Annotated in this window: 41 protein-coding genes and 2 pseudogenes; 16 read left to right on the forward strand and 27 right to left on the reverse strand. The window is 62.2% G+C overall.

Features of this window, described 5'->3' with window-relative positions; translation table 11 throughout:
* The first annotated feature begins 634 nt into the window (after positions 1–634).
* Complete coding sequence (locus KLP40_RS18795; protein ID WP_215595379.1) at positions 635–1,216, forward strand: hypothetical protein; 582 nt, start codon at positions 635–637, stop codon at positions 1,214–1,216.
* Positions 1,217–1,285: 69 nt separating this feature from the next.
* On the forward strand, positions 1,286–2,254 hold the full coding sequence (locus tag KLP40_RS18800; RefSeq protein WP_215595380.1) for an HNH endonuclease: 969 nt from the start codon (positions 1,286–1,288) through the stop codon (positions 2,252–2,254).
* Positions 2,255–2,263: 9 nt separating this feature from the next.
* Here the strand turns inward: KLP40_RS18800 and KLP40_RS18805 are convergent, their stop codons facing one another.
* The 3 genes from KLP40_RS18805 to KLP40_RS18810 all read right to left on the reverse strand — a co-directional run bounded on the left by KLP40_RS18805 (position 2,264) and on the right by KLP40_RS18810 (position 4,443).
* Entirely contained in the window at positions 2,264–2,992 is a 729-nt protein-coding gene (locus KLP40_RS18805) for a metallophosphoesterase (protein ID WP_215595381.1), read from the reverse strand.
* A gap of 112 nt (positions 2,993–3,104) precedes the next feature.
* The gene (locus tag KLP40_RS21470; RefSeq protein ID WP_262898969.1) at positions 3,105–3,239 is read right to left on the reverse strand and encodes a hypothetical protein; all 135 of its coding nucleotides are present in this window, start codon (positions 3,237–3,239) and stop codon (positions 3,105–3,107) included.
* A gap of 532 nt (positions 3,240–3,771) precedes the next feature.
* Positions 3,772–4,443, reverse strand: a complete 672-nt coding sequence (locus tag KLP40_RS18810; RefSeq protein ID WP_215595382.1) for a nitroreductase family protein — start codon at positions 4,441–4,443, stop codon at positions 3,772–3,774.
* A gap of 133 nt (positions 4,444–4,576) precedes the next feature.
* Between KLP40_RS18810 and KLP40_RS18815 the strand changes: the two genes are divergently transcribed.
* Entirely contained in the window at positions 4,577–4,942 is a 366-nt protein-coding gene (locus KLP40_RS18815; RefSeq protein ID WP_215595383.1) for a winged helix-turn-helix transcriptional regulator, read from the forward strand.
* Positions 4,943–5,764: 822 nt separating this feature from the next.
* Here KLP40_RS18815 and KLP40_RS18820 read toward each other — a convergent pair.
* The 4 genes from KLP40_RS18820 to KLP40_RS18835 form a co-directional block, all read right to left on the reverse strand.
* Entirely contained in the window at positions 5,765–6,937 is a 1,173-nt protein-coding gene (locus tag KLP40_RS18820; protein WP_215595384.1) for a DUF5712 family protein, read from the reverse strand.
* A gap of 142 nt (positions 6,938–7,079) precedes the next feature.
* On the reverse strand, positions 7,080–7,859 hold the full coding sequence (locus KLP40_RS18825) for a hypothetical protein (protein WP_215595385.1): 780 nt from the start codon (positions 7,857–7,859) through the stop codon (positions 7,080–7,082).
* A gap of 914 nt (positions 7,860–8,773) precedes the next feature.
* Positions 8,774–9,175, reverse strand: a complete 402-nt coding sequence (locus KLP40_RS18830) for a transposase family protein (RefSeq protein ID WP_215595386.1) — start codon at positions 9,173–9,175, stop codon at positions 8,774–8,776.
* Positions 9,136–9,672 carry a hypothetical protein gene (locus KLP40_RS18835; RefSeq protein WP_215595387.1) on the reverse strand — a complete coding sequence of 179 codons (537 nt, stop codon included), beginning with the start codon at positions 9,670–9,672 and terminating at the stop codon, positions 9,136–9,138. The genes KLP40_RS18830 and KLP40_RS18835 overlap by 40 nt, the downstream gene beginning before the upstream one ends.
* An 83-nt stretch (positions 9,673–9,755) precedes the next feature.
* Here KLP40_RS18835 and KLP40_RS18840 point away from each other — a divergent pair, with 83 nt between their 5' ends.
* Positions 9,756–10,031, forward strand: coding sequence for a hypothetical protein (locus KLP40_RS18840; RefSeq protein WP_215595388.1), 276 nt, complete (start codon positions 9,756–9,758; stop codon positions 10,029–10,031).
* A gap of 129 nt (positions 10,032–10,160) precedes the next feature.
* Here KLP40_RS18840 and KLP40_RS18845 read toward each other — a convergent pair whose 3' ends face one another.
* Positions 10,161–10,469: a hypothetical protein gene (locus tag KLP40_RS18845; protein ID WP_215595389.1), complete on the reverse strand. Its 309-nt coding sequence runs from the start codon at positions 10,467–10,469 to the stop codon at positions 10,161–10,163.
* 377 nt (positions 10,470–10,846) lie between these two features.
* Here KLP40_RS18845 and KLP40_RS18850 point away from each other — a divergent pair, with 377 nt between their 5' ends.
* On the forward strand, positions 10,847–11,026 hold the full coding sequence (locus KLP40_RS18850; protein ID WP_215595390.1) for a hypothetical protein: 180 nt from the start codon (positions 10,847–10,849) through the stop codon (positions 11,024–11,026).
* A gap of 132 nt (positions 11,027–11,158) precedes the next feature.
* Positions 11,159–11,890, forward strand: a pseudogene (locus KLP40_RS21685) (IS630 family transposase).
* A 385-nt stretch (positions 11,891–12,275) separates the two neighbouring features.
* Here the strand turns inward: KLP40_RS21685 and KLP40_RS18865 are convergent.
* On the reverse strand, positions 12,276–12,512 hold the full coding sequence (locus KLP40_RS18865) for a hypothetical protein (protein ID WP_215595393.1): 237 nt from the start codon (positions 12,510–12,512) through the stop codon (positions 12,276–12,278).
* A gap of 301 nt (positions 12,513–12,813) precedes the next feature.
* The gene (locus KLP40_RS18870; RefSeq protein ID WP_215595394.1) at positions 12,814–13,911 is read right to left on the reverse strand and encodes a hypothetical protein; all 1,098 of its coding nucleotides are present in this window, start codon (positions 13,909–13,911) and stop codon (positions 12,814–12,816) included.
* A 158-nt stretch (positions 13,912–14,069) separates the two neighbouring features.
* On the opposite strand from KLP40_RS18870, the gene KLP40_RS18875 reads away from it, so the two are divergent.
* Complete coding sequence (locus KLP40_RS18875) at positions 14,070–14,306, forward strand: helix-turn-helix domain-containing protein (protein ID WP_215595395.1); 237 nt, start codon at positions 14,070–14,072, stop codon at positions 14,304–14,306.
* Between the two features lie 646 nt (positions 14,307–14,952).
* Here the strand turns inward: KLP40_RS18875 and KLP40_RS18880 are convergent.
* Positions 14,953–16,176 (reverse strand): replication initiation protein, encoded by a 1,224-nt coding sequence (locus KLP40_RS18880; protein WP_215595396.1) that lies wholly within the window; start codon positions 16,174–16,176, stop codon positions 14,953–14,955.
* A 548-nt stretch (positions 16,177–16,724) separates the two neighbouring features.
* Here KLP40_RS18880 and KLP40_RS18885 point away from each other — a divergent pair.
* From KLP40_RS18885 to KLP40_RS21340, 4 genes are all read left to right on the forward strand, one after another.
* The gene (locus KLP40_RS18885; RefSeq protein WP_215595397.1) at positions 16,725–16,946 is read left to right on the forward strand and encodes a hypothetical protein; all 222 of its coding nucleotides are present in this window, start codon (positions 16,725–16,727) and stop codon (positions 16,944–16,946) included.
* 817 nt (positions 16,947–17,763) lie between these two features.
* Positions 17,764–18,333: a GrpB family protein gene (locus KLP40_RS18890; RefSeq protein ID WP_215595398.1), complete on the forward strand. Its 570-nt coding sequence runs from the start codon at positions 17,764–17,766 to the stop codon at positions 18,331–18,333.
* A 224-nt stretch (positions 18,334–18,557) separates the two neighbouring features.
* Positions 18,558–20,873 carry a catalase/peroxidase HPI gene (gene katG, locus KLP40_RS18895; protein ID WP_215595399.1) on the forward strand — a complete coding sequence of 772 codons (2,316 nt, stop codon included), beginning with the start codon at positions 18,558–18,560 and terminating at the stop codon, positions 20,871–20,873.
* Positions 20,874–21,465: 592 nt separating this feature from the next.
* Positions 21,466–21,831: a hypothetical protein gene (locus KLP40_RS21340; RefSeq protein WP_246559027.1), complete on the forward strand. Its 366-nt coding sequence runs from the start codon at positions 21,466–21,468 to the stop codon at positions 21,829–21,831.
* A 128-nt stretch (positions 21,832–21,959) separates the two neighbouring features.
* Here the strand turns inward: KLP40_RS21340 and KLP40_RS18905 are convergent, their stop codons facing one another.
* Positions 21,960–23,294 carry a Y-family DNA polymerase gene (locus KLP40_RS18905; protein WP_215595400.1) on the reverse strand — a complete coding sequence of 445 codons (1,335 nt, stop codon included), beginning with the start codon at positions 23,292–23,294 and terminating at the stop codon, positions 21,960–21,962.
* 145 nt (positions 23,295–23,439) lie between these two features.
* The gene (locus tag KLP40_RS18910; protein ID WP_215595401.1) at positions 23,440–23,907 is read right to left on the reverse strand and encodes a LexA family protein; all 468 of its coding nucleotides are present in this window, start codon (positions 23,905–23,907) and stop codon (positions 23,440–23,442) included.
* A gap of 478 nt (positions 23,908–24,385) precedes the next feature.
* On the opposite strand from KLP40_RS18910, the gene KLP40_RS18915 reads away from it, so the two are divergent.
* From KLP40_RS18915 to KLP40_RS18925, 3 genes are all read left to right on the forward strand, one after another.
* Positions 24,386–26,440: a HelD family protein gene (locus KLP40_RS18915; protein ID WP_215595402.1), complete on the forward strand. Its 2,055-nt coding sequence runs from the start codon at positions 24,386–24,388 to the stop codon at positions 26,438–26,440.
* 226 nt (positions 26,441–26,666) lie between these two features.
* Positions 26,667–28,226, forward strand: coding sequence for a glycoside hydrolase family 43 protein (locus tag KLP40_RS18920; RefSeq protein ID WP_215595420.1), 1,560 nt, complete (start codon positions 26,667–26,669; stop codon positions 28,224–28,226).
* A gap of 5 nt (positions 28,227–28,231) precedes the next feature.
* Complete coding sequence (locus tag KLP40_RS18925) at positions 28,232–29,602, forward strand: family 43 glycosylhydrolase (RefSeq protein ID WP_215595403.1); 1,371 nt, start codon at positions 28,232–28,234, stop codon at positions 29,600–29,602.
* A gap of 38 nt (positions 29,603–29,640) precedes the next feature.
* On the opposite strand, the gene KLP40_RS18930 is transcribed toward KLP40_RS18925, so the two are convergent.
* The 10 genes from KLP40_RS18930 to KLP40_RS18980 form a co-directional block, all read right to left on the reverse strand.
* Positions 29,641–30,978, reverse strand: coding sequence for a T9SS type A sorting domain-containing protein (locus tag KLP40_RS18930; RefSeq protein ID WP_215595404.1), 1,338 nt, complete (start codon positions 30,976–30,978; stop codon positions 29,641–29,643).
* A 357-nt stretch (positions 30,979–31,335) separates the two neighbouring features.
* Positions 31,336–33,405, reverse strand: a complete 2,070-nt coding sequence (locus tag KLP40_RS18935; protein WP_215595405.1) for a glycoside hydrolase family 65 protein — start codon at positions 33,403–33,405, stop codon at positions 31,336–31,338.
* A gap of 272 nt (positions 33,406–33,677) precedes the next feature.
* Positions 33,678–35,237, reverse strand: a complete 1,560-nt coding sequence (locus tag KLP40_RS18940; RefSeq protein WP_215595406.1) for a RagB/SusD family nutrient uptake outer membrane protein — start codon at positions 35,235–35,237, stop codon at positions 33,678–33,680.
* 24 nt (positions 35,238–35,261) lie between these two features.
* Positions 35,262–38,309: a SusC/RagA family TonB-linked outer membrane protein gene (locus KLP40_RS18945; RefSeq protein WP_215595407.1), complete on the reverse strand. Its 3,048-nt coding sequence runs from the start codon at positions 38,307–38,309 to the stop codon at positions 35,262–35,264.
* Positions 38,310–38,416: 107 nt separating this feature from the next.
* Positions 38,417–39,964 carry a glycoside hydrolase family 32 protein gene (locus KLP40_RS18950; RefSeq protein WP_215595408.1) on the reverse strand — a complete coding sequence of 516 codons (1,548 nt, stop codon included), beginning with the start codon at positions 39,962–39,964 and terminating at the stop codon, positions 38,417–38,419.
* Positions 39,965–40,030: 66 nt separating this feature from the next.
* The gene (locus KLP40_RS18955) at positions 40,031–40,936 is read right to left on the reverse strand and encodes a carbohydrate kinase family protein (protein WP_246559029.1); all 906 of its coding nucleotides are present in this window, start codon (positions 40,934–40,936) and stop codon (positions 40,031–40,033) included.
* Between the two features lie 42 nt (positions 40,937–40,978).
* The gene (locus KLP40_RS18960) at positions 40,979–42,301 is read right to left on the reverse strand and encodes a sugar porter family MFS transporter (RefSeq protein ID WP_215595409.1); all 1,323 of its coding nucleotides are present in this window, start codon (positions 42,299–42,301) and stop codon (positions 40,979–40,981) included.
* Positions 42,302–42,503: 202 nt separating this feature from the next.
* Positions 42,504–45,350: a hybrid sensor histidine kinase/response regulator transcription factor gene (locus KLP40_RS18965; protein ID WP_317196798.1), complete on the reverse strand. Its 2,847-nt coding sequence runs from the start codon at positions 45,348–45,350 to the stop codon at positions 42,504–42,506.
* Between the two features lie 1,077 nt (positions 45,351–46,427).
* Positions 46,428–47,258, reverse strand: a complete 831-nt coding sequence (locus KLP40_RS18970) for a PDDEXK nuclease domain-containing protein (RefSeq protein ID WP_215595411.1) — start codon at positions 47,256–47,258, stop codon at positions 46,428–46,430.
* 148 nt (positions 47,259–47,406) lie between these two features.
* Positions 47,407–47,610, reverse strand: coding sequence for a hypothetical protein (locus KLP40_RS18980; RefSeq protein ID WP_215595412.1), 204 nt, complete (start codon positions 47,608–47,610; stop codon positions 47,407–47,409).
* Positions 47,611–48,027: 417 nt separating this feature from the next.
* Between KLP40_RS18980 and KLP40_RS18985 the strand changes: the two genes are divergently transcribed.
* Positions 48,028–49,092 (forward strand): Fic family protein, encoded by a 1,065-nt coding sequence (locus KLP40_RS18985; protein WP_215595413.1) that lies wholly within the window; start codon positions 48,028–48,030, stop codon positions 49,090–49,092.
* Between the two features lie 160 nt (positions 49,093–49,252).
* On the opposite strand, the gene KLP40_RS18990 is transcribed toward KLP40_RS18985, so the two are convergent.
* On the reverse strand, positions 49,253–49,837 hold the full coding sequence (locus tag KLP40_RS18990) for a DUF6252 family protein (RefSeq protein ID WP_215595414.1): 585 nt from the start codon (positions 49,835–49,837) through the stop codon (positions 49,253–49,255).
* Positions 49,838–50,081: 244 nt separating this feature from the next.
* Here KLP40_RS18990 and KLP40_RS21735 point away from each other — a divergent pair.
* A pseudogene (locus KLP40_RS21735) lies at positions 50,082–51,144 on the forward strand (IS701 family transposase).
* A gap of 406 nt (positions 51,145–51,550) precedes the next feature.
* Here KLP40_RS21735 and KLP40_RS19005 read toward each other — a convergent pair.
* The 3 genes from KLP40_RS19005 to KLP40_RS19015 form a co-directional block, all read right to left on the reverse strand.
* Positions 51,551–52,834, reverse strand: coding sequence for an erythromycin esterase family protein (locus tag KLP40_RS19005; protein WP_215595416.1), 1,284 nt, complete (start codon positions 52,832–52,834; stop codon positions 51,551–51,553).
* Positions 52,835–53,511: 677 nt separating this feature from the next.
* Positions 53,512–53,811: a hypothetical protein gene (locus tag KLP40_RS19010; protein WP_215595417.1), complete on the reverse strand. Its 300-nt coding sequence runs from the start codon at positions 53,809–53,811 to the stop codon at positions 53,512–53,514.
* Between the two features lie 34 nt (positions 53,812–53,845).
* On the reverse strand, positions 53,846–54,441 hold a 596-nt coding region (locus KLP40_RS19015; protein ID WP_215595418.1), incomplete at its 5' end, for an IS630 family transposase.

Here is a 54,441-nt window from a genome sequence, read left to right on the forward strand (position 1 = left end):
AATGGCTTCGACCAACTCACTCGGCTCCACCACCGAAGGGCGGCCGTGGGACGAAAAGGTCAGCGCCGGCAGAATCCACTGCCGAATCATATCTTTGGAAAGGACTTCCATTGGAAAGACGAAAAGATGAGTGTCACACCTCAAATTTTGCCTTCTTTGGGGAGTCCTTTTACTTTCTAAACAGCTTCATTAAATAATAAGCTATAAATGCCAGACTAATACGAATTTATTCAGCGGTGTGTATTGAACTATCTACATTGAAGGAATAACATGATATACTGAGGTACCTGATTTGGGTAAGATCTTCAACAAAGGAAGATAGAAATTAGCTTTCAACACTTGTTGATTAGCCAATGTGTGCTTAGTTCAAGTACCGATAAGTAAGTATTATCGGTACTAAGCAGATTGCGACAGTGCGGTTTGCCGAGGGCAGCAATGCCTCGCCGGTGTTTCCGCTGCCCCCGACTGAAACACAGTTCCCCATCGCAGCGGTGGTTGGAGCAGCTACGGAATACGAAGATGACCATGCTTACGCGCAGGAGTTGGGGGCAGCAGTAATCATAATCCGCTGCTTTTGGTACAGGCGGTGGTGGCGCCATGCTCACCTGACAAGCGAAATTGGTAGCTTCACAACATGATTTCGCAATTTGTGGAGCAGTACCTAACCGGCCGCATCCGCTATACCCAGACCTCATTTCTGGAATTGGAAACGGCGACGGAAGTACACCGGATAGAGATGGTGGGCAAGTTCAGCTTCGGGCTGAAGCGCGGAACAGGCGGGCCACTGGCCTACTATACCGAGCACCCGCTGCTGCAGGGGTTCAACGCCCCGCACACCTGCCTCTACATGAACGCCCGGCCGATAGCGGCAGCAGATGCGGCGGAGCTGCTGGTGGCGCTGGAGCAGGAGCTCAATGGGCTGGCCGGGGAGTGGCAGAACCGGGTAAAGGGCTCCTGGCATCCGTGGTGGCGGCGTATTATGGCCCGCAACATAATGGGCGGCCAGGGAGTGCTGCTGGAGACGGTGCCCGTGTTTGCCGCCGAAGCGGCGGCCCGGGTGTGCGCCCGGCACGGGGTGGCCACCTATCTGTTTCCACGAATCAGCCACCAGCTGGCGCCCCGGCCTGAGCCCTACGCCCTGCTGCTGGCAGGCCCGAACTACGTGGTGGCTCAGGATTTCGTGGTCAGTACGCTGTGCAGTGCCTGGGCAAAATAACGGAGCGACAATGCGAGTACGGCTTTGAGGCCGGCGGCCTTACTTTTAGTGCAATCAAACTATCTACCCGTGACCGATCTGACGCGCTATATTGATAAACTGACCCGGCTGAAGGTGGCTTCCTCGACTGTTGGAGGAATAAAGCTGGAGGCGCCGTACAAGCCGGCGTTGCTGCTGGCCGTGCTGGAGGGCGTGGAGGACGGCAGCATCTACGGTAACCAGATCCGGATTACGCCCGAGCTGATTAGTGCCTTCAAGGTGTATTGCCGGCTGCTGAGCCCGGGGCCGGAATACTCAGCCTGTCCGTTTCAGAAGCCCTTCTTCCATTTGCAAAGCGGCGGTTTCTGGCACCTGCGGAGCCGGCCGGGGCGGGGGCTGGTGCTGACCTCTGGCCGGTCGCCACGCAGCTTCGGGCACCTGCGGGAGGTGACAGCGTATGCCTACCTAGACGCGGCGCTGTGGGAGCTGATGCTGCAGCCGCTGGCGCGGGAGCAGATCCGGCAGGCGCTGCTGAAGCGCTACTTCCCCCTGACGCGGCAGTTTTTCCGGCCGCGGGTCGGGGAGGAAAAGCTCGATGAGCTAGGCCGGCAGCTGTTGGAGGAGCCGGCGGCCAGCTACCGGCGGGAGGTGGACGTGACCGACGAAACGGAGGTGCTGGTGCGCAGCGCAGTGTTTGGCCGGGCGGTGCTGCGGGCCTACGAGTCGACGTGCGCCGTATCCGGGCTGCAACTGCTGAGTACGACCGGGGCGGCACCCCTGCTCGATGCCTGCCACATCGTGCCGTGGTCGGTGAGCCACGACGACGACATCGGCAACGGGCTGGCGTTGTGCCCGAATCTGCATCGCGCGTTCGACCGGCACCTGTTCTGGATTGACCCCGACTATCGGGTGCGCATCACGGAAGGCTTCGGGGAGCTGGGTGGGCACGCGTACGGGGTGCAGCAGTTTGACGGCCGGCAGCTGCAGTTGCCAAAGGTGCGGAAGTGGTGGCCGAAGCCGGAGAACCTGGCCGCCCAGCGGGAAGGCGGCCCCTGGTAGGCCGGCGGCTTAGTCCGGGAGCTGCAGGGTCAGGAACTCGTCGGGGCTATGGTCGTGGCAGTCGGCGACGATGAAGCCGGTCTGGGTGGCTTCGTTGACCTGGGACAGGATGTGCGGCTGGGGCGTGTGGCCCACTACCTGGATCAGGCCGGGCAGCAGGCCCCGGCTCAGGTGCACGGGGCGCACCCACAGGGGGCCGTCGACCCGGTCGCGCCCGCCGTTGTAGGCGGACACCTGCCAGAGCCGCTGCCGGCCCTGCTCCGAGGTAAGCAGCTGGTTGAGCGTGTCGGCCAGGGTGGCGGGGCGGACGGGCTGGCCCAGCAGCAGACGAATGGCCAGCCGGTTAACCTCCAGCCACATCTCGGAAACGCCCGCGTGGGTGAACAGGTAGGGGCCGGCCTGCCAGGCCACCTGGAACAGGGACTGGTGCGTTTTGAACAGGATGTGCAGGGCCGGGGCCAGCTGGGGGCGGAAGCCGGAGCACTGGAACGTGGGATAAAACAGGTAGGGGAAGCAGTGGTTACCCAGCAGCAGAATCACGCGCTCGGGCTCCCGCTCGCGCAGCAGCAGCACGTCGATGAAGTTGTCGAGCATGGGCTGGTCGGCGACGGTGAAGCTGTCAAGGTAGTCGCCGAGAAAGACCACCCGGTCAGCCGGGGCGGCGGCCGTCAGGAAGTTGGTCACCGGCTGGTGCCAGTTAGCGCGGCCGTGCAGGTCGGGAACGACGAGAATGCGCATGGTTCAAATTAGTCAGCAACGCAGAAAAGGAGTCCAGCAACGGGTTGCTCACCAAAAAGCCCTTGCTACTCACATGTAGCAAGGGCTTTTTCAACATACGCTTGACCCGAAACTAGGGGTTCACGTGCTTAAGCTTGAGGCGACGACGCTCCTGAGCTTGCTTAACGCGGCGGTGGATGGTTTCACGGGTGGGTTGAGGCTGCTCAGCAACCGACGTGTTTTCGGTCTTGGTGGTTTTCTTCGACATAAAAGGGGATGTTAAGGTCTGGCCTGATATACCCTTCCCTGGCATATTGGGTTTTACACAACGCCCATAAAATGGGCTGAATTTGAAAACTAGTGCTGCGAAATGCGCAGAATGCAGACTACCTAGACGAGGCCGTCAGTTTCGTGTCCAAGCCCCGTATCCGGCTGTTATTCAATCGAAATACGGCCAACACCCACTCATGCATATCATCAACTGACCAGCGTCGAAACGGCGTGTAGGCCGTTTGGATCAGCCTTGGCACGCTTCCTATAGTAACTGGAGCGTTAAACGTTGGCTTGCCAGTGAGTTGGAGCGCAACCCTCAGAGCAGGGTTTTGCTGGCTATATAGCCGGATGCAAGCGTAATGATGTGGCCGATCACCTCTTCGACTAATTATTGCAAGGCACCTTGTATTACCTGCACCTTATTTGATTGCCGAACTTTATCACGCAAAAGTGCCCCGTAGTCAGCCGCTGCCCGCTGGATAAGCCAGGCAACAGACGATTACAGGGTACTTTCATCAAGGGCAGATCTACTGGGCAGCCTGCTCCTCGGCGTTCGTCAGATCGGCCAGCGTCAGCTCTTGGGCGAATTCCTCCATCGGCGTGCGCACCTTTTTCATGTTCACCAGCCAGTCTTCCGACTCCTGCCGGTAGCCGAGCGGCAACAGCACCGCGCTGCGGTAGCCACTGCCTTTCAGCTGCAGCAAGTCATCGAGCTGGTCGGCGTTGAAGCCTTCAATGGGCGTAGCGTCCACACGCTGCTCGGCCGCCGCCGCAATGGCCATGGCAAAGGCAATGTAGCTTTGCTTGGCTGCGTGCTGGGCATGCCACTCCTGGCCCAGGGGCTCGTACATGGACCACAGGTTCTGCTTGTAGTCGGCCATGGTCTGGTGCGGCAGGCCGCGCTGGTCCATGGTGTAGTTGAAGACGCGGGTGATGCGCTCCTCGCTGTAGCCGTCCCAGGCCACAAACACCAGCAGGTGCGAGCAGTCCGTCACCTGGCTCTGGTTGAAGGATACCTCCCGGATCTTGGCCAGCAGCGCCGGGTCCGAGATAACCAGGATTTTGTAGGGCTGCAGTCCCGACGAGGACGGGGCCAGGCGCGCCGCTTCCAGGATGTAGTTCAGCTTATCGGCGGGAATACGCTCCCCATTCATTTTTTTGGTGGCGTAGCGCCACGTCAGGTCTTCGAGTAATGACATGTTGAAAGGTGTTTTCCTGGAATTAGATCCGGGGCAAAGGTAAAGGCTCTTGCTGACAAGCCGTACCTTTGGGACAAAAGGTAACCGGGACATCCGCGGCCCTCTGGTGACAACCAGGTAACCACTTCTTCCCATGCAGCAACACTCGGCCGATCATTCCTTCACGGGCGCCTGTGCCCATCGCATGCGCGCCATCGACGATACGCTCGATATCCTGAGCGGCAAGTGGAAACTCGCCATCATTGCCCGCCTCTGCCACCAGCCGATGCGCTACTCGGCCCTGCTGCGCGAGGTGACGGGCATCTCCGGCAAAGTGCTGAGCCGGGAGCTGCAGGACCTGGAAACCAACGGGCTCATTGTGCGGCACGTGGCCACGAGCAAACCCCTGACGGTTACCTACAGCCTTTCCGAAACCGGCCGCTCATTAACCGCCCTGACTGATAGCCTGGCGGAATGGGGCCTGGCCCACCGCGCCCGCATGATGCAGGCGGACAAGTAGCCCCCTGCTAAATTCTCTGGTCTATCGCTCAGGCCTGCGGGGACAATGCACGGAATCTACTGTTCATGCACCTGCTAGCGGAATAATTTACCCTGCCTGCTTTTAAGGAAGTATTCAGTCTGCTTGAACTGCCTATGGCTGGCCGACCACATGGCACACGAGAAGCGCATGCGACGCTTAGGGCATCTGACAGGCACGAGCGGATTAGCCCCAAGCTCCGTCTGTCCGTGCCGGGGCAGCACATTACGCTCTCCCTCCATCTTCTGCGTGACCGTTCGTCCACTTTCCCTAGCGAGGTCTGGATACGGCTATCATTCACATGTCCATGGCCGAAGTCTTACCATCCTTCTGAAACAGAGCAACGGGCAGTCGAAATGAGCAACCCTGGGCTACCACCACCTGCGGCCGTTCATGAGTTGCGGGTATTCAACACTGGTCGTAGTCTACGCCAGTTCGGAGCCATTGCAGCAACTTTGGAAGCTGCAAATATAGTCGTTCCGTAAAGCGCCCACAGTCGGAGAGGACTACAAGAAGCTGCATCCAGCAACCGTGAAAACCTTCCCTCAGGACTTCTGACGCACCATCATTCCTTACCAAATAATTCCCAACTTGTTTCCGGGATCAGGCACGTGACAACCTCCCGTCAGGACTATTGACGCGCTGTCATCTCTCACCAAAAAACTGACATTTTTTTTCCAGAATCTAACAAACAGTCCACGCTTTTCAGGACGATTCAGAGTCAATAAGACGGAGCCAAAGAGCAGTGCAAGGGATGACGCAGCACTATCCGGTTCAGCTACTATCTGAAGCGCTGGGAGCCGGCTAGAGCTCGAACTCCTGGCCCTTGTTCAGCTCGCGGATTTTCTCCTCCTCGCTGCGCATATCCTGGCTGCGGCTGGCTGGTTTGAGCGCGGCGGCCAGCTGGTTTATGCGCCGTTCGATGGACGGAATGGCGGAGGTGGCGGCCCGGCTGGGCTCCTTATTTAGGACGCGCTGCAGGCGGGCGCTCATGTCCGGCGGGGCCGATGCGGGCTGCCAGTTATCGAGCTGCGGGCCCGGCTGCACCCTGCCGGTTCGCAGGTACTCGATGGGCTCGCGGGTCAGGTTTCCCTTCTCGGCGTTGCGCTCAATCTTGCCCAGCCGGTTGTAGAAAACATTGTCAAACTTTCGCTCCCGGGCCGCGTCCTTGACCTGCTCCGGGTCGAGCTGGGCGGCGGCGGGGAGCTTGGAATTAAGGCGGGCCACCTGCCCGTCGAGGCGGTCGAGTTTCTTCTGCACCTGCTCGGGGGTGAGCTCCTTTTTGGGCCGCTCCCGGGCCCTGGCCTGAATGTCGGCCCCCCGCTTATATTCGAGCCGCTGCCGCCGGCCGGCCGCGCCTTTTTCCGCGCCCAGATTCACGCGCCCTACGGCCAAATCCATCTCCACGTGAACGGCGGACTGGAAGGAAACGCGGTTGAACCGGTCGGCCGCTCCCAGCGGGTTGAGCGTGATTTTCTGCTCGCGGTCCCGCGCACTGACCAGCACGTGAACGTGGGTCTGGTAGCCGGGCTTGAGCTCGCCCTGGGGCCCCTCGTCGTCGCCCCGGTTCTTGCGTTCGGTGTGAATGGTGGCGGCCCAGACCAAATCTTTTTCGCCCAGCTCCCGCCCGCCTTTGAGGTTGAAGTTGGCCGCGTACAGCTGCATGGCCGTCCGGGTGAACTGCTCCAGTTTCTGCGGGTCGTTGCCCAGAAGGGCCAGCTCCTCCTGGCTCGGACTCAGCACCAGGGAGTGAAATTTTACGGCGTCTTTGCCCAGCCCCTTATGGTTGTTGTCGAACATTTCCACCACCTGGTCGGCGCTGAGTTTGCCCGCTCCCTCGGTGCCGAAGAACTCGGCGCCGGGCTTACCGGATTCTCTGGCTTCCTTCTCCAGATAGTTCGTGGCCCGCCGGGCGGAGCCGTTGTTGGCGTACACTTTTCGCCCGTGAGTAGCGGGGTTCAGCACCTTGGCATACATGAGCAAGCTGGTAGAAAACGGGGGGAAGTTTGCGGCCCGGACTGAGCGAAAATCACGGCCCGGCTCCGGCATTTTTATTCGCCTGAGCAGGGGAAAGATGGCCCGGTATCAGCCGGATTATTTCCCGGAGCCGGGCGAGAAATTATGCCGGCTTTGGCGGCGAAACTGGCGGCGGCGTGGGCTTGGGTGGCACGGCCGAATTGGGCGGAACCAGGATGCTGGGCCGGATACTTTTAACGCGTTCGGCCAGCTTGATGCCCTCCAATAATTCGCGTGACTGGCGCACGACTTCTGCATCACGCAACTCAGCTTGCTCCCGATGAAGGGCCTGTCTGCTGGATAATGGCACCTTGCTTTCCGGCACCAAAACCTTCAGAAATTCCAGCAAATCGCTCGACATTCTCCGACTCGCCGTGCCATCAACTCCTCCACGAAGCACGCGCTCCATCAGCGGCCACAGATACTGCGACTCGGTGGCGGATAGTTTGCTCAGCAGGTTTTCTTCGATGCGTTCCAGATACACATACAGCGCGTTCTGCTCCCCGCCCAGGTGGGTATAAAGGTTGCGTTCCAACGTGCGCCAGATGGCCACCAGCCGGTTGCCAATGTCCGCACTTTGCTTGCGCGCCCCCTCCTGCAACGTGTCGATTTTCAGCGACAACATCGCCAGCTTCTCCGCCATTTCGGGTAGCGTTACCTCGTGCGGCAGCGTTGGGTCAAGGCCTTGACTGGCGAAGAAACGGACCGCTGCACTGGCATAAACCGTCTTGCTTATCTTGAATCCCTTGGCTGCTTTCTCTAGCTGGTGGAACACTTCTTTTTCTAAACCGATGGTACTGGTTTCGCCATGTACGACCTTGCGGCCAGGCTTCTGTTGCTCTTTTCGACGGGCTGGCCGTTTCGGCTCATTGGGGGTCTGCATAGGTGTCTATTTCAAAGTTTATGTGTTGTATTGCAGGCAATTATGTAGTATTTTGAAATATAATGTGTAACTGCTTGATAAATGCACGCTAATTTCAGGTAAAAAACGGCTCTATTTCAATACTTATATGGTGAAAATCAGATACATACAGCATATTTTGAAATAGCTAACTATGTTATCCTTTGATAATCAGCGCGGTAGCGCGCCCGGTAGGGCTCCCTCTGGCTGATTAGAGCTATGGTTTCGTGAAGTCGGTCCTGGTAAGCACCCACCGTTAGTCGTAAGGTATGCTCCAGGTCGGTAACTATCACTATGCTAGCGCTACAGACGCGTACTTTTTTGCGCACGTTTTTTTTGCGCTACTGCTGCCACTTCGCAGCATCTGCCGAGTCCTTGCCGCCTGGAATTGCGGCGAGTTCCCTACGTGCCTTCCCTACGCTTTCTACTGCCCACCTCGCGGCTACTTCACTCCCCCCGGCCCACAATCTGCCGGCTCCTTTCCCTATGCCGGCCTCAGCAAACCCCAGCTGCATCCTACGACCTTCAGCTACTCTTTAGCTGCTCCCGGCCGCGAATGAATCTGTAGTGGCTCTGTTGCTCACCTGAGCTGTTTCTATCACTCAGCTACTACTCCCTTCCCAAATGGCTTTCGTTCTCATCGAGCACTGAATTTCCAATTAGCCGTTCGATTTTTCGCCGCCACTTTCGCCGCCACTTTCGTCGTGGTTTGGTTTTCCAATTACAGATTTGCGGTTGCTTTCTGCCTGGTGAATCAGATGGCAGTGGGGGAAAAAGAGTAGGCGTCCCTCTGCGGTTCTTCTGCCTGGCAGCTCTCGCATCCCCGCTCCACCAAATTACTTTCTGCTCAGTCCGACATTACCGGCTGAAAGAATAGACGTGTTGCGATTGATGGATCAAGGGGTTAGGTGAAAATTCCAGAGGCCGGCGCACACTTCCAGCAGGTCGTCGTAGCGTTGGAAGTCATGCAGGCGGAGCCGATCGGAGAGGATGCGGTAGCGCTTGAGCCCGCCGATGCTGTGTTCGATGCGTACGCGCTTCTGGGCTTGGCGGCGGTTTTGTTGGCACTGTTTAGCCGTGAGCTCTGCGCCGCAGGGCTTCCTGTGGGGCAGCCGGACCCGGCGGGCGGCGTAGGTGTTGGCAAAGCCCAGGAACCCCAAGTCCAGGCGCACGGTGAAGGGCTTGAACCAGTTCTGCTGCGGCGGCAACACGGTTTTGAGCAGCGTGAAGTCGTGGGTGCGGCCTTCGTAACAGGGACTCACGTAGCCGATCCAGCGGTGCTGGTCGCTGATGAGCAAGGCTTTGACGGTGTGGGCTTTTTTTTACCGCTGTACTGGCCGCGCTGCTGCGTTTTGTCGCCCGGCCGCTGGGTGCGCTGTTCGGTGGCGTCGAGCAGCAGGGGGCCGCGCTTGGCGAAGTAGCGGTGAAACTCGGCCGCGGTCTGAAACGTGCGTTTGGGGGCGTAGCCGCCGGCGTGCAACGCCTCTTTCAGCACGGCGATGCCCACCTCTTGCTGGCGTTGGGCATTCGAGCCATCCAGGCCGCACACCAACCCAAGCACGTCGTAAGTCAAGCCCGATTTGAGGCTGAACAAGGTAAAAAACAGCAGCTCTGTTTCGTCGGCGAACGTCGCCCCGACTGGGTTGATAGTCAGGCGCTCGGCCATCGGCGCGCCGTACAGACGCCGGTAAGCCGCCGCAAACAGGGGAACCAACGCGTGGAAACGCACCTCATCCAGGCCGGTGGCCGCCCGCCATTGCCGCACACTGCGCAGCTCGGTCACGGATAGTTTCATGCCCAAAAGTACCTGTACCCAATCGCAACAACTCTAATTACTTTCGTCCTAACCTTTTTCTATTTCACCTCAACTAACCGACCATGGACGCGACTACTTCCGGCTCCGAAACTACTCCGGCCCCGAAGAAAAGCTCCGCAAAAAAACCGGCCGACACTTCCTACACCCCGAGCAAAGATTTGGCTAAACTCCTGTCGCTGGCCTCCCACATGAGCGACACCTACGGCCCGGCTCTGACCCCGAATCAGATTATTGAACAAGCGGTGGTCAAGCATCTGCTCGACCTCAAAAAGAAGAACAAGCTCGTGCCCACCAGGCAGCTCGAAGATTTGGATTCCATGCTCAGCGACCAGGCCTAACCGCTGCTCCTTTTGCCGGGTTCTTCCGCGGCCCCGCCCTCAACCAAAAGCCCACGCCTCCCTTAAAGAGGACGTGGGCTTTTTCTTACCGGTACTGTCTGGCGCTTCGGTTTTTTACGCTTCGGTTTTTTACGCGCCGGGCTCCATCACCACTTGCCGCTCGACCTTGACCGGCTCCTTTTCCGCTGGGATTTTCTGCCCGGCTGCACTTTCTTTCTCGGCCGGCACCAAGTACACCTGGACGAAATAGTTTCTCAGCTGCTCATCGTAGTAATACAGATACAGCTCCCCGTGGCCGGTTGGATTGGCCTGGGTGATTTCGAAAACCTGTTGCAGAAAATCAGCCAGCACCTTTGGATGCCCCGCCACCACGATGCTCACCATCTGACCGCTCTGCAGGTGGTCGAGTGCTCTTTGCCAGTGCTCGGTTTTCTGCACTTCATGGCTGGTAGTATCGACTCGCTCACAAAGCCAGCCCTGGGTATCGAGTGGCAGGGGTACTTGTTCGATTAAGGAAAACAGCGTCGCCTTTCTCCCAACTGTTTCCGCTTTTTCTAGCCCGCCTGCCAGCTGCCGTCCCCTCCCCTTCCTCACCCATCAGGCTGGTCCGCTGCTGCTCTTCCCGCCAAGATCTGCCGTCAAGTCGGTCACGCGCAACTCCTGCGTCCGCCCCGGGCTTAGCAGTATCCCTCAACTGCCGTTCGCATTCCATCGCCCAGTTGTCCGGCTCGCCTCGTGGGAGGCTCTAACGATTAGTCCGCTGCTTTTATACTCGTCGTGAAGTAAAAAGCGAAAATGGGTAGTAGCTTGGCGCTATGAACGTCACGTTGACCGAAGCCGAGCGCCAGCACTTACGGCAGCTGCAAAAGCAGCAGCGTGACGATGCGGGCTACGTGAAGGTGACGGTCATTTTACTGCTCGACAAGGGGCGTTCGGCCGGCAGCATCGCCGACGATCTGGGCCTGGATGATGGCACGGTGTACCGCTATGAGTAGGCCTGGCAGCGGCTGGGCCTGGACAAGTACCTGCTCCACGAGGCAAGCACGTACTGGGGCCTGTTGCCCTCGGCCGGACTGGCCGCCCTGTGCCGACAAGTCGAAGTGTGCCTCTACTCCGATGTGCGGGCCGTGGGCACCTGGCTCCAGAGCCACTGGGGCGTGCGTTACTCGCGCTCGGGCCTGACGCAACTGCTGCACCGGCTGGGCTTCAGCTACAAGCTCACCACGCCCGTGCCCTGCGAGGCCGATCCGGTGCGGCAGGCCGCCTTCCTGGCCGAGCAACTGCGCCCGCTGCTGGAAGAGGCCGAAGCCGGCCAGGCCGTGGTCTACTTCGCCGATGCCGCCCATCCCACCCACAACACGCGCTCCACCCGGGTCTGGACCCGCACCGGGCAGCCTCGGCCGCTGCCTACGGTCAGCGGGCGCGAGCGGGTGAACCTGAACGCGGACCTCAACGCGCACTGCCCCACGCAGGTGCACCTGCACGAAACCGACTGTGTGAATGTGCAGCGCACGAAGGTCTTGTACGAAAAGCTGTTGGCGGCTCACCCGTGCGACAAACCGATCTACGTCGTCTGTGACAACGCGCGCTACTACAAAAACAAGGCCCTAACGGCCTAGCTGGCCGGAACGCGGCTGGTGCAAGTGTTTCTGCCGCCCTACTCGCCCAACCTGAACCTGATCGAGCGGCTGTGGAAGTTTCTGCGGCAAAAGCTTATCAATCCCTGTTTCTACCGCACCAAAGGAGCGTTTCGCCAGGTCGTGCTTGGCTTCTTTGACCGGCTCGACGAGGTTGGCCAGCAACTCGCGTCCTTATTCTCCCTCAACTTTCACCTCTTCCAGTCGCAGAACACTCTGTGATGGGTTTAGCCTGGGGCTATGCCAACCCTGGCTTGCTCCAGGTGGTGGAGCAGCAAAAAGCAGAACCGCCTGCAAAGGATGATACCGCTCACAGCAGCGCCACCCGGTAGCTGATTGGGCGACTGGGACCGGGCCATTGCTATCGTACGCCCCGTTCTAAGCGCCGGCAGTACCTACCCGATGCCCCCTGTTACCGTCGGCCAGCCTCCCACTGATGGTGGCCATATCAGCACTGTCGGCAACGGATTAGCCCCCCGCTTGCGGCAGCGTTGACCCATAGTCACGAGGCAGCGTGTAATTCCGTTGCTCGCCTGCTGCTGCTGGGCGAGCGGTAAAAGTGGCTGGCTTTTATCTGCCGAGGCGCCAGCATTTATGCCGGCAGTTTTCAACCGGCCGGCCGCGTGGTATCGTCCCGGCCTGTGGAGCGGTTGCGACGTGGCCGGTCCGGGTGACGGGTCTGCAGCAGGCCCAGGTCATGGCGGATACTGACCTGATGAAAGAGGTCAGCTAGAAGTTGCTCGGGAGACATCTTCAGCAAATCGGCCAGTCCATAAACACTGGCCATCGACAGCCGCTCCGGCTGGGTAATGGCCCTACGGAGCGTTTTGGCGGCGATGCGCATGGCCCCGGTCATCTCCCGGACTGTTAGGCCACACGTGCCGTCAGCCCGGGAATGGGACGTAATCAGTTCTTCCAACAGACGGCCCGACGGCGTGGGGCCGCGTTTAAGGACGGGCTTTCTAGGTGGTTGGGGGGCGTTAGCAGGATCTGGGGGCAGGGAGTCAGCACTCATCTGTCTGGAGAGTCAGGTAATGGGGTAAATATCAGTCATTGTAGGTAAGCCGTTATCATAGCGTTCCTGTAAGCAAAGACCGGCGAGGCGAGTAAACGGAAGACAAGCCCAGTAGCCTCTGTCGCATTATCTACGGGGACGAGCGGGGCGGAAAAGAGCGCTCACCCAGTCCCCCTGGGTAGGGCCGGTTGAGGCGATTCAGGCGAGCCATTATGCTGGCCGAGCCCGGGACCTGGTCGGTTGGCACAGACTTGTCGGGGAAGTAACGGCCATCGAACACGCGGGTCACTTGCTCAGCGACCCCGTTGCCGGCCACCAGCTTGAAGATGAGCGCACGTGTATAGATGCCGTAGGCCAGTGGATTTTGCTCCAGCTCCGCCAGCGCCAGTACGCCCATGTACCCCAAGTCAATATGCCTACGGGCCAGGTAAAGTGCCTCCGGGACGTATACCGGCTGCTCGGGTCGGGGCATCTCTGGCGTGCCGGCCAGATACTGGATCAGTTGTTCCTTCTCCGGTTGGCCGAGCGAGACGTCTTGGTGGTCTGGCTCCACCCAGAGCGTTGGCTGCAATGTCTCCAGCGCCTCGGCCCACCGTGGCCAAGGTATGCTGGGGAAGTAACTGGCAAACGCCTCGGTGACGCTGGCCAGCGCCAGCGAGCGTTGCTCGAAGGTGGCATCCGCATAGGCGAGCTGCTCATGCGTGGCGGCAGGCCTATCCAACTCGTCCGGGTCTTGTGGGTGGGGTTCGCTCCCCAGAGCGAGCGAGGCAGTCTCCACGGCTTGATCCGTCTCTTTGACCAGGGTAGACTCCGGCCCTGCTGGTGGCGCCGGCTCCCTGTTAGCGGCCGTGTCAGAGGCCGCCGGGCGGATACGTCTTGCACGTGGCTGGGGCGTGTAAGCTATGGGGGTACCTTCCCGTTGCAGGCGGATTTGGTAAGCAACGTCAGCAACGAGCTGCCCGGGTGCGACGCCTATCAGCTTGGCCAAGCCAAAGAAGCTGGCCATCGACAAACGCTCTGGCTGGTCGATAATCATCTTAAGCGTTTCGGCAGCGATATGCATCGCCGCGGTGAGTTCGCGCACGCGCAGCCCCCGACCGCCATCAGGACGTTCGTACTCCTCGATAAGTTGCCGAAGCGACCGGCCTGAGGGCTTGGGCAAACGGTGAAGCGGGATGTTTTTACCCAGGTTCTCACCAGTGCTTTCTGGAGGTAGTTCAGAATTCATATGCTCAGGTGTGTTATCGTGGCTGGCAGCCCTGTGCCCGGGACAGTCTTTACTGTGAGTGGTGACTATCCTCTGGAATAAGTTATGCGGCAAGTTAACCCTTTTGTTGCCTATTGACAACAAAAATCGGTATAAATTCCCAATAGCTTGCCGCTTGTATGGACGGCGACCCGGTAAAATCCTTTGGATTGGTTATTAAGCGGATACGCAAAGCTCAGGGACTTTCTCAGGAGTCATTAGCGACAGATGCAAATCTGGATCGAGCGTTCATCTCCCAAGTAGAAAATGGACGTAAGCAGCCTTCATTGCTCACTATTTTCCGTTTGGCTGACGCCTTAAAATTGAGTGTATCTGACCTGCTCAAGCAAGTGGAAGCCGTTTTAGCAGGTAGCTGAAGGGCTGCTATAGCGGCTTGCCTTCCTAACCTTGCACCGCTTCCTCATAGATTAGAAGTCCCCACAGGTCGGAGATTTTCCCCACTCCACCCTACTATTTTTCTGGTCGTGCGAAAATTGCATCTGAAGCCACTTCTGTCGCCGCAATTATTCCACTTCAGCCAAGTCAAATAGTGCGTTTTGGCCCTGGAAATTGACAGCAACAGCTAGGCAATAAGTCAGATCTGAAAAAATAATAGGGTAGAGTAAGCCTATTGTTGATTGGTTAAACGAAGGGGCTTTAGTCCAAGCCTATCGGGTTGCTTTCGAGCCATAAATGGCACCCTGAACGCCGGGCACGCTCCCGGCACCGGCGGACCCTGGTGCCGCCACATGGTCGGTTGCAGTAACCAAGTGCCGCGTGCCGGCGCCTGGTCGTGCTACGCAAACCCTGATGCTTGTGCTGCGGGGCTGCTTCCTATGCTGCCGATTGCGGCTGGCAGGTACTAGGCGCTGAGCAGCGACGCAGGACCGACGAAGCACTGGGCCGCAGAAGGCCTATTTCCGGCCCTTCCTGACCGGGTCTTCGCAGCACGTTCACAAAACCAGCCAGAGGCGCCCTCGCAACCAAGTTGACATCCACGCCCCGCGCCGCGACATCTGCTTATCAGCTCTGCGGTTTAACCAGCCACTTCCCGTGCCCGGCATCCTCCACCAGGGCAAAGCCCTGGCTCAGATACACCTGCTGCAGGTGCTCGTCGAAGGAGCGGCCCTTGTGCAGCTTTCTGGCAACCATGGTCTGGTACATGGCTTCCACTTCCTGCAGCCGGTACCGCACAACCGCGGGCGCGGGCGCTTTTACGGCGGCCGGGCGGGTAGCGGCGGCGCGGCGGGTCACTTCCTCAAACTCGCTCAGCAAGTGGCCCCTGGTGACGGCCGAGAAAATAGACCCGGCCAGACTCTTGACCTTGCCCAGGCGGTGTTTGTCGCGCTGGGTGCGCACCACGAACCGCACGTACTCCGGCGTTACCTGCCCCTGGGCCACGAGCTCGGCAATGGTGGCCCGGCTGCTGGCTGCCAGCCCGGCCTGGAGCAGGGCCGCTTCCCAGTCGGCCGCTTCCGGGGAGGCTTCCGCCAGCACCGGATCGGACGGGGGCGCCACGGGCGGAAAGTTGAAGCGAATAACGGACACGGATTTGCCTTCCCGCACCAGCTCGTAGGTGAAAGGCAGGTCCGTCTCGCCCAGCTCCTGCCGGGCCCGGTCCAGCACCCGCAGCCGGAACAGGGGAAACTGCTTGTACTGCCCCTCCAGGTTGAGCAGGCGCTTGAGCTCCTCCACTTCCATGGCCCGGCTGCCGAAGGCGGCGTACTCCTTCAACAGCCAGTAGATGCGGTAGGAATGGGGGCTCTTGAGCTTGAGCAGCTGCACCACCTGCGCCTTGGTGAAGTTGCGCTGCAGCTGCAGCAGGTAGGGCATCACCTCATCGTTGAAGCGCACGTACAGCGCCCCTTCCTCGCCCCGGTACTTGGCGTAGGCCATGAGCGGAATCTTGTCGAAATCCGGGGCGGCCGACCGCCGGGGGCTTTTGCGCGTGGTGTCCGGCCGCTCAATGTGCAGGATACGGCTTACCAGCTGGTCGCACATGCCGGCCACCTGCTGGTAGTCCTTGCCGCTGGGCCGACGCCCGGACAAAGCCACGATTTCGGTGAGCGGAATGCGCATCTCCCGGAACTCGCTGTCATTGCGCCCGATGCGGGAAAGCATGGCCATGAACAGACGCATTTCCACCGTCGATAAATCAAAGCGCGCGTTTACCAGCGCGTTGTGCTGCACCACAATCCGGCTGACGGGCTCTTCCGGCGCGGGGGAATCAAATACGGTGACTTGCATAGCGGATAGCGGCGGGGGGAAGATTCGAAGCGGGGTAGAAAACCCTCTTTCTATTACAAGTTAGGAAGTTTGTAATAGATGAGCGAGACCATTTTCGCTTCTGCCAGCCCCGTCCAGCAGGGTCCGCGTGGTTTTGGTAATAGGTCGTCGTGCTTTTGTAATAGGTGCGCGTGGTTTTGGTAATAGATGCACCGGGTTTTCGCGTGGTTTCTGTAATAGATTCTTCGTGGTTCTTGTAATAGGTGTGCGTGGTTTTGGTAATAGCTATTCGTGGTTTCTGTAATAGATGAAGCGTCTTATAAATTCAACGTCAGATAGTTACAGCCCCTGTAAACCTATAAACCTTATAAAGTAAGGAAACCACCAGGTTTAAACAGGTCGTTTTTTTCAGAAAAAGGCTTTTAAAGTGGGGCTTTTGCCCCCGGGCAAACCAACCCGCCCCCCGGGTCAGGTGGTGGGCCACCGGGGCGCGCGGCGCGCGGCCGTCGTGGTTTTGGTAATAGATGCCGGCAGGCGAATCAGTACGCGCACCTGTTACCCTACTTCACATGGCATTACTCAATATTCTCTATATCAGCACATTATTACAGCATAATAGGCTTGCAAAGGAAACCCCGACCATCTGCTTTTCAACCCGTGGTATGCCGGGTACCTATTACCAAAACCACGCAGCCCCGGCGCCGGGCCAGCCTCATCCTGAGTTCCCATCTATTACCAAAACCACGCAGAGTCGCTGCGCCCTGCCTGCTCCGATAGACAAAGGCGGCTGAGCATGCCTGGCCGCAGAATCCACCGCCGCCCAGATGAAAGCGCGGATGTTCTGTCGTGGTTCTGGTAATAGATGCTGCCGGGCCGCCCTCTGCACCGCCGCCCTGAACGCGTTGCCGCAGAAGCGTTATCAAGCCGGCATTTTTACATTGATATTCAATTTGTTGTCTAAACTGGTTTCGAGAACCACTTGAATATCGTTCAACTCCCTCTCCTCCCCCCTGGTTGGCAGCAGCGCCCAAGGGTCCCGACAAGTTGCCCCGCACCGGCGCTTCCAGCGCATCGAGCACGGATTCACCCTGGCGGGCATCATACAGGCGGGCCCGGAGGCGGTCAGAGGGCCGCTGGGCGGCGCGGCTGGGCGTGCGCGGGCTGGCCCCGCCCCCGCTCCCGTCCGTCTTGTCCGGGTATGGCTGGACAGGGTCTACGGGCGGCTTCGGGCGGCTTCGGCTTGCTCCTTAAGTCCGGGCCCGGTGCAGCGCCCTGGCCGGACGTGACAGGTCAATCAGTGAGGCCTGCTCCCTGTTGAATCCTTTGCTATGGTCAAAACACATTTGCCTCCGGTGGTTGCTTCTGAACGTCTCTGGGCTGGGGCTAATGGCCTGCCAACGGATGCTCCCAGTAATTACGATTTTTGTTGAGAGAAAGCCCTTCGCCTTCAGGCAGGGGATGAATCGAAAAGGACGGTGAAACAGGCGCAGGTTGCCCGTTGCGCGCCAAGCTGTACCGGAAGCCGTTTGCGGAACGGTTCGAACAGCGAAAGGACCACCTAACAGCTTCTACTCGCGTATCCCTGGGACTATACACCTAGCCATGCTTTTGCACGCGTCTACCCCCCACTGGGCGGCCGATTTCCAGGCCCTGGCCCGCGTTCTGTCCTCCGCGCTGGACGGACTGGAGGTGGCCATTGCGCACGTGGGCAGCACGGCCGTGCCGGGGCTGGCCGCCAAACCCATCATCGACCTGGACCTGGCTTACGCGCCCGCCGTGCCCTGGGCAGCCCTCCCCGCGGCCCTGACCCCGCTGGGCTACGTGCACGTCGGCGACCAGGGCCTGGCCGGGCGCGAGGTCTTCAAACGACCGGGCGGAGGGCCGCCCCACCCGGTGCTCGACCGCATTGTGCACCACCTCTACGCCTGCCCGGCCAACGGCGCCGAATACCAGCGGCACGTGCAGTTTCGGGACTTTTTGCGCCACGACGAACCCACCCGGCGGCGCTACGAAGCCCTGAAACGGCAGCTGGCCGCGGAAGCCGGGCAAGACGCCAAGCGCTACGCGGCACTGAAGCAAGTGCGCGCCCGGGCCTTCGTGGCCGAGGTCCTCGAGCAGGCCCAGCGTCAGCGGGGGGGGCCTGGCCCAAGGGGAACCGGCCAACCGCTCACCCCATAAGCGCGCTCGTTGCAGTCAACGAGGAAGATGGAAGCAAGCAGGAACACCTGCTTTCCAGCAGGAAAGCCCGCCGCCGGTCCCCGGCCGGCCACGGGGGCCTGGCTTCAGAACAGAATGTTTTGTCTGCAAACCAGACCACCGCCATCAACCTTTTCGGGCCGCAGCCAGTTAAATAGCGCGCCGCGCTTGCACAGGCTGGCTCCTCTTCCCTTATCCCACTCCTCATGCTGGACATCCACCACGACAAAACCAACACCGAATCCTTTAAGATGGAGGGCAAATGTCCCTTCGGCGGCGACCGTATCGGCGGCGTGGAAGGCACCCCGCCTACCCTCTCCGACTGGTACCCCAACCGCCTGAAGGTGGAGCTGCTGCACCAGAACGGCCCCCAGGCCAACCCCCTGGGCGAGGACTTCAACTACGCCGAAGCCTTCAACTCCATCAACCTGGAGGAGCTCAAAAACGAAATCAAGAGCTTCCTGACCACGTCGGTGGACTGGTGGCCTTCCGACTACAACAACTACGGCCCGCAGATGATCCGCATGGCCTGGCACTCGGCCGGTACCTACCGCATTGCCGACGGCCGCGGCGGCGCCGGTGAGGCCCTGCAGCGCTTCGCCCCCATCAACAGCTGGTGGGACAACGGCAACGTCGACAAGTCGCGCCGCCTCATCTGGCCCATCAAGCAGAAGTACGGCAGCTCCCTGTCCTGGGCCGACCTGATTGTGCTCACCGGCAACTGCGCCCTCGAAATCATGGGCTTGCCGACCTACGGCTTCGCCGGCGGCCGCCAGGATGCCTGGGAGGCCGATAATGCCACCTACTGGGGCCCCGAAGTGGTGCACGACATGGCCAAGGCCAAGTCGCCCGACGAGATGGTGAGCCGCGACAAGCGCTGGCGCGGCCGCAACGGCGACGCCGACTACGACCTGGAAAACCCGCTGGCCGCCTCCCACCAGGCCCTGATCTACGTGAACCCCGAAGGCCCTTACGGCAAGGGCGACCCGCAGGCCTCGGCCCACGACATCCGCGTGACGTTCACGCGCATGGCCATGAACAACGAGGAAACCGTGGCTTTGATTGCCGGCGGCCACGCCTTCGGTAAGAGCCACGGCATGGTGCCGGCTGCTAAAATCGGCGTGGCGCCCGAAATTGCGCCCATGGAAGCCATGGGCCTGGGCTGGCACAACCCCCAGGGCAACGGCAACGCCGAAAACACGATGACCAACGGCATCGAAGGCAGCTGGACGCCCAACCCCACGCAGTGGGACAACGACTACCTGATCAACCTGTTCAAGTTCGACTGGGAGCAGACCAAGAGCCCGGCCGGTGCGCTGCAGTGGACCCCGGTGGACAAAAACGCCCCCAAAACGCCCGACGCGCACATTGAAGGTCAGATGAACGACCTGATGATGATGACCACGGACATCGCCCTGAAGGTGGACCCCGAGTACCGCGCCGTGTGCGAGAAGTTCCTCAACGACTTCGACGCCTTTACGCAGGCCTTCTCGAAAGCCTGGTACAAGCTGACCCACCGCGATATGGGCCCGCGCGAGCGGTACCTCGGCCCCGAGAAGCGCAATGAGAACGACCTGCTGTGGCAGGACCCCATCCCGCTGGCTGACTACACCATCATCGACGCCGCCGACATTGCGGAGCTGAAAAAGGCCATCCTGGCCACGGATATTTCCGGGTCGGACCTCGTGTTTACGGCCTTCTCGGCGGCCGTGACGCACCGCCAGAGCGACAAGCGCGGCGGCGCCAACGGCGGCCGTCTGGCCCTGGCCCCGCAGAAAGACTGGGAAATCAACCGCCGCACGGTGCCCGTAGTGGCCGCCCTGCAGAAAATCATGGCGGACTTTAACGGCCCCGACAAGGACAGCAAGGGCGGCAAGCAGGTTTCGCTGGCCGACCTGATTGTGCTGGGCGGCTGCGCGGCCCTCGAAAAGGCTGCCGCCGACGCCGGCGTACCCACTCAAGTGCCCTTTACCCCGGGCCGCCGCGACACCACGCAGGAGCTCACCGACATCGAGATGTTCAACTGGCTCAAGCCCGTGGCCGACGGCTTCCGCAACTACCTCGACGCCGACTTCAACCAGCTGGCCAAGCATGTAGCCCCCGAGGAGATGTTCCTCGACAAGGCCCAGCTGCTCTCGCTCACCTCCCCCGAGTGGGTGGCCCTGACGGGCGGCCTGCGTGCCATGAACGCCAATTACGACGGCTCGAAGCACGGCATCTTCACCGACCGCGAAGGCGTTCTCACCAACGACTTCTTCACCGTGCTCACCAGCACCGACTATGACTGGAAGAAGTCGGACTCGCGCGGCCTGACCTTCTGGCTCAAGGACCGGAATACGGGCGAGAACCGCTACTCGGCCACCCGCGCCGACCTGGTCTTCGGCTCGAACAGCCAGCTGCGCGCCGTAGCCGAAGTGTACGCCGGTAAGGACGGTCACCAGCGCTTTGTCAAGGCTTTTGTGAAGGCCTGGGACAAGGTGATGATGCTTGACCGCTACGACGTGAAGGTAACTGAGCGCTAAGCACCGGCCACGCGGGCCTTACCGGCCGGCAGAGACTGTAACAGGGGGAAAGCACCGCACCGGGGCTTTCCCCCTGTTTTTTTTGGGGTGCCTGGTGTGAAGCCCGAGCCCTCGGCTGAATCGCTCGATTACTCTTTGCATCAACCTTTCAACCAGGGCTGATTTCTTCGCGAATCTCACCGCCCAAATCCAAGCCGATGGGACTGAGCAACTTCGCTCGTGAAGCCAATGCCGTGCGTATCGTGTCGAACATCATCTGAGCAAGCCCGCTCAGCCGTGGACCAACGGCCAGGTTGAACGGATGAAGCGCACGCTGAAAGAGGCTACCGTCCAGCGCTTCCACTATCAGACGACACAAGCGCTCAACGAGTACCTGCAGGGCTTTTTACTGGCCCACAAGCACGCCAAACGGCTCAGGACCTTAGCCTCCCGCCACGTGAATTTGTGTGTGCCCAGTGGCAGAAAAATGCCGTTAGCTTTACTCAGGACCCTACCCACCTCACGCTGGGACTATACAGCTAGCCGTAAGATTATTGCATCTGCCTTTCGTGCCAACCGCTTTGGTGACCGTAGCCTCCAGGGTGTTGACTTCATGCTCTACCTGTATGTGGCCACCCGACCCGACAATCCCCTCTATAGTGCCAACCTGACTATCAAGCTCCATAACCTGACCACTACTGGCCCGGTGCTGCTCACCCAGCCCGCCATAGCGGATGACGACGTGATTCCGACCAGCACTTATATGTCCTATTCCCCCTATCAGCTGGGCCCTGGCTGCAACTGCTACGAAAGAATGGGCTTTTCGGGCTGGCTGCCGGCCGCTCCCCCCGTGGTCACCATTACCCGCCTCGACACCGTGGCCCATATTGTCAGCGGCACCTTCGCCGGCCAGCTGCGCTCCCGCGACACCACCACCTATTCCATTGAGGAGGGCCGCTTCGACGTGAAATACCAGTAGCCGGGCGCTACGGGTCAGCAGCCGGGAGTTACGAACCGGGCCGGTGAAGAATCCACCTCCCCATACGCTCCATCTCCTTGCCGGCGACTAAGGGCGCCCGGGCGGGGCAGTATTCTGCAGACGGGACGTCAGGCCACCAAAAGCAGGTCTTCCAGCCGGGTGGTGTAGGCAGGACTGCGGAAGGCGGCGCGGCCAAGCCAGGGGGCAGCGGGCTGAGCCGGGGCGGCGGGGCGGGGCAGGCTGGCGGCGGAGCGCACGGTACCCCGCCCGAACTGCCGGTTGAGCGCATCAAGAGCGCCCATAAGCTGCCGGGCCCGGGCCGGGTCGGGCGCCGGCGTCAGGGCTACCGGGGCTGGGGCAAACAAATCCAGCTGCTGGCCCCGGCCGGCCGGCTCCAGGCCGTCGAGCACCACGCCGGCCTTGACGTAGCGGTGGCCGGGCTGGTGCAGGGTGGTGAGCAGGCGCCGGGCGTAGCCCAGCAGCTGCAGCGTGTCGCTGGTGGGGCCGGCTGGCAGCGTGAGCGTGGCCGAGCGGGTGTAGGGGGGCGCCAGCAACGGGTCGTAGCGGTCCTGGCTGATGTAGACCGTCAGGATGTGGGCCTGGTGGTTCTGGGCGCGCAGCTTCTCGGCCGCCCGGCTCAGGTAGGTGCTCACGGCCCCCCACAGGTCGTCGAGCTCGCTCAGGCGCTGGCCGAAGGAGCGGGAGCAGCTCAGGCTCTGGCGCGCCAGCGTGCCGTCTTCCGACGGGTTCAGATCCTGGCAGGGCTGGCCGCGCAGCTCCTGCACCAGGCGCCAGCCCACCACCCCGCCCAGCTGCCGGCGGGCCCAGGCCTCGGACACCTGGCTCAGGTCCCAGGCCGTGCGCAGGCCCTGGGCGTGCAGCTTGCCGGCGTACTGGCGGCCGATGCCCCAGACGTCGGCCACGGGCAGGGCGCGCAGGGCCCGCTCGCAGCGGCCGGGCGTATCCAGGCGCAGCAGGCCCTGCAGCTCGGGGTGCTTCTTGGCCAGGCGGTTGGCCACCTTGGCCAGGGTTTTGGTGGGGCCCATGCCCACGCAGGTGGGGATGCCGGTGCAGCGCAGCACGTCCTGGCGGATGCGGCGCGCGCGCGCGTCCAGCGTGCCGCAGAAGGCCGTCAGGCCGTGCAGGTCGAGAAAGGCCTCGTCGATGCTGTACACTTCCACCGCCGGCACGTGGGCCGCCAGCCGGGCCATGACGCGGCGGCTCATGTCGCCGTAGAGCGGGTAGTTGGAGCTCAGGGCCTGGCCCTGGTGGCGGCGCAGCAGCTCGCGCACCTCGAAGAACGGGGCGCCCATGGCAATACCCAGCTGTTTGGCCTCGGCGGAGCGGCTTACGACGTTGCCGTCGTTGTTGCTGAGCACCACCACGGGGCGGCCTTCCAGGCGGGGCTGGAAAACCCGCTCGCAGCTGACGTAGAAGTTATTGCCGTCGACTAATCCGTACATATTTTGGGAGCTGTTAGCTATTGGCTGTTAGCTACTTTGAGCTGCTAGCTATCAGCTACTAGCTGTTAGCTTTCGTTCTGGGTTGTGGCTGATTGAACTTGAGCTATCAGCTAACAGCCATCAGCTAACAGCTACTAGAAAAACGCTAGTCGCGGCTGCGGAGCAGGGCGGTGAGCTTGCCGGGGATGAGCTCGTGCACGACGTGGGTGACCACGCCCCAGATGCGCAGGTTGTCGGGCTCGGTGATGGGATAATCGGCATAGGCGGGGTTTTCGGCCTGGAGCCACCAGCTGGTACCGCGGCGCACGAGGCGCTTGACGGTGCATTCGCCCTCGATAACGGCCACCACAATGTGGTTGTGGTCGGCTTCCAGGTGCTTGTCGACGGCCAGCAGGTCGCCGGCGTGGATTTCGGCCCCCTGCATGCTCTCGCCCGATACCCGGATCAGGTAGGTGGCCTCGGGGTGGCGGAAGAGCAGACGGTTGAGGTCGAAGAGTTCCTCCAACTCATCGGAGGCCGGGGAGGGAAAGCCGCAGGGCACCAGGGAGGCATATACCGGCAGCCAGAGCGTGGTGGTGGGCGTGCCCACGTCGAAGAGTTCAACGGTCGTCATAGGGCAGAAGGGCGGATGGGCAATACGACAAGTATACTAACATTATTAGCATTCCGGTTGCGCGCATCAGCTTTTTTATCCACGCTTATGCATAATTCTCTGTGTTTCAAGCGTGTAAATTACAAACAAAGCCCCGGACCTTCACTTGTGCACCTGAGCATCAGCTAATAATACTAGTGATTCTGGCGGTATCAGCCCCTGTCCCAGCCGGTTGTCACGGGCTGCCTGGGCTGCCCTCGTGAGCAGCCCTTCCAACGGGTCCTCATCCGGACCGGCGGGTTGCCCGCTCTGCTCCCCCCCACCCGCGGCCACCGACCGGAAAGCGACCATGGAAACGCTGATGCCGGGGCGTATAATCCGGCGGGGTGCGCGACCAGGGCACGGGGACGGACTGCCCCGGCCCGGCCAAAAAAACGCCGGCGGTGCTTCAATAGCCCGGAATTTGAAGGACCTTTACGGTCCATTTGCCCCGCCGCCCGTGAAAAACGCCACCCTGCAAGCCGAGAAAGAATACCTGGAGGAAATCAAGGAGCAGCTCACGCTGGCCATCCGCCGCATGGACGGAGCCGTGAAGCAGTTTTCCGACGAGCTCCGCCAGAAAAAAGAGTACCTCCACGAGCACCAGGCCAGCCTCGACGAGGCCGACATGGTGGCCGCCGGCCAGTCGATTGACCGGATGGCTTTTACGGGCGAAGCCGCCGTGGGCCGCAAGCGCAAGCTGCTCAAGCTGGGCCAGTCGCCCTACTTCGGGCGCATCGATTTCGGAGCCCGAGGCCAGGCCGCCGAGCCCGTCTACATCGGCGTGCACTCCTTCTTCGATGAGCAGCGGCGGGCCAACCTGATTTACGACTGGCGGGCCCCGGTTTCGTCCATGTTCTACGATTTTGAGCTGGGCGACGCGTTTTTTACGACGCCGTCGGGCCGGATTACGGGCCGGATTGAGCGCAAGCGCCAGTACCGGATCCGGGACGGGCGCCTGGAGTTCATGCTCGAAAACGACGTCAACATCCACGACGACGTGCTGCAGCAGGAGCTGGCCAAGTCCTCCGACGACAAGATGCGCAACATCGTGGCCACCATTCAGCGCGACCAGAACGCGGTGATCCGCAACGAATCGGCGGCGGTGATGGTGATTCAGGGGGTGGCCGGCTCAGGCAAAACGTCCATTGCCCTGCACCGCATTGCCTTTCTGCTCTACCGCTACCGCGAAACCATTGCCGCCCGCGACCTGCTCATCATCTCGCCCAACAAGGTCTTCGCCGACTACATCTCCAACGTGCTGCCCGAGCTGGGCGAGGAGCACATTCCGGAGCTGGGCATGGAGGAGCTGGCCGCCGACCTGCTGGGCAGCCAATACTCGTTCCAGACTTTTTTCGAGCAGGTGGCAGCGTTGCTCGAGCACCACGACGCGGCCTTTATTGAGCGCCTGCGGGTGAAATCGACGTTTGAGTTCCTGGGCCAGCTCAACCAGTACCTGCTCCACATCGAAAACCACTACCTGCGGGTTACGGAGCTGCGGGTGGGCGCTACGGTGGTGCCGGCCGCGGTTATCGGGCAGAAATTCCGCTCCTACCACCGCGTGCCCCTGCTCAGGCGCTTCGCCCTGGTGGCCCAGGATCTGCGCGACTACGTGCGCCACGCCGCCGGCCGCAAGCTCAACAACCGCGAGAAGTCCCTGATCGGGGAGGGCGTAACCCGCATGTTCCGCCTGCACAGCGTACCCGAGCTCTACCGCGACTTTTACCGCTGGCTGGGCCGGCCCGAGCTGCTCCGCCTCGATGCCCACCGCCCCCACCTGGAGTACGCCGACGTGTTTCCGCTCCTGTATCTGCGCCTGCGCCTGGAGGGCCTGCCCACCTACGACCACGTGAAACACCTGCTGGTGGACGAGATGCAGGATTATACCCCGGTGCAGTACGCCGTGCTCTCGCGCCTGTTTCTGTGCCGCAAAACCATTCTGGGCGACGTGAGCCAGACGGTAAACCCCTACAGTGCCTCCTCGGCCGAAACCATTGAGCGGGTGTTTCCCCAGGCCGAAGTGGTGCGCCTGCTGCGCAGCTACCGCTCCACGCTCGAAATTACGGCCTTTGCCCAGCGCATCACCCCCAACCCCCACATCCTGCCCCTGGAGCGGCACGGCCCGGAGCCCGCCGTGGTCGGCTGCGCCGGCCCGGCACAGGAGCTGGCCGCAATCGGGGCGCGGGTGGCCGCTTTCCGCAGCTCCGGCCACCATTCCCTGGGCATTATCTGCAAAACCCAGCGCCAGGCTGAGCAGGTGCACGCGGCCCTGTCGGGGCCGGCGGTATACCTGCTCACGGAAGAATCGACCACGTTCCGGGAGGGCGTCCTCGTTACCACCGCCCACCTGGCCAAGGGGCTGGAGTTCGACGCCGTGGTGGTGCCCTTCGCCAATGCCCGCACCTACCGCACCGAAGTCGACAAGAGCATGCTGTACGTGGCCTGCACCCGGGCCATGCACGAGCTCACGCTTACCTACACGGGCGAGCTGACCCGCTGGCTGACGCCCGGCTAGGTGGCGCGGCCGCCCGGCCCGGAGCGCAGCCCGGATTTTTTGCTAGTTTGCACAATCGATTGAGTAAACGAATCCACTGACAGGCAGCTGCATGACAAGACCCGTTACGCGCCTCCCGGTTTCCGTTCAGCCCAGGCGCGGCGGAATCCGGAGCCGCCCGCTCCCGGCACAAGCCCGGCGCCTATTGCTGCCGCCCCGCCGCCTGCTGCTGCTGCTATGGCTGCTGATGGCCGGCTCCCGCTTCCCGGCCGCCGCCCAGGAGCCGGCCCGCAACCCCCTGGTGCAGGCCGACCTGCCCGATCCGTCGATAATCCGGGTGGGGAGCACCTATTACATGAGCAGCACAACCATGCACCTGAGCCCCGGCCTGCCCATCCTGCGGTCGACCGACCTGGTAAACTGGCAGCTGCTCGACTACGCCTACGACACGCTGACCACCACCGACGCCATGACCCTGGCCCAGGGCCGGAGCACCTACGGGCGGGGCTCCTGGGCCAGCAGCCTGCGCTACCACCGGGGCACGTTTTACGTGAGCACCTTCGCCCAGACGACCGGCCGGACCCACGTGTACTCCACCCGTACTCCCGGGCAGGGGCCCTGGCAGGCCGTTTCCTTCCGGCCCAGCCTCCACGACCATTCCCTGTTTTTTGAGGACGACGGCCGCGCCTACATGGTCTACGGAAGTGGCCGAATTCAGCTGGCGGAGCTGCGCGCTGACCTGTCGGGGCTCCGGCCGGGCACCACGCCGCAGGTGCTCATCGAGAATGCCAGCGCCCCGGCCGGGGCCGCTATCAACCTGCCGGCCGAGGGCTCCCAGCTTTTTAAAATCCACGGCCGATATTACCTGTTCAACATCGTATGGCCCCAAAACGGCATGCGCACCGTGGTGGTGCACCGGGCCGACAGCCTGCGGGGCCCTTACGAGGGCCGGGTGGTGCTCCAGGATAAGGGCGTGGCCCAGGGCGGCCTGATTGATACGCCCGCCGGCGACTGGTACGCCTACCTGTTTCGCGACTACGGGGCCGTGGGCCGCATTCCGTACCTGGTGCCGGTGAGCTGGCAGCAGGGCTGGCCGGTGCTGGGCGCCCCGGCCGGGCAGGTGCCCGACACGCTGCCTTTGCCGGCCAACACGTCCCCCGGGGTTCCGGGCCTCGTGGCGGCGGATGAGTTCAGCCGGCGCCGGGGCGAGCCGGCCCTGCCCCTGGTCTGGCAGTGGAACCACAACCCGGTCCGGGAGCTTTGGTCCCTGACCGAGCGCCCGGGCTACCTGCGCCTGCGCACCGGCCGCGTGGACACGTCCTTCCTGCAGGCGCGCAATACCCTGACCCAGCGCACCTTCGGCCCCCGGTGCAGCGCCACCACGGCCCTGGACGTGCGCCACCTGCGCGAGGGCGACTTTGCCGGGCTCGGGCTGCTGCAGCGCCGCTACGGGCTGGTGGGCGTGCAGGTGCGCCAGGGGGTCAGGAGCCTGGTCATGGTCAGCGCCGGGTCGGAAAAGCCGGTGGAGCTGCAGCGCCTGCCGCTGCGCCAGGGCCGGGTGTACCTGCGCATCGACTGCGACTTTGAGGACCGGCGCGACGTGGCCACCTTCTTCTACAGCCTCGACGCCACAACCTGGCACCCCCTGGGCGGCCCGCTGCAGATGGCCTATACCCTGCCCCACTTCATGGGCTACCGCTTCGCCCTGTTCAACTACGCCACCCGGGCGGCGGGCGGGTACGCCGATTTCGACTACTTCCATATCACCGACCAGCCCGGCCCTCAGCGGCCGGGGGGCTTACGCTGAACATGATGCTCCGTTACGTATCCTGGGGCCTGCTTTCCGCCCTGACGCTGCTGCTGCTGCTGCTGCTGCTGCTGCTGTCCCCGGCCCGGGCCCAGAACCCGTTTATCACCAGTCAGTTCAGCGCCGACCCGTCGGCGCGGGTATTCAACGGGCGGGTGTACGTGTACCCTTCCCACGACATTCCGGGCGGGCCGGGCCGGGGGCGCGCCGACTGGTTTGTCATGGAGGATTACCACGTTTTCTCCTCCGCCAACCTCACCGACTGGACCGACCACGGCGTCATCATCACCCAAAACCAGGTTCCCTGGGTGCAGCCCGACAGCTACAGCATGTGGGCGCCCGACTGCGTGCTGCGCCGCGGCAAGTACTACTTCTACTTCCCCACCACTCCCCGCGACACCACCGGCGGCGGGGGCTTCCGCATTGGCGTAGCCGTGGCCGATCAGCCCACCGGCCCCTTCGTGCCCCAGCCCCAGCCGCTTGCCGGCGTGCGCGGCATCGACCCCAACGTGTTCATTGATAAGGACGGGCAAGCCTACCTCTATTGGTCGCAGGGCAGCATTTTCGGGGCGAAGCTCAAAGACAACATGCTGGAGCTGGCCGAGCCGCCCCGCACGCTGGGCGAGCTGCCCACTGAAGGGCTGAAGGAAGGCCCCTTCCTGTTCGAGCGCCGGGGCACCTACTACCTCACGTATCCGCACGTGGCCCACCAAACCGAGCGCCTGGAATACGCCACCAGCACTTCCCCGCTGGGCCCGTTCCGGGTGCGGGGCGTCATCATGGACGAGTCGCCCACCGGCTGCTGGACCAACCACCAGTCCGTGCTGGAGTTCCGCAACCAGTGGTACCTGTTCTACCACCACAACGACTTCTCGCCTGAGTTCGACAAAAACCGCTCCGTACGGCTGGACAGTCTGTTTTTTGAGCCCGATGGCGCCATTCGGAAAGTAACCCCGACTCTGCGTGGCGTGGGCCAGACCGCGGCCCGCCAGCCAATCCAGCTCGACCGGTACAGTCGCCTCAGCTCCACCGATGCCACCATTGACTTCCTAGACCCGGCCAACCGCTTCCGGGGCTGGAAAACGGTCTTCACCGGCCCCCAGGGCTGGGTACAATACAACGCCGTGTCGTTCGGTCCTGCCCGCCCGCGGGCCCTGACGCTGCGTGCCACGGCCGCGGCTCCCGGGGCCGCAGTGCAGCTGCGCCTCGACGGCCCCCGGGGGCCGGTGCTGGCCCGGGTAGCGGTGCCGCCCGGCCGCGGCTGGCAGGAGCTGAGCGTGCCGCTGACGACGACCTCGCCCACCGGCACGCACGCGCTGTTCGTGGCCCCGGCAGGGCCTGCGCCGGTTGAAATCGACTGGGTGCGCTTCGAGTAACGGCGGCCGCCGGGCGGGTATGCGGCCCGCTACGCAGCCTACTCTTTTCTAAGCCGCTGCACGATGCTTCCTTCGGCCGTGTGCAGGCGCACCAGGTAAAGGCCGGCCGGCTGCTGGCGCAGGTCCAGGTCCTGCGCAATGGTGCCCTGGTGCGAGGTTAACTCCAGCGTACCGACGAGCTGCCCGAGCACGTTCAGCACCTCGGCCCGGACGGGACCCGACTGCCGCAGGCCGGAAAGCTCGAAGGTGGCCATGCCCGTGGTGGGGTTGGGGTATAGCCGGGCCGCGGCTTCCAGCCCCGACGCCCGGCGGCCGCCCAGGGCAAGGAAGTTGCCGTAGGTGATAAGTTCCCGGTTCTCGTACGCGCTCGTGGCACTACGCTGCTGCTCCACGGAACGGCGCAGTACGTTGGCCGGGGTATAGGCCAGCAGGTAGCGCGTGGCATAATTCAGTTCCCAGGCCGTGTTATCCCAGCTTTCCCCCTGATCCAGAATCAGGTTCCCGTTGGTATCCAGGGTGTAGGTGTAGCGGTCGTCGTTTTCCCAGGTACTTCCCCGTTTTTTCTGCTGCACACGTACGTAGCTGCCGTTGGCCTGATAAGTCACCGTTTCCCGGTCCGTATCGACCCAGGCCCCGTTATCCCAGTCCTGCTCTTCCAGGTAAGCGTACTGGAGCGCCGCCCAGTTGTGCCAGCGGATGTTGTGCGTGCGCTCGTCGTTCTCGTAGGCTCCGTTTTCCCATTCCTGTTCAATAACTTCCGTCCACTGGTTATTGGCATCCACGGTGAACAGTGTCCGGCTGTCTTTCTCCCACACGTTGGTAGCCCTGTTCAGCTCCTCATACTCCACGCTGGTAAGCACGCCGGCCGCGTTATAGGCGTTGGTGAACCGCTCGCTGAATTCAATTACCCAGCTATTGTTCTGCCAGGCGTACGTTGTGAAAAGGGTTTCCCGGCCCCGGGCATCGTAGGCGGCCACGTAGCGGGTGGCGTTGACGTACGCCGTGCCCGTCCATTCCTGACCGATGAACTCCGTGAGCAGGCCCTGCGCATTATAGGCCAGCGTGAGTTTCACCTCCGGCGCGTTCGTGGCCGAGTCGCTGTACAGGATCTGGGTCGGGAGTCCCTGCGCACTGTAGGTGTAGGTGCTGATCTGCCCGTCTTCCCAGGCGCTGCCCGACCAGCTGTGTTCCACGCTGCGGCCCGGAACGGTGATGCCGGCGTTGATGCCACGGGCCGCCAGCGTAGTCTTCATGCGGGATTCCGGCTTGAAATGCTTGGTCAGGGGATGCCGGGGCGAAGCCGTACGCTGAGCCCGGGAAACATGCGGTAAAGCAAGCAGCAGCACGATAAGCAGGATGGACGACAGTGTTTTCATGAGAGTGGAGGAAGAAGGACGAGGAAAAAACGACAGCGCCGGGCCGCTGAACCAGCACGAGTCCCGGCAAAACGGAGCGAAGCGACAGTGCCCGGCGTTGCGCCCGGAATCCGGCGCCGGCAGCGCACCAGTTACCGAATTTCACGTTTTGTAAATAATTATTATTAAATATATTATATTTATTTCATTTTCGCTATCAAATCCGCATGATTTTTCCGCCTTCAATCATGCATCCGGTGGCTTGGCACAACCAGGCCCGGAACGCGGCAGGCCCTCCCGACAAGAGTTGTCCGGAGGGCCTGCTTAAGCTGCAAAAGAGGGGAAGCCCGGGGGCAGCGGCCCGCATGGAACGCCCCGTCAGCGGCCGACCGAGTACGTTTTGCCGGCTGCTCCCGCGCCCGTGATGCGCAGGGCCTGCCAGCCGGTGGGCAGGGTGGCGTTTTTGCGCTGGGTGAGGCCGGCGGGCGTGATTTCCAGCCCTGCGAAGCCCATGAGCACGGCCTGCAGCACCCCACCCGCCCCGGTGGCAAAGTAGGGGTTGGTGCCGCCCTTGGTTTCGGCAATGACGCGGAAGGGCGGCAGCAGATTGGGCTCGTAAGCGTCCTGGAAGAAGTGGCGGGCCTGGCCGGCGTCGCCGAGGCGGGCGTAGAGCAGGGCGAAAATGGCCTGGGTCATGGCCGGCGTGCCCTCGTTGGGTACGCGGGTGGCATAGTAGGCCAGGTCTTTCCGGATCTGGGCGGGGTCGGTGATGACGCCCAGCGGGTAGGCCAGCAGGTTCACGTCGGCCTGCTTGATGCCTTCGCCCTGGTAGGTGGCGTGCTCGCGGGTTACGCCGTCGGCCATTTTCAGCAGCGGAATGTTGCGGGCAACCAGCTCCCAGTCGGGGTTGGCGGGCAGGCCCAGCACCCGGGCGGCGGCGGCGGCGTTGCGCAGGTTTACCTGGGCGGCGGCGTTGGTGAAGGCGTTGTTGTCCACGTTTTCGGCCCACTCGTCGGCGGCTACCACGTTCCTGATGTCGTAGTGGCCGGGGCCATTGCGCTCTACCCGGCTGGCCCAGAAGCTGGCCGTGCCCGCCAGTATGGGCCAGCCCTTTTCGCGCAGCCAGGCCTTATCCTGGGTTACGCAGTAGTACTGCCAGGCGGCCAGGGCCACGTCGGCCGAAATGTGGTGCTCAAACGGTCCGCTCAGGGCCCAGACCGGCGTTTCCTCCACCCCCGAATCGGCGCTTTCCCAGGGGTACATGGCCCCCTGGAAGCCGTGGGCGAAGGCGTTACGCCGGGCCGCTTCGAGGCGCTGATAGCGGTATTCCACCATCGAGCGGGCCATTTCGGGGTGCAGCACCAGCAGGGCCGGGAACATCCACAGGTCGGTATCCCAGAATACGTGGCCGTTGTAGCCCAGCCCGGACAGGCCCATGGGCGAGGGCGAGAAGTCGGTGCCGGCCCTGGTGAAGCTGTAGAGGTGGTAGAGCATGGAGTGCACGTCCTGCTGGGCCTGGGCGTCGCCGGTAATCTGAATGTCGCTCTTCCACAGCTGCTGCCAGGCTTTCTGGTGGAAGTCGAGCAGGCGCGGGCGGCCTTCGAGGCGGGCGAAGATGGTCAGGCGCTCGGCCTGGTTGAGCGGGTCGGCATCGTGGGCCGAGCTGATGGTGGAGCCCACCACGGCGTAGGCGTAGGTCTGGCCGGCCCTCAGCGGCTTGCTGAACTTCATCAGGTGCATATTGCTGTCCCACATCTCATGAATCACGCGGGGCTCCTGGCCGTGGGGCTCCTCGAACAGAAAGCTGGTGCTGGCGCAGAGCTGGAGCCGGCCGGTGGGGCTGCGGGCCGAGGAGGTCAGGAGGCTGAGCGCGACGTGGGGGCGGTCGATTTCGTTGTAGTAGTTCTGCACGTCGCGCAGCGCGTCGGGGGCTTCCAGCACGCTGGCCGCGCCCAGGGTCAGGTCTTTTCTGGCCGTGATGCTCACCTCCATCAGCACCGAGTAGGGCAGATGGCGCAGGGCGCGGTAGGTGTAGCGGATGGTGGCCTGGTCGGCGTAGTCGAAGCTGGTGGTCAGGCTGGCTTCGCGCAGGTCGAGCTGCTGGCGCAGGTGGCGGGCATCGGCCGGACCCAGGCGGCGGCCGTTGATTTCCAGGTACATGTTCAGCAGGTTGAAGCCGTTGAGGAAGTTGCTCACCCGGCCCCGCCCGTACTGGTCGTAGGCCCCGGCCAGCACCACGCTTTTCACCTTGAACGGCTCCGCCGCCGACACCACGCCCAGCACCCCGTTGGCCACGGTGGCTCCGTAGTAGTTGCTCGGGTCAATGGAATCGGCCGTAATCAGCCAGGGGTCGGGCGGGGCCGGCGCCTGGGCAACGGCCGGGGGCGCGGCCAGCAGCCAGGCAGCCCCGGCGGCGTACAGAAAGCGGCAGGGAGCAGGAAGGAGCATCGGCGGAGAGTAGCGCCCGCCCGGCCCCGGCGGCCGGCGGGCAGATGAGAGATACCAGGGCCAGCGGGGCCGCAGCAGGACCCGCCAGGACGGCAGCCCAGGGCCCGCACCGGCCGCGGCCGGTGCCCAAGCAGAAACGCCATTCCAGCCCAGGTCCGGAATGGCGTTCAAATTGCCCGATAGCAAGAAGTAGAGACAAGAAGTAGAAACAAGAAGCCGGGGCAGGCGCGAAGCATCCCTTCCCCCCTACCCGCCCCGGCATCTTTCCGCCTCTAGTAGCCGGGGTTCTGGCTCAGGTTCGGGTTCACGTCCACCTGGGTCTGGGGGATGGGATAGATGAGGCGGAAGGGAGGCGAGGCGGGCTTGTCCTTGCGGGCCAGCAGAAACTTGCCGAACCGGATCATATCCTGCCGCCGCCACGATTCGCCGTACAGCTCCCGGCCCCGCTCATCGAGCAGCACGTCGAGCGAGAGCGTGCCCAGGGCGCTGGCGCCGCGGTCAGTGCGGATGGCGTTCACGATGGCCAGGGCCGTGCCGCCGTAGGAGCCGGCGCTGGTGGGTGTGGCCCCGCGCAGGATGGCCTCGGCCTTCATCAGCAGCACGTCGGCCAGGCGGAAGCTCACGTGGTCGTTTTCGCAGCCGTTGCCGCCCTTGCCCTCGCTCACGTAATCCACCGGGTATTTATTGGGCCGGATGCCCTTGAGCTCCAGGTCGCCGCCGGTTTCAAACAGGTTGATTTCCTGGGTGAAAACCAGCGGGGCCCCGCCCCGGGTCTTGACGGGCGCGTCGGTGGTCAGGTCGTACTGCTGGCCCACCAGAAAGCCCACGTTCACCCGCTTATTGGGGTTGGCCGGCCCGCCGGGCGTTTCGTAGGCCACGCCCCGGCGCTCGTCGCCGGCCTCGAACAGGCTGTAGAACTCGGCCGTGGTGGCCGGGCCGTTGTAGCCGTCCACGGGCCGCATGTTGTAGTGCGAGACGAACTTCCAGAAGTCGCGGGTGGGGCCGGCGTTGCCGAAGGTGTTTTCCTGGGTGAAGATATTTTCCCGCCCGATGGCAGTGTTGTTGGGCGCGAAGTTATCGAACACGCTGGGCGCGAACGAGTATTTGCCGCTGTTGATGATCTGGTCGGCCAGCTGCACTACCTGGTTCAGATCGGCCACGGCGAAGGTGGGCGTCTGGCGGTTGGCGTACACGCCCTTGTTGAGGTAGCACTTCATGAGCAGGACGCGGGCCGCATCCTTGCTGGCCCGGCCGGCCGGGCCCTCGGGCAGATCCTGCTGCACGGCCATGATTTCGCTCACGATGTAGTCGAGCGCCTCGCTGCCCTTGCGCACCCGGGCCGGTTCCGAGACGTTCTCGCCCGGGTCGCGGTAGAGCACCTGGTCGTAGAGGTCGAGCTCCCAGAACATGGCCCAGGCGCGCAGGAACCGGGCTTCGGCCTGCTGCTGGGTGGTGGGGTTGAAGCGCAGCAGGTCGGTGGTGGCGTAAATGGCCCCGTTGAGCTGGGTGAACGTGTCGCGCACCCGCTCGTTATTGGGCGTCCAGGTGTGATTGAACAGCTCCCGCCACTTGCCGTTGTCGTCCCAGTCGGGCCCGCGGGTGGGCATGATGCGGGCATCGGTGGATACTTCCTCGAGGGCAAACACGCTCACGCAGCCCTGCAGCGGGTCGCGCAGGGAGTTGTAGGCCCCCGTGAGCAGGGCCGCCGGGTCGCTGGCCGCCAGCTGGTCTTCCGTGAGCTGGCCATCCAGGCGCTCCTGCACGTCGCAGCTGCTGGCCAGCTGCAGCAGGCCCAGCACGGCCGCCGTAGTGGTAAGTTTATAGTAGTTCATGATACGCAGAATGGAGGGTGGGAATTACAGGGAGAAGTTCAGGCCGAACGTGAAGGTGCGCGCGCTCGGGTAAGGCAGGTAGTCGATGCCCACCGAAGGCACCTGGTTGGCACCTTTTTTCACCGTGTTTACTTCGGGGTCGAAGCCGTCGTACTTGGTGAGGACGAACAGGTTCTGGCCCGTGGCGTACACGCGCAGCCCCTTGAAGGTGCGCCCCAGGTCCCCGATGGTGTAGGAGAGCGTGGCGTTCGACATTTTCAGGTAGTCGCCCTTTTCCAGGTAGCGCGTGGTGGCCGCCGAGGGGTTACCGGTCGATTCCTTCTGGGCATTCTCGAAGGTGGAGAGGGCAATGTTCTTGCCCGCCCCGATCTGCCCCACGTTGCCCACGGCGTTGAGCGTGTTGTTGTAGATGTACTGGCCGAAGGCGCCGGTCATGTTCACCACCAGCGAGAGTTTGCTGTAGCGGGCGTTGGCGCTCAGGCCCAGCAGGGTCCGGGGGTTCGGGCTGCCCGAGTAGGCCACTTCCCCGGGCACGTTGGACAGGCCCCGGTCGTTGAGGCCCGCGTACTGGGGCAGGAAAAAGGCGTTAATCGGGAAGCCGTTGCGGATGAGCTGCGAGGTCACGCCCGACAGGCCCTGGCCGTTGATGGCTCCCGTCACGATGTCGGCGCCCACCAAATCCTTCACCTCGTTGCGGATGAAGGTGGCGTTGGCATTGAAGCCCACGTCCACTTTGTCGTTGCTGATAATGGTGGTTCCCAACGCCAGCTCCACGCCTTTGTTGATGATTTTGCCGTCGAGGTTGCGCCAGCGGATGGGGGCGTTGGCGGGCCGGGGCTCGATGGGCACGGTGGGGAACAGAATGTCGGTCGTGACCTTGTAGAAGTAGTCGGCCGTCAGGGTCAGGCGGTTGTTGAAGGCGCCCACGTCGATACCGGCGTTGTACTGGGTATCGGCCTGCCACTTCAGATCGTCGTTGCGGGCGTTGAGGGGCGAAACGGCGCCGTTGTTATCGAGCGAGTAGCGGGGCTGGGCCGAGCCGGCCGGGAACTCCTGGTTGCCGGTTTTGCCGAAGCCGGCCCGCAGCTTGAGCTGGGTGAGCTGCTCGGCAGGAAAAAAGGCCTCCCGGCTCAAATCCCAGGCCACGGCAAACGAGGGGAAGTAGCCCACGCTGTTGTTGGGCCCGAACTTGCTGCTCTCGTCGCGGCGCACGGTGGCCGTAATCACGTAGCGGTCCTTGAAGTTGAGGATGGCCCGCCCGAACACCGATTGCAGGGCCGACGACGGATCCACGAAGGACGAAATATTGCGGGCCCCGGCGCTCGAGAACTGAATGTAGTTCGTGTAATCGAGGCCGTAGAGGCCGAAGCCGCCCTGGTCGGGGTTGCCGAGCGCGTTTACGTTGGAGCCCTCGTTGGCGAACTTGGTGTACTCGTAGCCCAGCACCGCGTTCAGGTTCAGATCCCCCACAACCTGCTTGTTGAAGTTGAGCGTATGGGCCATCTGCTGAGTGGTGAGCTCGTTGTTGCTGATGCTGGCAAACCCCTTCTGGTTCACGTCGGGGAAGTTGATCAGGCGCTGGTCGATGGAAGTGCGCCGCTCGCCGGTGTTGTAGTTCACGCTCAGCAGCATCCGGTACTGGAGCCAGTCGGTGAACCGGTAGGACGGGGCAATGCTGGCCAGAATGGTGGTCACGCGGGAGTTGTCGTTGTAGTACTCCTGGTTGGCCAGCGGGTTAACCACGTCGCCGGGCTGCACGAACAGCGAGCCGTCGGGGTTGCGCAGGGGCTGGGTGGGGTTCCACTGCAGGGCCTGCCCGATGAGCGAGCCCCGGAAGCCGGCGTCGGTGGTAATGGGGGCCAGCTGCTCGCGGAACTGGCTGGTGGCAATGTTGATGTCGAGGCCCAGCTTCTTGCTTTCCAGGAACTGCAGGTTGGTGGAGAGGTTGGCGCTGTACTTCTTGAAGCCCGTCTTATCCACGATGCCGTCCTGGTCGAGGTAGCCCAGCGAGAGGCGGTAGCGGCCGGTTTCGTTGCCCCCGCTCATGGCCACGTTGTAGTTCTGCAGGTAGCCGGTGCGCAGAATCTCGTCCAGCGCGTCCACGTCGCCGCCCCGGTCGTTGGCAGCGGGAGCGTCGTAGTAGGTCAGGGCCTGGCGGTACTGGCCGGCATCGAGGAAGGTGGGCCGGCGCAGCAGGCTCGAAAAGCCGTTGGCGATGCCCACGTTCAGCTGCGGCGCGCCCGATAGCCCCTTTTTGGTCGTAATCAGTACCACCCCGTAGGCGGCCCGCGAGCCGTAGATGGCCGTGGCCGAGGCGTCCTTGAGCACCGTCACCGACTCCACGTCGTCGGGGTTAAGAAAGTTGAGCGGGTTGCTGTCGGCGCCCGCCCCGAAGTCGCCGGCCGCCACCAGGCCGGGGCGGGCCGTCCGGCCGTCGAGCGGCACGCCATCCACCACGTACAGGGGCTGGCCCGAGCCCGTCACGGCCGAGTTGCCCCGGATGCGGATGGTGGCCGGACCACCGGGCTGGCCGCTGTTGCTGCTCACCTGCACCCCCGACACCCGGCCCTGAATCAGCTGGTCGGGCGAGGTGAAGGTGCCCTTGTTGAATTCCTTGGGCGTGAGCGTGGTCACGGCCCCGGTCACGTCGCTTTTCTTGGCCGTGCCGTAGCCCACCACCACCACTTCGTTCAGGGCCTGGGCGTCTTCGCCCAGGGTAATCTCCACGTTGGTTTTGCCCGCAATCGAGACTTTCTGGGTCGTGAAGCCGATAAACGAGAACGAGAGCGTGCTGGCATTGTCGGGCACCGTGACCTCGAACGAGCCGTCGCCGCCGGAGCTGGTACCGCTGGAAGTGCCCGGCACCGTGATGGTCACGCCCGGCAGCCCCGCGCCGCTGCCATCGAGTACCTTGCCCCGTACCACGCGGGTAGTCTGGGCCTGGCTCAGGCCCGGCAGCGCCAGGGCCAATATGGTCACCGCCGCCAGCCGGGGCAGCAGTCCGGCCAGCCCGCTACTGCGGGCCGGGGAGGCGGTGGGCACCGCCGCTGATGGGTACTTGTGCTTGTTCATGCGTGTGGGAAGAAAGGTGGGAACTGGGGAAACGGCCGGGCCGGCGGGCTGCTTACCTTAGCGCCGGGAGCCGGTGGAAAAATGCGGAGTTGAAAAGCCCCCCGGGCCTAGGGCGCCAGTGGCTGGCTCAGGTCGCGCAGGCTCAGGCGGGCAATGCGGGCCGGTCCGCCCGCGGCCTGGAGCGTGATGCGGCCCTGGTGCTGGCGCGGGAAAACCAGGTCGGTCAGCGTCGTTTCGCCGTCCTGGGCGAAAACTTCCACCACCGACTTGTCGACCAGCAGGCGGAGGCGGAGCTGGCCGTTTTGCAGGGGCACGCGGGCCGTTTCGGTGGTGAGGGCAAACAGCGGATGAAAATCTACCCGGCCCGACTCCCGGCGGTCCAGGGTCAGCAGCTGGCGGGCCACGTCGTAGCGCAGCGTGGTGCGCTCGGCTTCGCTTTGCAGCAGGTTCAGGGTCAGGGTCTGGGCTTTGCCGGGTTCCAGGGTCAGCTCCAGGTCGTAGGACTCGCCCCGGAACGGCAGCTCGTAGTCCGCCGCGCCGGCTTTCAGGGACTGGTTTTTCAGGCTGACGGCTTCCTTGCCGAGGGTGCCCAGCTCGGCCAGGGGCTGCTGCACCAGCACGAGGCCGGCCGCAGTGGCGCGCAGGCTCAGCTCCCGGGGCACGGCGAAGGAGCCGCGCCAGGCGTCGCCGGTGGGGATGTCGCGGGCGTAGGCCCAGTCGTTGGTCCAGCCCACCAGCAGGCGGCGGTTGGCGGGGGCATTGTTGAAGGTGACGGCCGCGAAGTAGTCCTTGCCGAAATCGAGGTAGGCGGGCTCCTCGTAGGGCTGGTCGGGGGTGAACTGCTGTCCATCGAACTGGCCCAGGAAGTACTGCTGGCCCCGGAACTGCTCGGTGGGGTTTCCGCTGGAAATCAGCAGCATCCATTTGGTGCCGCCGCCGGGTACGGGCAGCTCAAACAAATCGGGGCACTCCCACTCCTTTACCGTATCGCCGGCCCGGCCCCAGCGGCTCATGAACTGCCAGTCCCTGAGGTTGGCCGACTGGTAGAGGTAGATCTGCTGGCGGTCGGCTTTCACGCAGGCCATCACCCACTTGCGCTGGGGGGCGTACCAGAACACTTTGGGGTCGCGGAACTCCTTGCTGCCGATGTCGAGCACCGGGTTGCCGGCGTAGCGGGTCCAGCTCAGGCCCTGGTCGGGGCTGAAGGCCAGGTTCTGGTGCTGGGCCAGGGTGGCGCCGTTCTTCTCCACGTGGCCGGTGTAAAAGGCCACCAGCCCGTCGGTCTGGCCCGGGGCAAACAGGCCCGAATCGTTGTTGGCATCGACTACGGCGCTGCCCGAGAAGATCATGGTATTGCTGCCGTCCGGGTTGCGGTATTCCGACAGGGCCACCGGCAGGTTGGTCCAGCGCAGCAGGTCGGGGCTGGTGGCGTGGCCCCAGGCCAGGTGGCCGGGGGCGGCCGAGAGCGGGTTGTGCTGATAGAAAAGGTGGTAGACGCCGTTGCTGAATACCAGCCCGTTGGCATCGTTGAGCCAGTTCCGGGGCGGCGCAAAGTGGTACACCGGCCGGTACGGGTCGGCGGCCGGGGCGGCCGTCTGGGCCCGGGCCGGCAGGCTGCCCAGGGCGCTAAGTAGCAGGAGGTAACGGATTTTCACAGGTCGGAAAAAAGGGAGGGAGAGCCGTTGGGGCGGGGTTAAGCAATTGGGGCGGCGGCGGGCCAGTCAGCGGGAAGCCAGGGTGAGCTCCCGTACCATGTGCTCGGAGATGGGCGGGGTGGCACCCCGGAACGTGGCAACCAGAGAGCCGGTAGCACAGGCAAAGGGCAGGTAGTCGGTGGGGGGCTGCCCCGCCAGCCAGCCCCGCAGCAGGGCCGCCAGAAAGGCGTCGCCGCTGCCGATGGTGTCCTGCACCGTGACGGCAAAGCCGGGGCTGTGGTAAAGCCGGCCGCCGGTCCAGAGCGTGGCACCGGCCGCGCCCTTGGTTACGCAGGCGGCCTGCAGGCCGAAGCGCTCCGCCAGCCACTGCAGGGCCGTTTCTTCGGCCGTCCCGGCCCCGAACCACCCCATTACCTCCGCCAGCTCGGCTTCGTTGAGCTTCACCAGGTCGGCCTGTTGCAGCAGGTACGTGACAACGTCGCGGGTGTAATGGGGGGCGCGCAGGTTCACGTCGAACACCTTCAGGCGGGCCCGTTGCAGCAGACGGTAGAGGGTTTCGCGCGTGGCGGTGCCGCGGGCGGCCAGACTGCCGAACACGAAGGCATCGGCGGCTTCCACCAGCCGGCCCAGCGGGTCGTCGTACTGAATGTAGTCCCAGGCCACGGGGGCCACTATTTTGTAGGTTACCTCGTGGCCGTCCTGCACGTTGGCTTTCACCACACCCGTCAGGTGGCTGTGGCCGCGCTGCACGCACGCGGTGCTGAGGCCCTTCGCCTCGACGAAAGCCAGCAGCTCGGCGCCCAGGTCATCGGTGCCGACGCGGCTGATGAGCGTGGTGGCCAGGCCGAAGTTGTGCAGGTGCAGGGCCACGTTCAGGGGCGCGCCGCCCGGCTGCTTGCCGGTGGGCAGCACGTCCCAGAGCATTTCCCCGAAGCAGATAACCTGGTGCGCAGCGTGAAATTCCGGAAGCATGGGAAGTAAAAGAGGGGGTGAGAGATGGGTAGCCGGGCGGCCCTAGTGCACGACCAGGGTGCGCTCGACCTGCTCGAGGCTGGTGCCTTTGGTTTCGGGCATGAAGCGCCACACGAACAGCAGCTGCAGCCCCATCATGGCGGCGAAGAAGGCGAAGGTGTGGCCCCCGCCCAGGTGCTCGGCAAACCAGGGAAAGGTGAAGGCAATGGCCGTGGCCATAACCCAGTGGGTGGAGGAACCCACGGCCTGGCCCTGGGCCCGCACGGCGTTGGGGAATATCTCGGAGATGAACACCCAGATAACCGCGCCCTGGGAAAAGGCGAAAAAGGCGATGTACACGAACAGCAGCACCGGCACCAGGGCCCCGCCGAACTGCTCCAGGTAGAAGGCCCGGCTCACCAGCCCCAGGGTGGCAATCAGCCCCACCGAGCCCACCAGCATGAGCGTGCGCCGCCCGAACCGGTCGATGACGTTGACGCCCAGCAGCGTGAAAATGAAATTGACCAGCCCGATGCCAGCGGACGAGAGCAGCGCCGTGCTCTGGCCCAGGCCGGTCATTTCAAATATGCGGGGCGCGTAATAGATGATGGCATTGATGCCCGATACCTGGTTGAAAAAGGCGAAGGCCATGGCCAGCAGCAGCGGCGTGCGGTAGGGCGCGCTCCAGACCGACTCGCGCCCGGCGCCGTGCAGGGCCTGGGCCGTCAGGATGGCCGTCACGTCGGCCGCGGCCGTGTCGGGGTTGATGAGGCGCAGCACCTGCCCGCCCTCATCCACGCGGCCGTGCAGCAGCAGCCAGCGCGGGCTTTCGGGCACTTTGAGCAGCAGCAGCAGAAACACCACGGCGGGCACGGCCTGCACGCCCAGCATCAGCCGCCAGGAATGCTCGCCCAGCCCGGCCAGCAGGTAGTTGGAGAGGTAGGCGACCAGAATGCCCAGCACAATGTTGAACTGGAACAGGCCGACCAGCCGGCCCCGGGAGTTGACGGGCGAAATTTCGGAGATGTAGAGCGGGGCCGTCACCGACGAAGCGCCCACGCCCAGCCCGCCTAGAAAGCGGAAGAGCAGAAACAGGGCCCAGCCCGGGGCCAGGGCCGCCCCCACCGCCGACGCCAGGTAGAGTACCGCAATCCAGATCAGGGTTTGGCGGCGCCCGAGCCGGTCGGAAGGAATGCCCCCGAATACGGCCCCGAGCACGGTCCCGATCAGGGCAATGGAGATGGTAAACCCGTGGGCCACGGCGCTCAGGTTCCAGAGCTCCTGAATGGCTTTTTCGGCCCCCGAAATCACGGCCGTATCAAAGCCGAACAGGAAGCCACCGAGCGCTGTAGTCAGGGACCAGAAGAGTACTTTGCGGTGCAGCATAACCGGAGGAAGGAGTGAAATACTTCCCCAAAGGAGCACGAATCCTCCCGGTCCGGCTTGCTGAATTCCGCCGAATACCTCTGAAATTCAATCAATTCACCAGTATCTGATTATGTCCTTGTCATTCAGATAGTTGCACTAAATTTAAGCTCGAAATTTTCACCTCGCTTTCACTTATCCGCCCCCGGATTTCAGATTTTCGTTAGCTCCGGGACGGTACGTGCAGGGCTTTGAACTCCGAGGGCGACACCTGGTACCGGGTTTTGAAGGCCGTGGAGAAATACGCCGGCGAGGAGAAGCCGGTCTGGTAGGCCACGTCGGCAATCAGGCTGTTTTCCTGGAGCAGCAGCTGGCGGGCCTTGGTGAGGCGAATGTTTTGCAGGTAGTCGCTCACGCCGGTGCCGAGCAGGGCCTTCATTTTGCGGTACAGCTGGTTCTGCGACACGCCCAGGCTGCGGGCAATGTCGTCCACGCTCAGGTCGGGGCGGCTCAGGTTGGCCTCGATGATGGCCGTCAGGTCGGCCAGAAACTTCTGGTCCACCCGCTGAGGAGCTACCGTGGCCGTCGTGACCGAGAGCTCGCGGCGGAAATGTTCGCGCAGCTGGTCGCGGTGACGCAGCAGGGTGCGCAGGCTCTCGAGCAGGAACGCGGGGTTGAAGGGCTTGGTCAGGTAGAGGTCGGCCCCGGCCTGCAGGCCTTCCATCTGCTGCTCGGGGGCACTGCGGGCCGTCAGCAGTACCAGCGGAATGTGGCTCGTGCGCCAGTCGCCCTTGAGGGCGGCCGTAATTTCCAGCCCGCTCAGGCCGGGCAGGCCCACGTCGCAGATAATAACGTCGGGAATGGTGTCGGTGGCCAGGCGCAGCCCGGCCGTGCCCTCGGCGGCCTCCGTCACCTGGAAATGAGGCCGGAGCTTCTGCACCAGAAACTGCCGCACCTCGGCGTTGTCCTCAATAACGAGGGCGGTAGCGGCCGTATCGGCCGGCGCCGGATCGGGGGCGGGCTCGGGAGGCGGCAGCAGCCAGGTGGAGGGGTCCAGGGGGTTGGGCGCCGGGGTATCGGAGCGCAGCTCGGCGGGCAGTTCCCGGGGCAGCGTTACGCTGAACGTGCTGCCCTGCCCCGGCTGGCTCCGGAACGTGAGGCGGCCCTGGTGCAGGCGGGTCAGGCCCTCGGCCAACGCCAGGCCCAGGCCCGAGCCATCGGCCGAGGGCTGACTGCCCTGGTAAAACCAGCCCAGAATATGCGGCTGGTCTTCCAGGGCTATGCCGCGGCCGGTATCCTCCACGCTCACGCGCACCTGCCCGTCGGCGGCCGGCTGGATGCTGACGGTAATCTGCCCGCCATCGGGCGTGAACTTAAAGGCGTTGGAAAGCAGGTTGAAAAATACCTTGTCGAGAATATTGGCGTCGAACCAGAGATGCAGCACGGGCTCGGCGGGCAGAAACCGGAAGGTAATCCGGTGGCGGTGGGCCACCTTCTCGAATACGTCCATAATCTCGCGCACGAAGCTCACCAGGTCGCCCTCGGTGGCCCGGACGGCCATCTTGCCCACGTCGATGCGGCGAAACTCCAGCAGCTGGTTGACCAGCTGGAGCAGGCGTTGGGTGTTGCGGTGCACCAGCTGCAGATCCTGGCGCTGGGCGGCCGGGAGGTCGGCGGAGCTGGTGAGCATCTCCTCCACCGGCCCCAGAATGAGGGTGAGCGGAGTGCGCAGCTCGTGGGAGAAGTTGGTGAAGAAGCGCAGCTTGGCCTCGTGGGCGCGGCGGGCTTCCTCACCCAGCGCGGCCAGCTGGTTGCGTTGCTGGCTGATTTCCTCGTTCTGTTTCTCCAGCTGCCGGCGGATGCGGCGGTTGGTCCGGGCCGAGTGCAGGGCCCAGCCGCCCAGCAGCACCAGAATCAGCAGACTGCCCACCAGCAGGTACACCGTGGTTTTCTGGCTGGCGTAGCGCCGCACCTGTGCCTGGTAGCGCTCCTGCTGCCGCCGCAGGGCCAGCTGCTGGGTGGCCAGCTTCTCGGTCTGCCCGCGCACGGTGCCCACGTTGGTGGAGTCGATGATCATGGTGCCGAGCAGGTTTTCCTTCTCGTAGGGCTCCTGACGCAGAATGCGCAGGGCTGTGCGGATGGCTTCCTCCCCCCCGGTCGGGTACAGCAGCGTGGCCTGCAGGGCCCCGTCCTGCACCAGCTGCAGGCCGTTGCCCGGCCCGGGCAGCCCATCCACCCCGATAATGCGTACGGAGCGCGTACGTCCCAGCTGCCGCACCACCTGATAAGCGGCCCGGGCCATGGGGTCGTTCTGGGCAAAAATGAGCTCTACCTCCGGGTGGGCGCGCAGCAGGGCGGGCAGCTGCTGCTGCACGGCGCCGGCCCGCCAGTTGCCCTCGAGCCGGGCCACCAGCTGCAGGCGTGGATAGGCGGCCAGCGCCTGCGTAAAGCCCGTGTGGCGGTCGGTGGCCGGGGAAGAGCCCGGGGTTCCTTCAATTTCGAGCACCCGGCCGCGCTGGCCCAGCAGCTGGGCCGCGTAGTGACCGGCCGTGCGGCCCACCTCGAGGTTGTTGCCGCCCACGTAGGCCGTGTAGAGATGCGAGGCCGTGCGCCGGTCCAGAATCACCACCGGAATTCCCTGGTGGTAAGCGGCCTCGGCCAGCTCCGTGAGCGGGCCCGACTGGTTGGGGGAAATGATGAGCAGATCGACTCCCTCCCGGATAAACTGCTGAATCTGCCGGCGCTGCCGGTCCGTGTCGTTGCGGGCGTCGCGCATCCGGAAGCGCACGTTCGGATTGAACGTCAATTCTTTCTGCATGCCGGCCAGCATGGCCTGCCGCCAGGCGTCGCCCATGGTGCACTGCGAGAAACCAATGCGAAACTCAGGCTCGGGCGGGGGCGCAGGGGCACACCCGGGCAGCAGCAGCCACAGGCACAGCAGCAGGAGCGGTCGGCAAAGCCGCTGACTTTCTGAAAAAACCTGCTTGAAAATGCCCAAAATCCGGATGTTTGATGTGCTCAACCGGCCAAAAGATACAAGGAATTGGTATAGACGCGGCCGGCTGCGCAACCCGGGGTAAGCTGGGCCGCCGGACCCCCACGCAAGCAGCGGCCAGTTTCCCTGTCTGCCAGACTGTTAAAGCCTCTGATCCTGAATCTGCCCCTGACTATGGCAGGCAGCCTGACCTGAGCGGCGCGTCACGGAGACATCGAAAAAGTGTGGGGCCGTTGTGTCAAGCGCCTGCTAGGTTAACTCGAAAAGCCGCCATTGTTAGCAAAAGCGCTGGCCCCATCAACTGCTGCTCCCTTTCGTGCCTTGCATACTGTCCAGCTGCCCCACACTTTTTGATGCTCTCCTAGATGTATAGTCCCAGAGAGAGATGGTGCACGAGGGCGCCGGCGGGCGCAGCACCAACTACTGCTTGGCGCCCGAACCCGACGCCCGATAAGTCACCTGCCGACGGGGCAAGCGCGAAAGGGCTCACAAGGGGCTCACAGCACCGATACACCGAGCCCTAAACCGCGCTCCCTGGCTTCTAAATACTCATCTCGCGGTAAAGCAATGGGTTCACAATGGGCTCACGGCATTGCGAAATCACTTATCTAGAAAGTCCGTTTGGTGAAATGAGGGATACAAGCCTGCACCAGCGGATGGAGCTAAAGCCCTAATAGTCATATCTTAAAGAGAATTCTCAACTCTTCAAGGTATTCCGTGCAAGTCACAACTATCACCTTTGATTCTACTTTATCTTGGATAGACTTGCTTATAATCAAACTTTCATCAGGATCAGTTCGTGCTGTGATACATCCTGTATCTGAGCAATTAAATCTAGAAAATATTTCTTTATAGCGGTTTCGCGGATGGTCCGGTCACTGGCCTTTGCTGGTCGCAATTGCAGAAACGGAACACCGATTCTCCTGATTCATGAAGCGTCTCAGTAGCTTCCTGAATGACTGGTCGAACCGTCCGCGAAACCGCTATATAACCTCCATATGGGCTTGAAGGACTATAACTAGGGTACTTCGGTGCACTCTGTCTGAAAAAAAGGAGGTCAATGGTTTACGTAATAGGTCCGGACCTCAGGAGCGAAAGAACGGATGGACTGGAAGCGTAATGGCACCCGGTTGGACTTCTGACCGGCTACCGTCAGCTGTTGCGTAAGCGTTCCTGCTCCTCTCGTACCAACTGCTGCAGCTCTTCTTCCGATGGCAGGTTCATCCGGTATTTGCTCACAAACACTTGCTCGGCCATGCCCGTAGTCGCATAGCGCACAAGGGTGTCGTTTTTTTGGGCACACAGAATGAGTCCCACCGGTGGATTGTCGCCTTCGCTCATCTCCTGCTCCCGGTAGTAGTTCAGGTACACGTTCATCTGCCCCGCGTCGGCATGGCTGAATGCCCCGATCTTCAGGTCTACCAGCACGTGACACTTCAGAATGCGGTGATAAAAGATCAGGTCAATGAAGTAGTGCACGTTGTCGAAGGTGATGCGCTTTTGCCGGGCCTCAAAACAGAAGCCCCGCCCCAGTTCCACCAGAAACGTCTGCAGGTGCGCAATAATCGCCGCCTCCAGGTCGCTCTCGCTGTAGCTGGCCCGTTGCTCCAGCCCTAAAAATTCCAACACGTAAGGGTTTTTCACCACATCGGTCACCGACAGCGGCTGCGTGCCGGCGTGGCCGGCCAGCACCGCCGCTTTATCGGTCGAGAGCCCCGTGCGCTCGTACAGCGCCGACTCAATGGCGCGCTTCAGCTCCCGCACCGACCAGCTGTTTTTCACCGCCTGTACCTCATAAAACGCCCGCTGCACCGGCCGGTCCAGGGCCAGGAACTCCAGAAAGTGTGAGAAGCTCAGCCGGCTCAGCAGCAACTCCGGTGCCAGGCCGGGCAGGGCATGCGGGCCGCTGGCCAGGGCCGACACGGCCGTTGGGAAAGGCTTGGACGCATCCAATAGACCAGCTTGTTGCAATTCCGCAGACACAGTCTGCAGAATTAGAGGGGTAGGCCCGGTAAAACTCGCGGCACTGGTAAAGTCGCCGTTCTACGAGCCCTTTGACGCCGTACAACTGCCGCGCCAGCTCCGACAGCAGCCGCTCACCGTACTCGGCCCGGTGGCTGCCGCCTTGTTCCTACTCGGCAATGTGCCAGTCGATAAGCCAGTTGCGCACCGTCAACCAATAGTTTACCTGTTGGGCAGCCGCCCGCTGCGTTTGCGCGTGCAGCTGCCCAATATGTTGCGCTAGCAGCGAAAGCGTGCGTTCTTCCATCGGGACCAAGTTACGCTTGTCCAGTGAGTCGGCCGCAAGGCCGGCAGCTACAAAAAAGCGGATCATAGCGAAAACTTGCCTCTGGCTATTGTTCTCGGAAACAGTCCGAAGATAAATGCGCTCCGGTCAAAACAAGGAGCGGTAACATGATCTGCGGAACTGCTCTGTTCTCGGGCAACCGCGCTGGCCTTTGAGCAAGAAGGCGCGCACGGATACCCGCTCGTTAACCGGACAAACCCTGTGGTACGAAGGCATCGAATACCGCACCTGCACCAAGCTCTCGGGTCAAAGCATCGATTCGTTTTGGGCATTCACTCGCTTGAAGTGAATAGCTCCTATTTTTGAACGGATCAATTTCAAGACCCGAGCCTTTGTAAGGGAAAAGTGATTTCTTTTACAAAGGGTGATTGGCTTTGCAAAGAAATACCGGGTTTCTTTACACAGCCTACGGGGCTTTACCCGTGGCGCTTTTCCCTTCCCTTCATGCCGACTGCCTGGCAACCTTCTCCGCTGCCGCCCACCGCCGAACTGGAAACGCGCGCCGTGCTCAAAAAACTGCCCGCGGCGCACCGGGCCCTGGCCGAACTCAAGGGCTTGGTGGCCGCCATTCCCAACGAGAGCCTGCTGCTCGACACGCTGCCTTTGCAGGAGGCCAAAGACAGCTCGGCCATCGAAAACATCGTCACCACCCACGACGAACTCTTCAACGCCGAACTCCAACTGGGCGACTCGCCCGCGGCCAAGGAGGTACAGCGCTACGCGGCGGCCCTGCGCCTGGGCACGGCGCTGGTCCAGCAGCACGGGTTTTTGAGTACCAACCACATCGCCCGCATCCAGCAGGAACTCAAGCGCGACGGCGGGGGCTACCGCAAGCTGCCGGGCACCGCCCTCAAGAACCAGCGGGGCGAGGTGGTGTACACGCCCCCGCAGGACCCGGCTGTCATCCTGGACCTGATGGGCAACCTGGCCCAGTACCTCAACGACGACACCGTGCACGAGGTGGATCCCCTGGTGAAAATGGCCGTGCTCCATTTCCAGTTCGAGAGCATCCACCCCTTTTACGACGGCAACGGCCGCACGGGGCGTATCCTCAACATCGTGTACCTGGTGCTCAAGGGCTTGCTCGACCTGCCCGTCCTCTACCTGAGCCGCTTCATCACCCAGCACAATGCCGACTACTATCGCCACCTGCAGGCCGTGCGCGACACCGGCGACTGGGAGCCGTGGCTGCTGTATATGCTCACCGGCGTGGAACAGACCGCCCGGCAGAGCATTGCCTTGATCACGGCCCTACGCGCCCTGATGCAGGAGACGAAGCAGCGGCTGCGGCCCTACAAGTTCTACAGCCAAGACCTGCTCAACAACTTGTTCCGACACCCCTACACCCGCATCGAATTCGTGCAGCAGGAACTGCAGGTGAGCCGGCCCACGGCGGCGGGTTACTTGAACAAATTAGCCGAGGACGGCGTGCTGGTCAAGCAAAAGCACGCCAACTCCAACTACTACGTCAACCAGCCCCTGTTTGAGCTGTTAGCCCAACTGGGATAACCCGCGCTGCCAGGCGAGAGTGAACGCCACGACACCGGCATAGACTTTCCAAATCACCGTCTGGCTGCACTACAGATCACACGACTGTTTCGCGCCCCGAATCATTGCCGTGGTGCTACGGGTGCGCACCGGGGGCCGGTACTTGGGGGCCGGAACGTGCTTAGAATTTGCAGTCGAAACGGCCTTCGGTGACGCGCACGGTGGCCCCGCCCGATGGGTTGCGGGCCGTGAACTCAAACGTGCCCGACACGATGCGGGCTACGGTATCGAGCCGGGTCACAACGACGCGGCCAGGCGTTGCGGGGCCCGTGCGCATTTCTTGGTCCGGGGGGGTCTGGTAGTAGGTGAAAGCCGCGTAAGCGATGGGCCCGTTGATGACCAGCCCGTCGTATCTCTGGTCGAGCACCACGGTGCCTGGCCGGGTAATGCCGGGCAACTCCAGGCGCAGGTAGGTCCGGCTATGCACATGCGACTCGTCGTCGATTTGCTTGTCGAATGACAGCGAGAGGTGGTGCGCGGGGGGACGGACCACGCCCCACCTGGCGCGCACGGCTGATAGGGGGGCTCCGCTCATCGCCTGTGCGTTGGTGCGGGCGACCCAGGGGAGGCCGTCCACGCGGCAGCCGGCGGTGTTCGCGCCGGTTTGGGTGGCGTCTGGCATCTTATCCTCGGGCGCGGGTGGCGAGTAGCACTGGGTCAGGCCCAGTAGGGAACCCAGCAGCAGAAGGGACGGGCGGAAGGACATGGCGGAACGGGCGGGAATAAACGCGGCCGTAAACGTACACCTTCCGTCGTTCCCACCACCCTATATTCCACTTTACGACATGGCGCGAGCCGAGGTCGAAAGCAACTCGCGTTTACCTTGCTACCCTTTGACTAAACTCTGCTTGAAGACACTACAGGCCCAAAACATGGGTACTGAAGGCCTGCAGGAGGAATAGATAACTGATGTTACGCGCTACATTGTAGTTGACTAAGCTCAATCCGCGATGACTTGTACGCTCGATTTGTATACGGATTACCTGATTAGCTCGACGGGTCAAACCTCGGCGACCGGCTTGTCGCGCTTGCTGGCCGGCGCCGTCAGCCACGATCAGGTAACGCGCTGGTTGACGACCTCTTATTTGGACTCGCAGCAAGTGTGGGCCGCCGCCAAGCCTCTCATTCGGCGGGCTGAGCGCCAGCGCCCGGCCGAGGAGTTTGCCGTACTAATTGTGGATGACTGCGTGCTGGAAAAGGCCCACACGGACCCGAGCGCGCTGATCTGCACCCACTGGGACCACAGCGTGGGGCCGTTTCGTGAAAGGGCTCAATTTCGTGAGCTTGCTCTATCAAAGCGACGGCTTAGCCCTGCCCATTGCCGTGGAACTCATCGAGAAAACAGAGGCCGTGGTGGATGCCAAAACGCAGAAAACGAAGTTCAAATGCAAGTTGACCAAGAAGGAGTACCTGCGGGCCATGTTGCGCGTAGCCCAGCAGCAGGTGGCCTACCGCTATTTGCTGGCCGACAGTTGGTACGCCTCGGCCGAGAACATGAATACGGTGCGCGCGTTAGGTCACCACTTCGTGCTGGCGCTCGAATCCTCGCGCACGGTAGCCCTGAGTGAAGAAGGGCGGGCAGCGGGCCAGTTTCAGGCCCTCGATACGCTGACTTTTCCCGATGAACAGCCCCTGCGCGTCTGGTTGCGTTCCGTCGAGTCGGCGGTACTCGTGAGCCGGCACGTCTTTACAAACAAAGATCAATCGCAGGGTGTGTTATAGCTGGTCAGCAGTGATACGACGCTGAGCTACGCCCAACTGACGACGATTTACCAAAGACGGTGGAAAGTCGAGGAGTACCATAAATCGCTCAAACAGAACACGTCGCTGGGCAAATCGCCCACGAAAACACCCGACACCCAAGCCAATCACTTCTTCGCGTCTATGCTGGCCTACACCAAGTTGGAAGTGCTCAAGCTGAAAGTAGGCATCGGCCATTTCCGGCTCAAAGCCCAACTCTACTTGGTCGGCCTCCAAGCTATGCATCGTGAACTCGCTACGCTCTCCGCGTAACATCAGTATAGTAAGCCTGCGCCTACGCCAGGGCCAGGCCCGGCGCGCCCTGCCCCTGGGCCCGGAACTCAACCAAATGTTTTAGGCGCAATTTAGCTTTTGGCAAGGCTGGTTGGAATTGGGTCCTACGACATACCGCTACGAACTGCGCGTGAGCCCCGGCCTAGCGCTCAACGACGATTAATCGGACGTACAGGGCTGCGATACGAAAAATTTCTGCGCCTACGAATAAATGGATAACGCTCCTTTTTTTCAAACAGCGTGCGTTCAAGCCAGGACCGTTTTCGCAAACTAGAAAAATGGTTTCTTGGTGGTAAACGACACCACTATCCACAACGAACGGAGGATTCCGAAAGGCGCGCCTTTCAAATTTGGTCACTCCAAGCCCATGCCCCCCCGTACCGCCTCACTTCGGCTTTGGCGTCCCCACCGGCGGAATCCAATGGCTCCCGTAAACGGCTTCCGTGTAAAACAACCCGTCCATGACGAGCGGTAATCTCATCAGCGTTTCCCGGTACCCAAAAGGCATGGCAATCAGGGGCTCTTGCAACCATTGCGGAAGGATAGTCTTACGGAAGTCGAGGAGCAGAAAGGGCTGCTTGGTCTGCCCTAGTAGGTATTCTATGCTATTGGGCTTGTGTTTTTTCACGTTCAGCACGTGAAAAAACAGCAACTTCCCAAACTCTCCCCGGTATCCCGTAAACCCCAGGTGGTAGTAGCGCGCGCCGTACGTTTGCTTGAGGTAATCCCCTAGCCTCGGATTCTCGTGATAGAATGTACGCCCGATGTTCGCCCCGTTGTACGTGAGGTGAGAAGAGGCTGCCCACACAATCGTTTTTCGGTCGCGGTACAATTCGCGCTGTAAGAAAACAAGGTTCTCGCCCATTTGCCGGTCCCGCACCTGTTCTTCTGATGTCGCAAACTTCTTGGCGATTTCGGCGAGCGAGCTGCGGCAGAATTGCTGCCAGAACAAGTGCTCCTCTCGTGTGGCGGTCGCCGGTACACCTTTTGCGGTTACTTCCGCAAGGATTCCTTTGAAGGCCGGGTTTAAGACCAGCGTGTCGGCGGTGCTGGGCTTCGTTAAATAATCGGAGATGTGTATCGCCCGCTTTAACGAAGTGCTGAACGCCCTCCATTTGGCGGTGTCCTGCACCATCCCGGAGTTGATCGTCTGCAAATAACGTTTCAAGTCGGGAAGCAGGCGTTCATCCGAGTACTGGCCGGAGAATTTGCAGTCGATACCGGCCAATATCAGCGGCTTATCGGTGTTCTTCTGTTGGTCAATGTAGTTAAACAGTTCCTCCGTTTCGGTACTAATCCAGAACGGATAAAGTGCCATCCTCGCGGCATCAATACTCAATCTCCCGGCTTGGATTTCCTGCCAGGCCTTGTAGCAGTCATAAAACCCACTCTCAAACGCAATGACGCTAAATCCCAGCTCCTGGTGCAGGAATTTGACGAGCCGGGTTTTGGCCTTGAAGGCACCGCCGTCGTAGTGGATGGGCTCGCCCAATCCGATAACAGTGACCTGCTGCAGGCTTTGTTTAAGCGGGGCTAAGTCCGTGTACTCTTCGTTGGTCGGCTCCACGTTGCGCACGATAATGGCGTTGGCTTGAAGGTAAGCCAATCGGTCGGCGGTTGATTGGGCATGTGCCGGCAGCAAAGGGCACAGCGGCAGGAGCAGGAGCAACAGGTTTCGAAGGCGCATGAATTGTTGGGGGTGCTCGTCGCGGCGTGGGATAGGTAAGGTGGGGGTTCGGCCAAGCGGGGTGGCGCGTGTCGGTGCAGCCGCCTTTTCGGGGCGAGTGCCACCCCGAGGCGTTCCAACAGAGGATAGGCTCGCGAGCCCAGAAGGTTGCAGGCAGTAAAATAACGGTCTTATTTTTGAACAGAGCGCGTTTACCTTCGGACCCTTTTCTTAAACTGCAAGTAGTAGCGTGACGCCTGACAACGACTTGATACCTGAAGCCGCCGACCACGATAATGGGGCCGTACACCTTTTGCTGCGGGTTGTTGGGTATGGGCTGTCTACCCTGATGGCGTTCTATCTCTGGCTTCTCTGTTCGCCCTACAAACTGCAGTATGGTGCCAGTGGTATTTATTACTATAATGACGATGGTATTTTCTTCGGGGCCTTCCTGAGTATTGCGCTGCTATTCATGCACGGATTCAGAGCCTTTCTAATGCTAGTTGTCTACCGAAAGAAGCCTTCTATCCTCACCCTGGCTTTCATATTGCTGTACTTCCTGACTACCTGCTATTGGTTGTACCACGCCAATAGCAATTCGGCCATGCACGAACACTACTCCTCCTTAAACTGAATTGCCGCGTTTAGGACACCATCGTTTACGTAAACTTAAGTGGGCCTCAAATGGCAGGCCGCATAAAGCCGAGCCAGAGGAATAGGGCATGCACGAGCAACAAGTAGACTGCCGTGGCCAGCAGGGTATAGAACGTAGAAGGCGTAACGCGGTAGGCCGCGAGGTCCTGCCGCCAGGAACTGGCGTTCTTGTCGAAATTGCTCACCTGCGTTTGGGCGATATAATCGCCTAGCCGTTTGTGTCCGCTTATCAGTACCGTTAGCACTTCCACGGGCCATACGAGAAGCGTAATGTTGCGCAAAAAGGCCTGCCACTCACTGGCGGGTGCGCCGGAGGTGTGTTGCACCTGCGTGCCTACTAGTGCTTCCCCCACATAATTTTTAAACAGGCTTCTTGTCGGGGTCGGGCTTGTTGACGGGGTTGACTTTCTCGTACCAGTGCTGCAATTTGTCTTCGGCCTTGGCAACGGTAAAGCTCCAGTTGACCTTAACCGCCCGCCGGTTGCGCTCCGTGGCCCAGGCCTGCACCTGCCGGGCCAATTCGTCGAGGGAGGCGATGCGCCGGTCCAGGCACTGGCGGGCCAGGGCCGAAAACTCCAGCTCGGCCATGTTGAGCCACGAGCCGTGCCGGGGCGTGAAGTGAAAGCGCACCTGCCGGCTCAGGGCCCGCGCCTGGGCCACGGGCAGGTGCTCGTAAAACGAGCCGTAGGCGTGCGTATTCAGGTTATCCTGCACCAGGTCCACCCGCGGCACATCAGCGTAGTGGCGCGTGAGCACCTGGTGCAGGAAGTCAGCGTAGTCGGCCTTGGTGCGACGGGCGCGCACCTGCGCGTAGCGCTGGCCTGTGTCAAGGTCGTAGGCCAGCAGCACCACGGCCGTGCCGTGGCGCACGTACTCGTGGTCCTGCCTGGCGATTTGGCCCGGCCGGACGGGCAGGGCGGCAAGTTTATCGCCCAGCAGCTGGCAGGGCCGCTCAT

The organism is Hymenobacter piscis (assembly GCF_018760735.1).
GTDB lineage: Bacteria > Bacteroidota > Bacteroidia > Cytophagales > Hymenobacteraceae > Hymenobacter > Hymenobacter piscis.

What these genes read in the sequence shown, in the direction of transcription:
- KLP40_RS18795 (WP_215595379.1), top strand. Translation starts at nt 635, where the DNA reads ATGATTTCGCAATTTGTGGAGCAGTACCTAACCGGCCGCATCCGCTAT.
- KLP40_RS18805 (WP_215595381.1), bottom strand. Translation starts at nt 2,992, where the DNA reads ATGCGCATTCTCGTCGTTCCCGACCTGCACGGCCGCGCTAACTGGCAC.
- KLP40_RS21470 (WP_262898969.1), bottom strand. Translation starts at nt 3,239, where the DNA reads ATGTCGAAGAAAACCACCAAGACCGAAAACACGTCGGTTGCTGAGCAG.
- KLP40_RS18810 (WP_215595382.1), bottom strand. Translation starts at nt 4,443, where the DNA reads ATGTCATTACTCGAAGACCTGACGTGGCGCTACGCCACCAAAAAAATG.
- KLP40_RS18815 (WP_215595383.1), top strand. Translation starts at nt 4,577, where the DNA reads ATGCAGCAACACTCGGCCGATCATTCCTTCACGGGCGCCTGTGCCCAT.
- KLP40_RS18820 (WP_215595384.1), bottom strand. Translation starts at nt 6,937, where the DNA reads ATGTATGCCAAGGTGCTGAACCCCGCTACTCACGGGCGAAAAGTGTAC.
- KLP40_RS18825 (WP_215595385.1), bottom strand. Translation starts at nt 7,859, where the DNA reads ATGCAGACCCCCAATGAGCCGAAACGGCCAGCCCGTCGAAAAGAGCAA.
- KLP40_RS18835 (WP_215595387.1), bottom strand. Translation starts at nt 9,672, where the DNA reads ATGAAACTATCCGTGACCGAGCTGCGCAGTGTGCGGCAATGGCGGGCG.
- KLP40_RS18840 (WP_215595388.1), top strand. Translation starts at nt 9,756, where the DNA reads ATGGACGCGACTACTTCCGGCTCCGAAACTACTCCGGCCCCGAAGAAA.
- KLP40_RS18850 (WP_215595390.1), top strand. Translation starts at nt 10,847, where the DNA reads ATGAACGTCACGTTGACCGAAGCCGAGCGCCAGCACTTACGGCAGCTG.
- KLP40_RS18865 (WP_215595393.1), bottom strand. Translation starts at nt 12,512, where the DNA reads ATGCGCATCGCCGCCAAAACGCTCCGTAGGGCCATTACCCAGCCGGAG.
- KLP40_RS18870 (WP_215595394.1), bottom strand. Translation starts at nt 13,911, where the DNA reads ATGAATTCTGAACTACCTCCAGAAAGCACTGGTGAGAACCTGGGTAAA.
- KLP40_RS18875 (WP_215595395.1), top strand. Translation starts at nt 14,070, where the DNA reads ATGGACGGCGACCCGGTAAAATCCTTTGGATTGGTTATTAAGCGGATA.
- KLP40_RS18880 (WP_215595396.1), bottom strand. Translation starts at nt 16,176, where the DNA reads ATGCAAGTCACCGTATTTGATTCCCCCGCGCCGGAAGAGCCCGTCAGC.
- KLP40_RS18885 (WP_215595397.1), top strand. Translation starts at nt 16,725, where the DNA reads ATGGCATTACTCAATATTCTCTATATCAGCACATTATTACAGCATAAT.
- katG (WP_215595399.1), top strand. Translation starts at nt 18,558, where the DNA reads ATGCTGGACATCCACCACGACAAAACCAACACCGAATCCTTTAAGATG.
- KLP40_RS21340 (WP_246559027.1), top strand. Translation starts at nt 21,466, where the DNA reads ATGCTCTACCTGTATGTGGCCACCCGACCCGACAATCCCCTCTATAGT.
- KLP40_RS18905 (WP_215595400.1), bottom strand. Translation starts at nt 23,294, where the DNA reads ATGTACGGATTAGTCGACGGCAATAACTTCTACGTCAGCTGCGAGCGG.
- KLP40_RS18910 (WP_215595401.1), bottom strand. Translation starts at nt 23,907, where the DNA reads ATGACGACCGTTGAACTCTTCGACGTGGGCACGCCCACCACCACGCTC.
- KLP40_RS18920 (WP_215595420.1), top strand. Translation starts at nt 26,667, where the DNA reads ATGGCCGGCTCCCGCTTCCCGGCCGCCGCCCAGGAGCCGGCCCGCAAC.
- KLP40_RS18925 (WP_215595403.1), top strand. Translation starts at nt 28,232, where the DNA reads ATGCTCCGTTACGTATCCTGGGGCCTGCTTTCCGCCCTGACGCTGCTG.
- KLP40_RS18930 (WP_215595404.1), bottom strand. Translation starts at nt 30,978, where the DNA reads ATGAAAACACTGTCGTCCATCCTGCTTATCGTGCTGCTGCTTGCTTTA.
- KLP40_RS18935 (WP_215595405.1), bottom strand. Translation starts at nt 33,405, where the DNA reads ATGCTCCTTCCTGCTCCCTGCCGCTTTCTGTACGCCGCCGGGGCTGCC.
- KLP40_RS18940 (WP_215595406.1), bottom strand. Translation starts at nt 35,237, where the DNA reads ATGAACTACTATAAACTTACCACTACGGCGGCCGTGCTGGGCCTGCTG.
- KLP40_RS18945 (WP_215595407.1), bottom strand. Translation starts at nt 38,309, where the DNA reads ATGAACAAGCACAAGTACCCATCAGCGGCGGTGCCCACCGCCTCCCCG.
- KLP40_RS18955 (WP_246559029.1), bottom strand. Translation starts at nt 40,936, where the DNA reads ATGCTTCCGGAATTTCACGCTGCGCACCAGGTTATCTGCTTCGGGGAA.
- KLP40_RS18960 (WP_215595409.1), bottom strand. Translation starts at nt 42,301, where the DNA reads ATGCTGCACCGCAAAGTACTCTTCTGGTCCCTGACTACAGCGCTCGGT.
- KLP40_RS18980 (WP_215595412.1), bottom strand. Translation starts at nt 47,610, where the DNA reads ATGATCCGCTTTTTTGTAGCTGCCGGCCTTGCGGCCGACTCACTGGAC.
- KLP40_RS18985 (WP_215595413.1), top strand. Translation starts at nt 48,028, where the DNA reads ATGCCGACTGCCTGGCAACCTTCTCCGCTGCCGCCCACCGCCGAACTG.
- KLP40_RS18990 (WP_215595414.1), bottom strand. Translation starts at nt 49,837, where the DNA reads ATGTCCTTCCGCCCGTCCCTTCTGCTGCTGGGTTCCCTACTGGGCCTG.